Annotated in this window: 28 protein-coding genes, 1 pseudogene and 1 CRISPR repeat array; of the genes and pseudogenes, 9 read left to right on the forward strand and 20 right to left on the reverse strand. The window is 27.5% G+C overall.

Annotation, left to right across the window (positions count from 1 at the left end):
* Positions 1-246 precede the first annotated feature (246 nt).
* The 3 genes from ACWXVJ_RS02135 to ACWXVJ_RS02145 are packed head-to-tail and all read left to right on the forward strand — an operon-like array spanning position 247 to position 18,235.
* Positions 247-471 carry a hypothetical protein gene (locus tag ACWXVJ_RS02135; protein WP_438340465.1) on the forward strand — a complete coding sequence of 75 codons (225 nt, stop codon included), beginning with the start codon at positions 247-249 and terminating at the stop codon, positions 469-471.
* Positions 472-488: 17 nt separating this feature from the next.
* Positions 489-9,392 (forward strand): hypothetical protein, encoded by an 8,904-nt coding sequence (locus tag ACWXVJ_RS02140; RefSeq protein ID WP_455966386.1) that lies wholly within the window; start codon positions 489-491, stop codon positions 9,390-9,392.
* On the forward strand, positions 9,392-18,235 hold the full coding sequence (locus ACWXVJ_RS02145) for a hypothetical protein (protein ID WP_455966388.1): 8,844 nt from the start codon (positions 9,392-9,394) through the stop codon (positions 18,233-18,235). The genes ACWXVJ_RS02140 and ACWXVJ_RS02145 overlap by 1 nt, the downstream gene beginning before the upstream one ends.
* Positions 18,236-18,362: 127 nt before the next feature.
* Here the strand turns inward: ACWXVJ_RS02145 and ACWXVJ_RS02150 are convergent, their stop codons facing one another.
* From ACWXVJ_RS02150 to ACWXVJ_RS02180, 7 genes are all read right to left on the reverse strand, one after another.
* Entirely contained in the window at positions 18,363-18,794 is a 432-nt protein-coding gene (locus ACWXVJ_RS02150; protein WP_455966390.1) for a 23S rRNA (pseudouridine(1915)-N(3))-methyltransferase RlmH, read from the reverse strand.
* A 9-nt stretch (positions 18,795-18,803) separates the two neighbouring features.
* On the reverse strand, positions 18,804-20,627 hold the full coding sequence (gene mnmG / locus ACWXVJ_RS02155) for a tRNA uridine-5-carboxymethylaminomethyl(34) synthesis enzyme MnmG (protein WP_455966392.1): 1,824 nt from the start codon (positions 20,625-20,627) through the stop codon (positions 18,804-18,806).
* A 10-nt stretch (positions 20,628-20,637) separates the two neighbouring features.
* Positions 20,638-20,967, reverse strand: a complete 330-nt coding sequence (gene rbfA, locus ACWXVJ_RS02160; protein WP_438340442.1) for a 30S ribosome-binding factor RbfA — start codon at positions 20,965-20,967, stop codon at positions 20,638-20,640.
* 1 nt (position 20,968) lies between these two features.
* Positions 20,969-22,774 carry a translation initiation factor IF-2 gene (gene infB, locus ACWXVJ_RS02165; RefSeq protein WP_438340441.1) on the reverse strand — a complete coding sequence of 602 codons (1,806 nt, stop codon included), beginning with the start codon at positions 22,772-22,774 and terminating at the stop codon, positions 20,969-20,971.
* A complete protein-coding gene (locus ACWXVJ_RS02170; protein ID WP_438340440.1) occupies positions 22,735-23,034 on the reverse strand; it encodes a DUF448 domain-containing protein in 300 nt (99 codons plus the stop codon). Before ACWXVJ_RS02170 ends, infB begins: the two co-directional genes overlap by 40 nt.
* The gene (gene nusA / locus ACWXVJ_RS02175) at positions 23,018-24,622 is read right to left on the reverse strand and encodes a transcription termination factor NusA (RefSeq protein ID WP_455966395.1); all 1,605 of its coding nucleotides are present in this window, start codon (positions 24,620-24,622) and stop codon (positions 23,018-23,020) included. The genes ACWXVJ_RS02170 and nusA overlap by 17 nt, the downstream gene beginning before the upstream one ends.
* 105 nt (positions 24,623-24,727) lie before the next feature.
* Positions 24,728-26,887, reverse strand: coding sequence for a helix-hairpin-helix domain-containing protein (locus tag ACWXVJ_RS02180; RefSeq protein WP_455966397.1), 2,160 nt, complete (start codon positions 26,885-26,887; stop codon positions 24,728-24,730).
* 139 nt (positions 26,888-27,026) lie between these two features.
* On the opposite strand from ACWXVJ_RS02180, the gene ACWXVJ_RS02185 reads away from it, so the two are divergent.
* The gene (locus ACWXVJ_RS02185) at positions 27,027-27,932 is read left to right on the forward strand and encodes a nucleotidyltransferase (protein WP_455966399.1); all 906 of its coding nucleotides are present in this window, start codon (positions 27,027-27,029) and stop codon (positions 27,930-27,932) included.
* A gap of 237 nt (positions 27,933-28,169) precedes the next feature.
* On the forward strand, positions 28,170-28,343 hold the full coding sequence (locus ACWXVJ_RS02190) for a hypothetical protein (RefSeq protein WP_455966401.1): 174 nt from the start codon (positions 28,170-28,172) through the stop codon (positions 28,341-28,343).
* Positions 28,344-28,759: 416 nt separating this feature from the next.
* On the opposite strand, the gene pip is transcribed toward ACWXVJ_RS02190, so the two are convergent.
* The 5 genes from pip to ACWXVJ_RS02215 form a co-directional block, all read right to left on the reverse strand.
* Positions 28,760-29,695, reverse strand: a complete 936-nt coding sequence (gene pip / locus ACWXVJ_RS02195) for a prolyl aminopeptidase (RefSeq protein WP_455966403.1) — start codon at positions 29,693-29,695, stop codon at positions 28,760-28,762.
* Positions 29,696-29,788: 93 nt separating this feature from the next.
* The gene (locus tag ACWXVJ_RS02200; RefSeq protein ID WP_455966404.1) at positions 29,789-30,718 is read right to left on the reverse strand and encodes a DHH family phosphoesterase; all 930 of its coding nucleotides are present in this window, start codon (positions 30,716-30,718) and stop codon (positions 29,789-29,791) included.
* Between the two features lie 3 nt (positions 30,719-30,721).
* Complete coding sequence (locus tag ACWXVJ_RS02205) at positions 30,722-32,917, reverse strand: PhnE/PtxC family ABC transporter permease (RefSeq protein WP_455966405.1); 2,196 nt, start codon at positions 32,915-32,917, stop codon at positions 30,722-30,724.
* Between the two features lie 2 nt (positions 32,918-32,919).
* Complete coding sequence (gene phnC / locus ACWXVJ_RS02210; RefSeq protein WP_438340433.1) at positions 32,920-33,816, reverse strand: phosphonate ABC transporter ATP-binding protein; 897 nt, start codon at positions 33,814-33,816, stop codon at positions 32,920-32,922.
* Between the two features lie 32 nt (positions 33,817-33,848).
* Positions 33,849-35,141 carry a hypothetical protein gene (locus ACWXVJ_RS02215; RefSeq protein ID WP_444704854.1) on the reverse strand — a complete coding sequence of 431 codons (1,293 nt, stop codon included), beginning with the start codon at positions 35,139-35,141 and terminating at the stop codon, positions 33,849-33,851.
* A 417-nt stretch (positions 35,142-35,558) separates the two neighbouring features.
* On the opposite strand from ACWXVJ_RS02215, the pseudogene cas9 reads away from it, so the two are divergent.
* Together cas9 and ACWXVJ_RS02225 are read left to right on the forward strand one after the other, a co-directional pair.
* Positions 35,559-38,611, forward strand: a pseudogene (gene cas9 / locus ACWXVJ_RS02220) (type II CRISPR RNA-guided endonuclease Cas9).
* Positions 38,592-39,062 carry a hypothetical protein gene (locus tag ACWXVJ_RS02225; protein ID WP_455966406.1) on the forward strand — a complete coding sequence of 157 codons (471 nt, stop codon included), beginning with the start codon at positions 38,592-38,594 and terminating at the stop codon, positions 39,060-39,062. Before cas9 ends, ACWXVJ_RS02225 begins: the two are co-directional and overlap by 20 nt.
* 335 nt (positions 39,063-39,397) lie before the next feature.
* Here the strand turns inward: ACWXVJ_RS02225 and ACWXVJ_RS02230 are convergent, their stop codons facing one another.
* Together ACWXVJ_RS02230 and ACWXVJ_RS02235 are read right to left on the reverse strand one after the other, a co-directional pair.
* A complete protein-coding gene (locus ACWXVJ_RS02230) occupies positions 39,398-39,757 on the reverse strand; it encodes a UPF0236 family transposase-like protein (protein WP_455966407.1) in 360 nt (119 codons plus the stop codon).
* Positions 39,733-40,284 (reverse strand): hypothetical protein, encoded by a 552-nt coding sequence (locus ACWXVJ_RS02235; RefSeq protein ID WP_455966408.1) that lies wholly within the window; start codon positions 40,282-40,284, stop codon positions 39,733-39,735. The genes ACWXVJ_RS02230 and ACWXVJ_RS02235 overlap by 25 nt, the downstream gene beginning before the upstream one ends.
* A gap of 104 nt (positions 40,285-40,388) precedes the next feature.
* On the opposite strand from ACWXVJ_RS02235, the gene ACWXVJ_RS02240 reads away from it, so the two are divergent.
* Entirely contained in the window at positions 40,389-40,748 is a 360-nt protein-coding gene (locus tag ACWXVJ_RS02240; protein ID WP_455966409.1) for a hypothetical protein, read from the forward strand.
* Between the two features lie 40 nt (positions 40,749-40,788).
* Positions 40,789-40,938: a hypothetical protein gene (locus ACWXVJ_RS02245; RefSeq protein ID WP_455966410.1), complete on the forward strand. Its 150-nt coding sequence runs from the start codon at positions 40,789-40,791 to the stop codon at positions 40,936-40,938.
* Between the two features lie 112 nt (positions 40,939-41,050).
* Positions 41,051-41,944: direct repeats of the CRISPR family, unit length 36 nt; unit sequence ATTTTAGTACTATACTATTTTTAAGCAAGGTTAGAC.
* On the opposite strand, the gene ACWXVJ_RS02250 is transcribed toward ACWXVJ_RS02245, so the two are convergent.
* From ACWXVJ_RS02250 to ACWXVJ_RS02275, 6 genes are all read right to left on the reverse strand, one after another.
* Positions 41,945-42,154 (reverse strand): hypothetical protein, encoded by a 210-nt coding sequence (locus ACWXVJ_RS02250; protein ID WP_455966411.1) that lies wholly within the window; start codon positions 42,152-42,154, stop codon positions 41,945-41,947.
* A 292-nt stretch (positions 42,155-42,446) separates the two neighbouring features.
* Positions 42,447-42,632 (reverse strand): hypothetical protein, encoded by a 186-nt coding sequence (locus ACWXVJ_RS02255; RefSeq protein WP_455966412.1) that lies wholly within the window; start codon positions 42,630-42,632, stop codon positions 42,447-42,449.
* A gap of 100 nt (positions 42,633-42,732) precedes the next feature.
* Complete coding sequence (locus ACWXVJ_RS02260) at positions 42,733-43,479, reverse strand: hypothetical protein (RefSeq protein WP_455966413.1); 747 nt, start codon at positions 43,477-43,479, stop codon at positions 42,733-42,735.
* A 3-nt stretch (positions 43,480-43,482) separates the two neighbouring features.
* On the reverse strand, positions 43,483-43,788 hold the full coding sequence (gene cas2, locus ACWXVJ_RS02265; protein WP_438340428.1) for a CRISPR-associated endonuclease Cas2: 306 nt from the start codon (positions 43,786-43,788) through the stop codon (positions 43,483-43,485).
* 4 nt (positions 43,789-43,792) lie between these two features.
* Positions 43,793-44,689, reverse strand: a complete 897-nt coding sequence (cas1, locus tag ACWXVJ_RS02270) for a type II CRISPR-associated endonuclease Cas1 (RefSeq protein WP_455966414.1) — start codon at positions 44,687-44,689, stop codon at positions 43,793-43,795.
* A 431-nt stretch (positions 44,690-45,120) separates the two neighbouring features.
* Positions 45,121-45,494 (reverse strand): hypothetical protein (locus ACWXVJ_RS02275; RefSeq protein ID WP_455966415.1); only part of this gene is annotated, 374 nt, incomplete at its 5' end.

The raw sequence follows: 45,494 nt of genomic DNA on the forward strand, positions 1-45,494 counted from the left end.
TTACAAATAATTATTTTTCAACTTAAATTAAGCTCTAAAAAAAAAAAAAAAAAAACATTTTTTAACCCAAAAATTAATTATTTTTTTAAAAAAAGCGCTTAAAATAAGCAAAAAAATGCGAACTTAAATAAGTATTTATTTAAAAAATATGTTTTTTAGTTTAAACTATTAAATGAATTTACAAAAATTTTATTGTATTCAATAACAGTTAAATTTTCAATTTAAATAATGGAGGAGGGCAAAATTATGGACAATGTAAAGCCTGTTCATTTAGCAAGCGAAAAAGCCATAAATCGAAAAATAAAGGTATCAATAATCATTGGAACAATTTTTATTCTTTTATTTCTTGCTTTGTTAAGTGTAGCAATAGCATATTTAGCAGATTACTTGGTTTACATGAATACAGATAGTGATGGGCTATTATGAACCGTAGCACAACGCAGTAAAGGTTTATTTAACTTGTTTGGTTAAATAATAAAGGAGGAAACATGAATGAAAGAAATTTAGATTTAGAAAAGAAGCATAGAAAAGTAAAAAAAGGTGTTATTGTAACTTCTTTATTAACTGCAATACCAGCTATTACTTTAGCTGCTATTGTTCCTTTTCTTCATAATACTGAATATAAGTCAATAGATACAAAAGCTCATGATGACTTGGTTCAAGAGCAAAAGAAGGCTAGAATATTTTTAAATAAGTATGATGAAATGCTTTCGGAGCAATCAAAAAATAAATTACAAACAGCAATTAATTATGCAAATCAATTAATCGCAAATAAAATTAGCAATCAAACAGCTGATGCTGTCTCGGCTATTAGAAATATGCTTGATCAAAGAAATATTTTAAGAAGAATGGTAAGTAGTTTAATGCTTGTTGATTCAAACAGTGCAAAAATAGCACGTGATGCTATAGAACAACTAGGCAATTTAGTTAAGTCACCAGATTTAAAAAATGAGTTTAATAAACAACTAGACATCTATAATGCTAGTCAGCAAACTTATGATGATAAACAAAAATTTGTTGATGAGGTTGAAAAAATAATTGCTAAGCAAGACAAGATAGCATTTGATCTAGAATTAAAAATGAATGTTTTTGTCTTAAAGAATATTCAAAAAACAGATAGACTTAATATCAGTATTAAGAATGTTAAGGTTCTAAAATTAATTGATTTTATCAACGGCAAACTTGAACAAAATGTTTTATCTAGGGATAGTGTTGTTGATGTCTTGGATACATTGTTTACAACACAAAGTAATGATTTATTTAAAGATGAATCAATTAATAATGAAGCTGAAATTCAAAAAATTTATTCACAAATTGTTGAGGCAAAAAATCAAGTTGCAACAATGGATTTAGACCAGACAATAAAACAAATCATTTATGATGAACTAGATGCTATTAAGAAGTTTGTAATAGAAAATAAAGGAAATCTATCATTTGAAGTTATTAGGACTGCAAGATTCAAAAAAATAACGGCTTCACAAGTTATAAGTGACTATATATCAACAATAATCAACAAAACATCAGACTATTTTGGCAGTGATGAAACTACCTTAAACAAGGTAAAAGACTTAATTGCACAAGCAGATAAAATTAAACAACAGGTTGATAGCAAGTTTATTGGTGCTATTGATTTTGCTATTATGCAAGCAAATAATAAGGTTAAAGATACAGACCCTTCAACCAACAAATTAAAAACTCCAGCATATAAAATTCATTCCGATTTATATAGGGCGTTAAATGAAATAGCTATTGCGAATAAATTACTTAATGATGCGAAGGAAGAAATTAATAAAATTCAAGATGCAAATTTTAAACAAGAGCTTATTAACAAAATTGAAAATCAAGAATTCAAAAGTAGTGCCGGTTTCTTTGAATATGTTTCAACTATAAATCAGATATTAAGTGATATTGACACTAATAATACCCTTAAAAATTTCTATAAAGAACAATTCAACATATTATCTAAACAGTTGAAATTTACATCCGGAAAAAATAGATACAACAAAACTTTTGTAAATGATGATTCTACGCTTTTAAATGTGCAACAAGCACTTTTGGCTATTAATGAAATTGACTTTGAGAATACTTCTCTTGCCGATTTAAGTAGTAAATTTGAGGAATATAGCGAATATGAAAGAATTGCCAACAAGAAGGAAATTGAAACTATTATTGAAGGAATCGAAGGCGAAGTTTCAAAAATCGTTAATATAAATAAATATTATCCAACCATTAAAAAGACATATGATAGTTTAAAAACTAAATTATTAGGATTGGCTTCAATTTATTCAACTGCAACACGTAAGGAAATGTCTGTTTTTGAAGATGAAAAAGCTATTTTACCTAATGGTCAAAAAGAGATAGCGGGTGGTTTAATCAAGGATGCTCTTGATTTCTTTGATGTTGCAAGGTTGTCGCATCAATCTAGCCCGATTTTTGAAGACAATAACAAGTTATTGGAAGCTATAAAAAAAGTGTGAAAAAATAATCCTGACTCGCCAGTGGCTAAAGATTTATCATTTAAAACAGCACGTATTAGTGCTGATATTAAATTAATTATGGAAGATTATAAGCTTACCCACGAACAAAAAGAAATAGAGATTGCTAAGCTCAAAAAATTACAGGATGAATATTCTAAGAAAGTGGTTAGTGCTAAAAGATTAGAAAATACAAAGGATGAAACTGCTCAAATTTTGGCTATTGTTAAAAATAAAGAAAAAGTTAAAACATATTTGGGTAAGGAATTAAATGAAATTCAAAAATTGAAGAGATTAGCTGATGAAGCACTAGCCGATCCAACACAACATGATTTGGATGATATTCAATCTAAATTATCAACAGCTTTGAATGATTTTGAAAATAAACGTTCAAAACTCGAATCATCAACTCAATCAGCAATCATTGCTCAACTTATTGATGATACATTTTCGTCTCGACGTGAAGAAGGTAAAACTACTCCTGTTGAATCTAAATTTTTAGAAACATTAAATAGTCTTCAAGCGGAAGTTGATGCTATTAAAGATGATAAAACTTTATCAGAAAAAGAAAAGAGCGACAAGCGCCAATTAATATCCAATAAATTTGATATTTTACGTGAATCTATCGAGGTTGCGGCAACATTCGAATTGTCTATTAAGCAACTTGAAGTCGAAAATAACGAAGCAAAAAAAGTGTATCATGCGCTAAAAGCTGATTCGACTAATAATAATTTATTTAAAACAATGGAAGCAAGAGATCAAATAAGAACAACAGTTGATAGACTCGAAGTTTTAAATACCCAAACAGATACTTTAATTGAAAAATATCACACAATAATTGAAAAAGAATTATATAATCCTGAGATTCATAATAAGACATGAATTACAAAACAAAATGTTGATATCGCTAATCAAACTCAAAAAATTAAACTTGAAGTAGCAAAAGACAAATTAACTAAAGAAAAAATTTTATTAGGAAATAATAAAATTGCTGATGCTGATTTATCCAACAATTTAAAAATTAATAATGATCCGTTTGCTTTAATTAATGGTGATATATCAATATTTGAAAAAGCTAGTGAAGATGGTCTTAGTGCTATTGATAGTGCTCAAAAAACTATTGATGGTATGATTTCAAGCATTGATGCTTTACAAGGCGAACTAAAAGGTTTATATGATAAATTAATCAAAGAAACTGAAGAAGAAAAAATTAAGGCAATTCAAAGGGAAATTGAATCAAAGAACTTCCAAATTGATGGCACAGCACAACGTATCACTTTTAACTATCAAAATATAATTAATGATACTAATAAGATAGTAGCTAAAATTGGTTCACAACATAGCTTACTGGAAAAAACAAAATTGTCTGCTATTGAGTTATCAAAAGTTGATAAGACTAAATATTTTGAGTTATATACCGCTTTTACACAAGTTATAAATGTTAATAGAGGATCGCTGAATGATTCCTTAGCTGAAATTAATGATAAAATTATTGCCTTAAATGAAATTAATGCAAAGATTGAAATATCGAAAGAAGTTAAGGATGCTATTGTACGCTTACAAGCTGTAAGAGATAATCAATATAAATCAGACCAAAATGATAAATCACAAAGATATATTTTTGAAAAGATTGATAAGGAAATAGAAGAAGAAATCGCTAAATTTAGCGCTTATATTTCAAATTACCGCACAACAAAGGCTGACCTTGTTAATCAAAAACAAAGAATTGAATATTTAATTAATCAATTTATGGTTAAAAAACAGGAAATTCACAGTTTATTTAATGATGCCAAAAATCGTTTAGAAAAGCAAATTGATAAATTTTTAAATGAAGAAAAAAATAATAATTTTTCGGTTTTAGTACAAACGCCTAGTTTAACTAATGGTTCAGAGTTGCAAAAACTAAAACTAAAATTTGATGATTTAATTAGTAGCCAAAAATCAGATCCTCAAGATAAGTTTAATAAATCAAATTATGATAAAGCTAAATTCGAAGAATTGCAAGCATTAGCTTCAAAAGTTGATATTAGTTTTAGAAAAGATGAATTTAAAAATACTAAATCACAAGTTGATAATAAACTAAATGAGCTAAAAAATAAAATGAATGAGTCTCCAATGATTAATTTTGAAAATAACTTAACTATTGAAGGCTTTATTGCAAACATTAGTGAAACTGTCACACATGCAGACAACGAAGTTATGCCTAAGGTTAACTCTACAGATGTAAATGATGTTTTAGCCGAAACTAAACGAATGGAAACACTAGGAAATCTAATCGAAGAACAACTAGCTGTTTCAAAAAGATTACTAGAGCTAAAGAAAAATAATAGTAGAAGTGCTGATGCATACAAACGCCTAGCAGATGCTTTAGTTAAGTCAGTTCCAGGCCAAAATGCTTCTACAGCTCTAATTGAAGATAAAATCACTGAACTACGCAATGCATTTGCAGAATCAGTACCTTTTGAGCAATTAAAACAAAACCAAAGAGATAGATTTGAGGCATTCAAAAAAGAAGTTGAAGGCAAGTTTAATGCGCAAACATATGATTCTAAGGTTAAGGAATCATTAATTGGAACTGATGGATTAATTTCACAATATACTAAAGAACTTGAGGATATTGTTTATAACAATGATAAAGCTAAATATGTTGAAGAAGTTAATGAAGTAAATAAAAAACTTCAAATTGTAAAAACAAATCTTAAAACTATTTTATCGCTAGCAGAGGCAGTTAAGGAAAATGAGGAAAAAGTAGCAAAACTTTCAGTTACTGATGGTCCCATCAAGGATGTTTTTGATAATTTAAAGAAACAATTTGAAATGCAAATAAATGATGCTAAGTCTTCATATAATGATCCATCTAAGTTTTCAATTTTAAGTCAAAAGAAAGCTGATTTATCTTCATTAGTTGTGAGATTAGAGAAAATAATTGAATTAAACAAAAATATAAAAACTCTAAAAGATGAATCATCAAGCATGACCTATAAAGAAGGCAGAAACAATACTGGCGCAGCCGCTGCTAAAGAGATGCTAACCAAATATGTTGAAAAGTTAGAATTATTTGCAAAAGATTCAAAGGTAAATAGTGACCTAAATCAAATGCAAATTCTAGATGAAATAGTAACCAAATTCAAGAGATTAATCGAAAAACAAAGAACAATCTTAGCAACTTATGATTCGTTAGGAGAGTTTAGTTTTGAAGGCCAAAAATATGGTTATGAAATTGATCAGAAAAACATAGGTCAATTTGTAAATGACTCGATTCCCGAACTACCAGCTGATGTATTTGCACCTATTACTATAACTTCAAAAATTGACGCAGCAACTAAAACGCTGGAAAGCCAACATCTTGCATACCAAGCTTTATATAATTCAAGAAAAACAGCATATACTGAAATTGAAAAAGCATTTAGCGATGAAAATAATATGCTAACAACATTGGATAAATATAAGGATAAAAACCAAACGATTTTTGATGAACTGAAAAAAGATAGAACTACTAGATTCAAAGAGAGATTAGATGCTATTTCAAAGGTTATTAATGCTACTGATATAAATGCGATTGATAATATAAAATCAGAAGTTTTATCTTCACATTCGCTATTCGAAAAGTATGCTGATTTGGCTGTTGTTGTTGCAAGTGCTAAGGAACAAGTCACAAAAGGTAAGGCTGCAACAAACAAATCAGAAGCTTTAACCAAAGCTATTCAAACTCTTGAAACAGAATTTAATAATGTAGAAAAAACACAAGCAGCACAATCGAAAGATAATTTTTACTTTGGAGTTTTGATTACTCTTGAAATTGAAGCAAAACATAAATTAATTGAAAGTAATGCTAAGAAGATTGATATTTTAATTTCATATTCAGATAAATTAAGTAAATTAACAAGCTCAAATGACCTAGATGAAGAAGCTAAAAAACCATTAAGAAAAATTCTTGATAATTTATTAGTTGAATTAGGCAACCGCGATGCTATTGATGTTCGTGGCTTGGAAGCCCTAAAAGAAACTTATTTAGAAGTAGGGAAAAATAGCTTTGATATTAGTCTAAAAAACAGCATCGAACTTAAAAATGCTATAACTCAAGCAGAAGCATTTATACCAACTAGCTCCGATAATGATTACAAGACCAAGGAAAGTGCTACAATGATGAATTTATATACTTCGTTGCAGCAAGCGGTCGATGAAGCTAAAAATAATTTAAAAAATGAGATTCATAATGAAGAAAATAAACTAGCTTCTATCTTTAAACTTACAAATCCAACTGAAAGTGTAGTTCAAAAACTTAAGGATCAAAAACGTGAAGAATTACGTGAGTTAAGAATACAAATTGATGAAGCAAATAATTTTCTAACTTCTTCATACACAAATATTGGATCTGATAAAACAAAGACGCCTTTGCAAGAGAGTTTTACTAATAATGCAGTTTCGTTGCCAACTAATTTATCTCTTGATACGTTAGCAAACATTAAAGATGCCAACGAAAAATTATTAAAAGCCAAAGAAGCTCTTACAAATCAAATAGCTGCAATCATTAAATTCGAAAAAAATCATTTAACTATTGTCAAGAATAGATTGGATTCGTATGTTAAATTGTTTAAATCACAGCAAGTTTCAATAGATAATAGTAATAAGCAATTGACCACTGAGCGAGCTAAAAAATTAAGTGTTTTATTTAATATTGATAAGTTGATTAATGGTTTTGAAAATAATGTGACCTTAGCTGGTCAAGTCTTAAATAAAGATACTTCAAACTATAAGTTAATTTCACAAGAGTTAAGAAATACCTCGAATACCTTAGAAAATGACTATCAAGCTATTAAAACATTAACAAAGAATGCTGCCGAACAATTGAAGATCCAAATTAATTCATTTAATGAAGAAATGAAAGATCAAAGTACGAATAATATCTTTAACATAATAAAATTATTAGATGGAAAATTAAATACTACAAGCAGCGATAATATTAATGGTATAAATGATATTAAACAAAATATTCAAAAGATAAACCAAGCAAATACTGCTCTTCCTTCTGATTTTAACAATCTTGCAGTACAGCAATTAAATATAAACTTTAATCAAGATATTAATGCCTCGACTGAGAACGCAGTAAAAGATGATTTTAAGAAATACTATGAAGCTATTGAAAAAATAATTACCGCTCTAGAAGCAATCGATAATCTAATATATGGTTCTGGCAATTTCGATGCCGCTAAAAGAGCAGTTGGTAATTTAATTAATTTCTATACTGAGGTTGTTTCTAAAAGTATGCTTGAGCATATGCTTAATTTGGTTGCTGGAGATAATTTCAAACAAAACAATTCATCAAATAGTGTCTTTGCTAATATAATTAACTCATACAACGCAATACATAATTCAGCCGTAACGCAACAATTAAATACAGATAAGGCATTGATGAATAAAAATTCTTCTGTAGCTGCTAAGCAAGAAGCACTAAAAGCTATTTTCTCAAATCTTAATAATTTAAATAGCTGAATTAATGATTCAAGCAATAATATCTTCTTATTTGATTATTTGAATAAAAATAATGCTGAGAAAATAAGGGAAATAAAACCTAAATCAAGTACTTTGTATGAAAACTTTGTTGAAGAAATTAACAAGATAAATAATCAATCAAATGTAACTGAATTAGATATCACGCAAAATCAAGGATTGCTTAACTTATTTGATGTCTTTGCTATTCTAAAAAATAACGGAAATTTACCTTACAATACCACTAATGTTAGGGTGTTTATTACAAGAACTGCAACTTCTAATTCATGAGCACCTGAATTCTTACAAACCGATACTTCAACCAAGAAGACAAAAATTAATCTTAAGGTTGTATATAAGCATCCTTCAAGCCATTCAAATCAAAACTTTTTCAATGATGTAGCTGATAGAACTTTAACATTTAATGATGTTTGAATTACATTTAAAACTTTGCCATTTTTTAGGGTTACAAAAACTGATTTAGGGCAAGAAAACCAAACACTTCAACAAAATAAAACTTTTGTTCAGCAACATAAAATATTTGAGGCAAAAAAAGCGGGTTGAAACAATAGAAATATGAATGTTAACCTAATGAATGCCATTGCGGAAGGTGCAAATAAACATCTATTAAACCACAATCTTAAATTCATTCGTGAGGATGTTTCGTTTAGTAGTCAACAATGAGATGATTTATTATTTGGTAAGCTTCAGAAGCCGCGAAATGTTGATTTGTATAAATTAACATTAGAAGAAGCAATGAAGAGTGAATACACAAACTTTGATCTTTCAAATTCGCATAATAACTTAAAATATAAAATTAAAATAGATAATTCAAAAGGCTTTATCTTCGCTCAAGATGGTAGTGGTAGAAACTTCAAACATGCAATGTTATCTAACGGCAAAATGTTTTCATATTGAACACAAACAGGGGCCGATCTTGATTTTACATCTAATACCTTTAGAAACTGAATTCCTTTTGGATATACAATACCAGTTGTTTTTGAGGAAAATGGAAAAAAAGATTTTGGTGTGCTACACACATGATATGAATTATTAATACAAAATAATATAAATAGAAACGACGCTTCATTTAAAATGACTTTATCGGGTTACTCAAAATGATATTTCTATCCTCCGAAAGATACTATGGAGGAAAATGAAATAAATAACAATCCACTAGTTAAAGCTCATCCAGATGATGTTAATATTAAGGCATATGTTTTTGCCGAAATGTTTGCATCAAAGTGAACTGATAAAACAAAACAAGCAAACAATCAACAAGGGCGTGGTTATTCTGATTACCATCAAAAAAATCATCCAAAAGGTCAACGTGGCGGAAAAGAATGGAATGAACCACAAATTTTAAAGGCATATGATCATTTTGATTTCATGGTAAAAATTCATGAAGATAAAGAAGGGGATAAATAATGAACAAAATAACTAAGAAAAGAACGGCTGCTGTTGTTATGGCAACCATTGCTACTGCATCAACTCTTGTAGCAATGTATTTGACTAACTCTAACCATAAAACTACCGCTCCAAAAAATAATGACAGATTATTAAAACAACTTGAAAATAGTAATCTACTTTTTAATAAAGTGGTTGAGAAATTATCCTTCAGTCCAAAACAACAATCGCAGTTTAATAATCTTAATAACCTTGTTAAATTAACATTATCAAATCCTGAGTCATCTGCTGTTGAAAAATTTATTGCCTTAGATAACATTAAAAATTTTCAGAAAGATTACATAATTAAATATGTTAAAAGATTAATAAATAGTGAAGAACTTAGTAAAAATGATTTAAAAAACATTGAAGAATTATTGAGAGATCAGGCATCAAGAATTAGGGAAATAGATATTAAGAATCAATTTGATTCAGTCGACTTAACTGATATAAAAATAAGCCTTTCAAATTTTAATCAATTAAGTAAAGAACAACAATTTAATTGAATTAATAAATACAGTGAGTCATTAAGCGCCAAAACTGAATTGCAAAGGGAATTAATTGAGAAATATTTATTGGTTCCAAATAACAGTTTTGATGAAAATATTGCTGAATTAAAGAAAATGCTGCCAACAAAAGCATTACGTGGTGATATTGAGCAAATTATTAAACAAATTGAAGATGATATATTGTTTAATGATTTTAGAATTAATGATATATCCATAAATAAGCAATTGGTTGAAAATAAATTAATGGATATTAGAAGCATGACTAAATATGCAGAATTCAATGATTTTTATGAAAAAACAATTCATAGTATTGAAAAAAGTGTTGATGCTAATATCTTATTTATTACATCAGAAATTCTTAAGAAGTCAATTGATAGAAAAACTGATAAGAATTTATCTGAACAACTTCAGTTACTTGGTGATCAAATTTTATTAACCAATTCTGTGTATCAAAATAAGAATGTGTTTGATCAAATGATTACATTTGTAATTAGAAACGAAATGATTACGCAAGAATCTCTAAATGAAATTTTAAATTATCAAGTAACTAAAAATTACATAGCTTTATTCGATTATTACAAGAATATCGTTTCTATTAAAATTGATAATTCATTAACAATAGCTGATCTAAAATTAGCCAAAGCAAACTTTGATATTTACGAAAAGGCTTTAAATGATAAAGAAACCTCTTTAAAACAAATCATTGATGATTTTGGTTTATTTGTTCAATATGTAAAGAATGTGAATATTAATAATTTAACTCAACATTTTGAATCTATTTTAAAAGAGAAAGCATATAAAAATTTAATTAATATCGTTGATTTTGATAAACACAATAAACAAGAAATTATTAATAAGGTAATTGATTTTATGAATAGAATCAATTATGTGCAATATGTTGATAATGAAATTTCAAATGTTATTAAAGAATTTACGCAAGTCCATAAAAATAATCCTAAATTACTAAATGAACAAGAATTAAATATTCTTCTTAAACAATTAAGTGATTTATATAATCCTAATATTAGCATTAGCGAAGTCCAAAAAAGAGTAGTAGAAATCAATAATCTAGCCTCAACATTGGTTGAAACTAGACTTGAATTAGCTAATATTGCAAGAGAGATTGAAGATACTATTATTAATATTAATGGTTTTGATGCCAATACTAAGACTAAGTATTTAAGCAAGGATGTTCTACAAAAAGCAACTGATTTAAAAAACCAAATTTTAAGCGAGAACATTCTTTCTGACTTATCTACACAGCAAATTATTAGTAAAAAATATAGTATTAGGGAACAACTAAGAACTTTGCAAAAGGCACAGTTAGCTTATTTACAAGAAAGAACGTCGCAAGAAATTGCTAAATTAAAAGAATATGATTTATTAAAAATAAGTCAATTAACTAGTGAAAAGTTAAATAACATAAAAACTCAAAGTGTTGACATTAATTTATTGGCTAAAATCTTTGAAAAATTAAATATTGATTCAAAAAAAATAACATCAATTAATTATAATCCCATTGTTTCAAAAGATATTCTTAACCAAATTCAAAAATATAAACTAATAGCAATTATAGAAACTACCCGTTATCAAAATGATGCCGCAAAAACACGTAGTGAAGTTGAGGACTATGCACTTTTAACATTTAATCCAACAAATGAAAAACCACATTCTTATACTGATTATGAACAAACGCAGTTGGATAAATTGAATAGTACAAAAAAAATTCTTGCTGACCGTGCTACACAAATAAATAATTTATTAAATGATGTATTATTGAAAGGTTTTGAATTTGATAATCAAAAAGCTAATCAATTCAGCAATACAAAGTCAATTGACAGTGTAATTGGTATTACAAATAGCATCCAAGAAAGTGCAAAAATTATCAGAAAAGTTAATTCTACCTTAAATGAGTTGGATAAATTAATTGATGAAATTAAAGATGATGATGAAATTAAACATCAATTTGCACAAGATTTTGCAGAAATTGAAAAAGTAAAATCTGATATTAAAATAGCGCTTCAAGCAACACCTGTTGATTTTGAATTAGTTAATAAATTAAGTAATCTTGCAGATGAAAAATTAAAAAATCTAAGAGATAAGAGAAAAGATAGCAGCCTCGAATCGCAAATAAAGAGTATTGAAAAACTAATTAATAAAAATTATCAACATGAGGATTCTTCACAGCCGATTTCCGAAGGTGAAACATCATTGCGTTATGCTTATAATGAATTATTAAATCAGTCTCGCCAACCAGGGTTATCAAAAGCTGAAAAAGATGAAATTCTTGATAAGGTAAATAAGATTAAAGCAATGGTCTCTTATGTTAAAGATATTGAAAATAATATTGCTAGATTTGAAAAAACTTCTGATGAATATAATGCTCATACTGACAAACGTTCAAGAGTTCCACAAGCTATTGCCTCATCAGAGAGAACCAAAAATGAAATTGATTTAGTTATAAGACAGATTGCTAATGTTAATAATCTTCCTGATGTTGCCAAGGTCGCTGATTCTGCACGACAATCCAAGGCCATAAATGATGATTTAGACTTGGCATTTCATAAGGATCAGATTCGAGCAAGAAATGAAGATGTTCAATCTAAATCATATCCATCTTCAACTAATCTAAAACCTATAGAAGCTAAGGTTAATGATGCAATCAAGCAGATAGACACATATGCCAAAGGGAAAGAATCTACAACCTCTGATGTCACTGCTCAAGATGCTGTTAAGATTTTAACTGGACAAACGCAACTTATTGACGTAGTTAAGAGAGCAATTCTTGAGTCTGATAAAATTAAAAATTCTCCTTCATTAGTAGAAACCGAATCCGCCAAGGATGCTAATGCTTTATTAGATGAGATTGATAAAAATCTACCTGATAACTCTGATACTATTGAAATTATTAATAAAAAGAAGAAAGCAATCGAGGATGCTATTGTTATTTCACAATCAAAACATGAATTGCGTAAAATTGTAATTAATGATTTAGTTAATGTTTTATCAGAGGAACAACAAAAATATAAGATTCTTGAAGTAGTTAAGGATAAGGTTGCTGCCGCAAGAGAAACATATGAAAAAATACTTTCAGTTAACTCATCATCTGGTGGTGAAACTTACACACCTGAAAGTCTTGCTTCAAAGGTTAGCGAATTAAATGAACTTGTTAAAAATTTGTCGAAAGAACGTGATGACCTAATTAAAAAATATCGTGAAGAGAAAGCTCGGATTGATCTTGAAGTTATTCAATACGATAAAAAGTCATTTCATAATTTGCCTAAACCAGACTCACTAACGAATTTTGAAAATTATGAAAAAGCTCGCCAAAAATATGCGATGGATATAAATGATCCGATAAACTCAACTATTGAATCTATTAAAGAAAATGAAAGAGCAATGGTTGCTGGATATCATAAAGATATTGTTTTAATTTCCCTTGAAAAATATAAAGAATTTGTTAAAACGGATGTTGATAAACTAAATAATTCAACAGAAAAAACCTTTATCAAATCGCATTCAGATAGATTTTTAGCTAGAATTAATAATCAGTTATCAGTTGATATTGATTTTACAATAGCACAAGGTCTAATTGTTAATATTAACGAAATGTTAAAATTCCATACGCTTCAAATTGATGTAGCTACTGAATTAGAACTATATCAAAAAGATTCGAATACTGATGTTAATAAGAGGGCAATTGCTGAGCTTAAGGCATTGTTGAGTGATGAGCACGCCCCATTAGAAACTCTAAAAATAAAACAACAAAATGAGTATGTTTTAAAGGAACTAACACGCATCAAGGAAGAAGCTGGACTTAGAGCAAGAAACAAACAAAAAGCTCTTAGCTTATTGCAACACTTTGAAAACTTTAGAGCATTACCAGGACTAAATAATGGTCAAAACCAAAACCGTGTGATAGTTGATACACTTTCTAAACAAATTTTTGGAAATAAAAGCGTTGAGCTTGGTGATTTAGCTGACAACTTCTTAGTTACAAATACAAAGGAAGCTATTAATCAAATTCTTAATTCAAATCTTCAATCAACAACCAAAGCTCAACTTGTACAAGTAAGAACCAAAATTGAAGCAATTGAAAAGATCAAGGAATATTATGATGCACTTGCTTTAATTATCGGGTCCGCTGAAACGGTGATTAGTGCTGCTGGTTCATCAGTAACTGATACTGTAAACTCATATATAACACAGGATCTTAATCCTTTATTATCACAGGCAAGAGAATTATTTAAGATAGTGGTAACAAATAATTCAAAAACTTCTGATGAATTAGCAGAGTTAAATAAACAGAAATTTATTGACCTAATTAAAAAAATTCAGGTTTCAAAAGAGCGTATTCTAGATGTGATTGAAATAACTGAAAAAATCATTGATAAAATTAAAGAAATTAATAGTGATCTTGATTTCTATAGTCTTGAATCAATAAGTGGTACGAGAAATAATGATAAAATTGATAGTTGATTAAATGTTTTATTAGCAGATGCTGCTAACAACCTTTCAGAGACAACTGATATTCAAAAAGCCCAAAGAATTGCTAATGTTAAGGCAAGGGGTGAAGAGGCTCTAAAATTAACTCAATTATTAAAGCAAGTGTCTTCAAATGTTGCTACTTGAAGACTTGAACGTCAAGGGTCAACAAATTATGATGCAACCCAATTTGATGAGAATAAAGTAATTCAATATATGTGAGATGCCTTACCAAATATTGGCCAAAATCCAACTCAGGCTGAAATTAGTGTATTTATTAATGAATTAACTAATAAGGTTTCTGAACAAACTAAGATTCGTCAAACCCGTAAGGACTTATTTGATGGTATTAATAACATTAAAAATTCTACTTCATATCAAAATGCTAAGCAATATCTAACCTTAATAACCTCATTAAATAAGCAAATCGACGATATTATTGATTCTTCAACAAATAAAGAAGAAACAAATAGTGTTGAAAAATTAGCGCAAAACTTGAATAAGATTAATAATCTAAAGGCATTTTTATCAAAATTAGTTGAATTAGCTTCAAAAGCGACAGAAATTGAACAATTTGTAAGTGCTTTTGTACCACTAGATGTTACTGTTGACAAAAATAAGATGGAACTTGAAAATGAACTAACAACAGTTAAAACATTTTATACATCTGATATTCCATCTGCTGACAAAGCAGAAGAAGCGTCAAACAGTATAGATAAGAAGATTAAAAAGCTTGAACTTTTGAAGGCTCGCTTGGAAGTTTATCAACAGCTAGCTAGTGTTAAACTTAAAATAAAGAATGATGCTGTAATAATAACAAGTGAGAAAGACGTAATTAATAAAAAAGTTACCAATTTTGAGAACGAATTGAAGGCAATTAAATTAGATGAAAATACTGATCCAAATACATTTGCTAACTTAGCGCAAAAATGATTAAATGGTACAGGAAATGATTCGATTGAATATGTTTTAACAAATTCAAGAACATTAGCTTATAAATATCAAGATGCCCAAAATATCCTTGATTATAAACAAACTGGTTTAAATGAGTTGCTTGATTCTAATGCTGTTAAGGAAGCATATACGCAACTTCAAAAATTAATTACTGAATCAAAAGAATTAAATAAAAATATTAATAATGATGAATTAGCAAAACTTGGTCAAATTAAGAAAATTCAGGATAAAATTGATCATCTTGTTAATGAAAAAGCGAACTCAGTAAGACAACTTCGTACTAAAACCAGCGAACTTTATGATAAATTATCAAAAAAAGGAACAGATGAGGTACAAAGCAGGGTATTATTGTCTACATTTTTAGAAAATGCCGTTAATTCTCTAAATATCGATAATGTTAAGACAAGAGACAATACTTATCCCGAGGCTGTTGAAACAATTAATAAAATAAACACTTCTTTAAGAAAAGCTCTTGATGAGTACAAGAAGCAAATTATTGCTACTTTTGATACACAACAAACACTTTTAAATACCGAATTTCAAAAGCTTGTTGATTTTAATGCAAATATAATTAATGATACGTTATGAACACAAAGCGCTAAAGATAAATTAACAACATTAGGAAATTTAAAAACAACTATTGAAACTTTTATTAACCAAAATAAAAACTTCAAGAATACCGTTGATAGTAAATATATTTCAATTGACTCACAAAATTCCTTTATAACAGATTTTGTTAATTCTAATCTTGAAGATATTAAATTAGCTAAAGAAGTAAAAGAGCAACTTATACAAAAAATAAAAGCAGATATTGCTCAAATGATTGAGGAAAATACTGGTTTTATCTTCAAAGTAACCGCTACATTTGATAAATATAATAATGCATTTTCTAATTCAGACTCAACTAAATTATTTGAAAAAGCAGGATTTGAAAATTCTAAGAAGTTATTTAATGAGTTAAAAACTAAATTTGAATTATTGAAGAATAAAAATTCAATGATTAAAACTACTGAATCTGCTCCTGATTTACAAAGATATGCTTTTGAAACAAAAGAATTAATTAATGGATACGATAATTTAGTTAGTGAATTTAAGTCAGAATTAGTTGGATTATTGAATAAAAGACAAAATTTAAATGATATATATCAATTATTATTTAAATCATCAGTTAAATGAAAAAGTAACACTGATAAACTTAGTGTGCTTGAAACTCAATATACTCAAAATTATGATTCATTAGCTAGTGAAAAAGATAACATCACTAAGGAAAAATCCTCAGATATTATTAATGATACATTTTTATCTGAAAAAACAAATAATGCTCTAAGTAATATTGAATCTAAGCTAAAGGTATTACTAGATTGAACCAATACAAATAGCAAGTTGTTTTATGAAAATATATTAGGTGAAACAGGTAGTGATACAAGTGCTAATAAAACTAAACCATATTATCAAATTTCTGCTAAGTCTGGCATCACAAGAGAGGAGTTTGATAGAAAATTAGAACAATTAGTTCCAAAAAATAATGAAAATGAACTTGATATTACAAATTTAGATGGTTTTCTTGAATTATTTGATAAATTTGCCTTTACTAAGATCGATAGAGATTCAATTTATAATCCCTTAAACTTTAAGGTTAAATTAATTAAAGATACTAGCACTGCTAAATTTGTTAAACCAGGCAGTTCAAGTATTACAGAAAAAACAAATACCCTTAAACTTCGTTATGAATTTAAACCAACTAACCTGGAGATATTTAAAGAATTCTCAGGATTTTCAATAGAAAAGGATGTTGATATAACATTCAAAACAAAACGAGACCTTGAACTTCCTGCCGGTACATCTAGCCTATTCTTTAAAGATTATAATAAAAATAATTTAGGTAAACAATCTAAACAAGTCATTGGTAAAGCTGATGAATTAGGGTGAACTCAAACAGATGCTGATGGAATTAAAAAACAAACTATTGATACATTTAAAAAGGCACTAGGTCTTGAAAACTCTAATGATGCTGTAATTATAAATTATAAAACTAGAGAAATATTTGATTATAAAAACAATAGTGGCAATGCAAATAACCCTACAGTTACAAAACGTAATGATTGAATAGACAATGCTAACTTTAATATTAAGTTTCAATTTCCTGAATTCGATGTTTACCAACAATCCACATCAGTTACATGAGAGTCGGAAAATCAAATACTAAGAATAAGAGTTATTAATGATAGTTTAATTCAAGTTGAAGCAATATTACCTGGAAAATTGTTAGTTGGTCCACAAAATTACACAAACAATAAAAATACCATTTTTGATACAAATGGTAATGAAATTACTAATGCAAATTCACATACCTATGATTCAACTAAAACTATGCCGGTTTCAGCAATATATACGTTGAGATTAGGCGTTGATTATGATTCAAATACAAAAGATGTTTCATTGTTTGTTAATCGTTATGAAAGCTTTAATGTTGCAAAAAATAAAAGTTTACATGATGATTCAATAACACCTACTTCTGAATTTATGTCTAATAGCAACAACGCTAAAACAAAAGCGTATGTTTGATCTAATTATGACTTTGCCAAATGACTGTCTACTCATCCTACAAGTTGGCAAACACCAGATAATGCTGATAGTAGCCATAAATCACCATTAGATCACCCTAATGACGGATTTAGAAAAAGTGGCGGCTCAAATAAAGAATGAGATCATATGTTAAATAATGATATTTGAGTAAAAAATACAAGATCATCTGGAACATACATTTGAACTGATAACAACCAACAACAAACTATTTCAGACGGAGAAATTGAAAAACTCGCAGTAGTTTATAACTCTGGTATTATTAATTTTGAATTTAAAGATTTAAAGAAATAATGCTTAATTTTAAATCAAAACCTATAAGCTGTAAAGGTTTTGGTTTTTTGTTTTAACTTCGTCAATAGATCCCTAAATGTCTAGAGAAAAAAATCAAATAATAAAATTACACCAAAATTTGGTGTAATTATTTATGATATTTAATATTTTTCTTAATGGCTAATCCACGATAAATTTGTTCAATTAACATGATTCTAAATAACTGATGTGGGAAGGTCATTCTGGAAAAACAAATTTTATTTTTAAATTTTGTTTCATCTACGCCATTTGACCCGCCAATAATAAAAGTTAAATTATCTTCAATAAGTATATTAGAAAATTCCTCACTACTCATTTGTTTTCCTTGTAATGAAAGATAAAAAACTTTTGAATTTTTTGGTATTTTTGCTAATATTGCTTCAGTTTCCTTTGCAATTTTAATATCAATATTATCATTAATAATTTCTTTAATTTCAATTAAATTAATTGTTGCTAAAAAGTTTATTTTTTTTAAATATGAATCATAAATTTTCTTAATATCTGAATTTAAAGAACCAACTGCAATTAAGTTTATTTTCATTTTTATTTTTTATTTTTTGCGGTTATTTAGATAGAACATTAGCATTTGTATGTCAGAAGGGTTAATTCCACTAATTCTTGTTGCTTGTCCAATAGTTGAGGGTCTAATTTTTTCAAGTTTTTGTCTTGCTTCTGTAGCAAGATTATCTACCAAGGAATAATTTATATTTTCAGGGATTTTTAGATTTTCCAGGCGAATCATTTTTTCAGCAGCTGTTTCTTGTTTTTTAAGATATCCAAATAGTCTTACTTGAATTGTTAATTCTTCAATGAAGGGAAAATCATTTCCTAAGATATCTATTGGGTCTGTCTCAGGATTGGCAAGTAACTTAAGGTAAGATTGGCCATTGATAACGTTATATTTAATGCCTAATTCACTCTTTGAAGACACATATTTATTTTTAAGTTCTTCAATTGTTGTTTGAATAAGATTATATTTATTAACAATTTTTTGATATTCTTCTTCATTTATCATTTTATTGTCATAAGCATATTGGCATAATCTTTCATCAACATTGTCATTTCTTAATAATAATCGATATTCTGAACGACTTGTTAACATACGATATGGCTCTGTGGTACCTTTGGTAACGATATCATCAATTAAGACACCGATATAGGCATCGCTTCTTTTGATTTCCATAGAAGGCATATTTTGAATCTTATTTGCCGCATTAATTCCGGCTATTAAGCCTTGGGCCGCCGCTTCTTCGTAACCACTTGTCCCATTAGGTTGTCCGGCCGAAAAAAAGTTTTCTAATATTTTAGATTCTAGCGATTTATATAAATTAAGTGGATTAATAGCATCATATTCAATGGCGTATCCATATTTTTGAATTCTGCAATTTTCTAATCCAGGTACTGATCTAATCATTTCATCTTGGACATCGACAGGCATTGAAGTAGATAAGCCGTTAATGTACATAATGTCACCTTTTTTAGTTTCTGGTTCAAAAAATATGTGGTGTGTTTCCTTGTCTTGAAATCTAACAATTTTGTCTTCAATGCTAGGGCAATATCTTGGTCCGATACCAATAATTATTCCAGAATATAATGAACTTTTATCAAGGTTTTTTAGTACTATTTCTTTGGTTTTGGCTGTTGTATGGGTTAGAAAACAAGAAGTTTGTTCATCTAATTTTATATTACTTCGCTTGGAAAAACAAAGTTCAGTTTTATCTAGAATTTCTCTTTCTACTTTTGTAAAATCAATACTATCAGTATAAATACGACAAGGAGTTCCGGTTTTTAATCTTTGGATTTCAAAACCATATTTAGCTAAATTTTTGGATAGAGTTGAACTATTTTTTTCGCCGTCAGGACCATCGTTTTTAATATCAGTGCCTCGTAGGATGCGTGAGTTCATATAGACACCGGTTGTCATAATTGTGACTTGTGAGTGTATATCGCCGTGTTTTAAAGTTTTAACACCAACACATTTTTTGTCAACTATGATTAGATCAGAAACTTCATCTTCAATTAAAACAATATTATTTTCTTTTTTTACAGCATTTAGAATTATTTGTGAATATTTATCTTTGTCTATTTGGGCCCTAAGCGATCAAACAGCTGGACCTTTTGAAGTATTTAACATTTTAATTTGGATCATGGATAGGTCGGCAAAAAAGCCCTGAACTCCTCCTAGGGCATCGATTTCACGAGTAATAATTCCTTTTGCCGATCCACCAATCGATGGATTACAAGGTAGCATTGCTAAGCGGTTAGTATTTAGAGTTATTAAGGCTACTTTTAGATTTCTTTTTGCTAGTGCAAAAGTTGCTTCGATTCCGGCATGACCACCACCTATTATGATAGCATCATACTGATTGTTCATTTATTAAGTACTATTCTTTAATATCTTTAAGTATTTTTTCAATTCTTGCAGCTTCAGGCTCAACTTTATCAATTAAAAATACTAGTTCTGGTAATTTTTTATATTTTCAACTTTTAGCTACAACTGAACGAATAAATGGCGCCATTGAAGTCACTTTGTCAAAGTATCTTTCCTTGTCTTTAAATAAGGTTATATATACTTTAGCATGTGATCCATCGTTTGATAAAATTACGTCGTTAATTGAGATGTTTGTTACATCAAAATCTTTTAATTCAAAAAAACTATTTCCAATTAATTCTAATAATAATTGAGTTTTTCTTTCATGCATAATTGCGTTCATATTATACTAATACATCCTCATAAAATTTTAATTCATCATCTATATCTATTTTATCAAAATCTTTAATATGGGTACCAAAATCAAAGCCTTTTTCGACAACTTTAACATCATTTTTTTCTCTTTTTAAGGAGCTTATTGAGCCCTTAAATATACTTTTGCCTTTTCTAATTACTTCAACTTTGCAAAGTTCTTTCGCTTGTCCTTCAAGCATCATGCAACCTGCAATTGTTCCTACTTTCGAGTAGAAAAAAAGTTTTATAACAACAGCCTGTCCAATTAATTTTTCTTCATAAACTGGTTCTTTTAAGGTATTGATAATTGCTTCTATTTCCTCAACAATTTTATAAATAATGTTATGAGAAACAATTTTTATTTTTTTAGTTTCAGCTAGTTTTTTAATTTCACTTGATGTGCTAATGTTAAATAGATAAATTCTTGAATTAGATGCTTCAGCTAAGAGTAAGTCTGCTTTAGTTAGTTCTCCCGCTGTTGCTCTAATAACATTAACAGAGATTTCATCATTTTTTAATTTAGATAGCGTTTGTTTAATTGCTTCAGCAGTCCCCTGCACATCGGTTTTAATAATTATGTTTAAGGTTTTTTGTCCATCTTTTATAGTGAAGGAATTTCTTTCACTTAATTCTTTTTGTTTATTAATAAAAGATTTTTCTTCTGCTAGCTTCTTAGCAAATTTTTCATCACTAATTACAATAAATCTATCACCTGATGAGGGATTCTTATTGAGACCTGTAATTATGCAAGGTGTGCCTGGTAAGACTTTTTGCAATGGTTTTCCCTCGGTTGAGGTTAAGCTTCTAATGTTTCCATATTGACCACCAGCGACAATAAAATCTCGAGGCATAAGAGTACCATTTTCAACAATAACCGTTGACACTACCCCTCTACCTTTATCAATCTTTGATTCAATAATAGTTCCAAAAGGATCGCGATTCAGATTTGCCTTTAGGTCTAGTAAATCAGCTTGAAGAAAAATAGATTCTAATAAAGCATCAATATTATTATTCATCATTGCTGAACCATAAATGAATTGGTTTTCGCCTCCTCATTCTTCACAAATAATATTATGCTCGCTTAGTTGGCTTTTAATTTTCTCAGGGTCTGCATTTGACTTATCCATCTTATTAACAAAGATAATAATTGGCACATTGGCAGCTTTCGCATGATCGATGGCTTCAATAGTTTGCGGTTTAACACCGTCATCTGCAGCTACAACAATAATAACAATATCAGTTACCCTAGCCCCTCTCGAACGCATTTCAGTAAACGCTTCGTGCCCAGGGGTGTCAAGAAAGGTAATTTTTCTACCATTATATTCAACTTGATATGCACCAGTATGTTGGGTAATCCCACCAAATTCTGTTGAAAGAATGTTACTTTTTCTAATTTGGTCAATTAGTGTTGTTTTGCCGTGGTCAACATGGCCCATAATTGTCACAATGGGAGGGCGTGTTGAAAGGTCGTTTGGATCATTAATAACTTCAAGTTTATCAAATAAATTTTCAGCATCAACTGATTCTTCTTTTTGAAAATCAAGATTATAATGTAAACATATTTCCGCAATTTCTTCTTCATTTAAGAAGGTGTTAATATTTTTCATTATTCCTTTTTTAAAGAAGTAGGTTAAAATTTGCGCAGCAGTTTGGTTAATTTTTTGGCTAAATTCACAAACTGTTAGTGGACCTGTAAAAATAAATACACCATTTTTGACTTTTGCTTCTACAACGTTTAATTTTTCTTTAATATTGTCTACATTTGAAATTCTTTTGTTACATTTTTGCTTAGCCATATATTCACCTCATTTCATAATTTTTTATAAATACAATCATCAATATTTTGTCTAAATGCTTTATTTAGTAAATGCTTTTTAAAAAGGGTTTCGATTTGTTCCTCATTATCTAAACAGTATGTTCCTCGACCACCTAGTTCAATGTTTGGATCAAAATAAAATTCATTATTAATTTTTGCAAATCTAACTAAGTTCTTTATAGGATAAATTTTTCCATCAACAATAGATTTACGACTATATTTTTTATCAATCTTCATCATTTAAATCACCTAAATCCAAATTCTCTAAACCAGCACTTAGGTCATCATCTTTTTTGAAGTCCTTCATTTTTGTTTGAGTTATTTTTTCATAGTCGGCTTCGATTTTTGCTTTGTCTTTAATTTCATTTTGTTTAGTGTTACCTGAGTATACATCTAAATCTTCCATTTCTTCGTTTTCTAATTCATTTTGCATATCAATTCATGTTCTTTCTATTTCCTCATCAGAAATAGATTCATATAATTGTTTTTCAAAAATATGATCTGTTTGTTGTGCTTTTTGTCTAAGCTCAGCTAGATCTTGGTCAAATTCTGATATATTGAATGTATTATCAAAGAATGATTCATTGGATTTCTTAGAATTTCTATGATTGCTAATTGGTTTTAGATTTAACTTTTGACCTACATATTTTAATTTAGCTTCTTCTTCAGTAATATTTGCATTTTTAAATGAATATTTTATTTGGAGTTGATCGGCTTGCGCTTGGCTAATTATGTCCAAGCGGCTTCTTGTTAATTCTGAGGCAAGTCGAACATTTTGCCCTTTTTTACCAATTGCTAAAGTATGTTGAGCATTAGGAACAATAACAATAAAACTATTGAACTGCGGAGTTGAATCTTCTTTTTCGACAATATCAATAACTCTTGAAGGACTAACAGCATTCATTACAAATTTCTTTTTGTCCTCATCATATAATACAACATCAATTTTTTCGTGGTTTAGTTGTTTCGAAATAGCTTCAATTCTAGCTGAATCTGTTCCGATTACTGTGCCTAATTCTTCGAGAGCAAAAGGCGCTTTTTCTGTTTTTCTTATAGCAACTTTTGCTCTTTCCCCTGGTATTCTAACAACCTTAATAATTTCAATAAATCCCTCAGCAATTTCTGGTATTTCTTGTTCGAATAATTTATTTATTAATTTAGATTCAACTGAGGATACTAATATTTGTGCATTTTTAGATTCAGGTTTTACTTCTTCAATATAAACATCTAACAAATCGCCGGCTTTTAGATTGGATAATAATCTTAAATTACTTGTAGATGGTGGCATATAAGCAACAGTTCCATCACGAAATTCCATGAGTGTACCAGTTTTGGTAATATTTGTTATTTTAGCTTTAACTATAGTACCTATTAAACTACTATATTTATTAAAGGTTAATTGTTTTTCCAATTCTCTAATTTGTTGGTTGAAGATACTTAGAATTTTTTGATAATCACGTTTATGGAATAATTCGAAATCTATTTCCTCGGCAATGATATCACCCTCCTTAATATTTGCATTAATTTTTTTAGCATCGCTTAAAGCGATTTCAATGCAAGGGCAAAAATTATCTTTGTCTTCATATGTTATAGGGTCATTAGTAACGATTTTTGTATGGTTTATTATTTTAAACTGTTTCTTATCTTTATCAATGATAAATTCTAATTCAGCATCAGGATCATATTGACTAAAAATCACTTGTTCAACAGCTTTTTTAAATAAATCAACTACTGCTTCTTCATCAATATTTTTGATCTGTGAAACATTATATATAGCACTAAAAATTTGTGTTGCTTTTAGTTCCGAATCAAAAGTTTTGGTATTCATTTTTATCTCCTTTTTTATATCTTATAATTACAAAAAGGATCGGCCTATGGCCAACCCTTTTTAATCTTAATTAAAAACAGTATAATAAAATTTTAATACATTAATTTATTTTCAAATAATTTTTCCTTGAATTTTTGAGTTTACTTTATCAATATCAATAATTTTTATATTTATGTTATCGCCAATTGAAACTAGTTCATTAGGATGGTTGATATATTGGGAATTTTCCTTCTTCATATTGCGAATATGAATCAAAACATTTTCCTTTAGGCCAATATAGGCAAATACACCGAAGTTGGTAATATTTTGAACCTGGCCAATAATTTCTTGACCCAGTTGGATATCGCTAAATTTTAAAATTTTGTCATTAACAATATATCCTGGTTTATCATCCCTTATATCCTTTCCAGGTGCTAATAAAGAATCAATAATTAGGTCAATGTCATATTGATTTGCGCCTAGGTTTTTAGCTAATTCATCCTTATTAGTTGAAAGCAATATTTCCTTATCGATATTTTTTAAATCAATAGCTAATTCTTTTATTATTCTATCGGCAAGTTCATATAAGTCAGGGTGTATATTTGTCTTATCATAAAATACATTAGAATCATAAATTCGTAGAAAACCAACTGATTGTTCATAAGCTTTAGGGCCTAAACCTTTAACTTTTTTAAGATCAGTTCTTGATTTAAATAAGCCGTTCTCATTACGATAATCAACAATATTTTGTGCTAATGATTTCGAAAGGCCAGAAACATACTCTAATATATATTTGGTTGCGGTGTTTAAATCAATTCCAACCATATTGACTGCCTTTCCGACCTTGAATGCTAATTTTAAAGATAATTCTTTTTGATTAACATCATGTTGATACTGACCTACCCCAAGAGATTTTGGTTCAATTTTAATTAGCTCATTCAAAGGATCTTGAAATTTTCTGCCTATATTAATTGCTGATCTAAATTCTAGTTCTAAATCAGGGAATTCCTCTTGCGCAATTTTTGAAGCCGAGTATACAGAAGCACCTACTTCGCTAACAATGGCAAATTTAGTGTTTTTGTTTAATTCTTTTTCTCTTCTTATTTTTAATAATTTATCAATAAATTCTTCTGTTTCGCGGCTAGCGGTTCCATTTCCAATAACAATTAGATCAATCTCATATTTGTTAAGTATTTCATGCATCTTTTTGACTGCATTTAGAAATTCTTCTTTTGAGTTAGTGTGTGGATGGATAACAAAACCTTCTAAATATTTTCCATTACCGTCTAGCATCGCACATTTGCAGCCGTTAGTATATCCAGGATCGATAGATAAAATATTTTTATTTTTTGTGGCTGGAGAAAGTAATAAATCTTCAAGGTTTTGAGCAAAAATTTCAATAGCTTCTTTTTCGGCACGCTCAAATAAATCTGTCTTTATTTCTCTTATTATCGATGGAAATATTAAACGATCTAGTGAATCCTTTATTGCTTCATTAACAATCTTAGCTGTTCTTTTGTTGATGAAAAATTTGTTGTTTAGATAATAAATGATAACTTTTTCATTGAATTCAATTGTATATGAAATGATTTTTTTGTCTTCGCCACGAGTAATAGCTAATACACGATGGTTAGGGATATTTTTAACCTTCTCACTATAGTCATAATATTGTTTGAATGTTTCTTTTTCGTCATCCACACTTTTCTTTTTTGTTATGATAACACCGTAGTTTATAAGTTGATTTTTAACATATTCGCGAACTGAAATATCTTGTGAAATATTTTGAGCAATTATATATTTAGCTTGTTCTAAAACTTGTTCAACATCTTTTAATGTATCTCCATTAATATATTTCGAAGCTTCTTTAAAAACATTAAATTTTTCATCCTTATTTGTCATAATAAGCTCAGCAAGTGGCCCTAATCCTAATGCAAGAGCTTCGGTGGCTTTTGTTTTTTTGCCTACCTTAAAAGGTTCATATATATTTTCAACTTCCTGCTTAGTTATTGCATCATCAATTTTTTTCGATATTTCAACATCAAGTAGCTTTTTTTCTTCAAGAATTTTTTTAACATATTCTTTCCTTTTTTGAAGTTCTACATCATACTCATAAAATTCGCTAATATTTGCAACTTGTTCTTCATCAAGACCACCGGTCACATCTTTTCTATAACGTGAAATAAAGGGAATTGTAGCGCCTTCTTTTAATAATTTAAGGGTTTCACTAACCTGCTCATTACGTATATTCAATCTTTTTGCAACATTTTTTATTGATAAATCAATCATAATTTCTCCAATTTTTATTTATTATCTTTAGTACATTAATTATAAAGAAATTATTTTTTAATAGGTCTTTTTAGATTTTTTTTAAAGCAAATTAATTTATAATTTTTAAGAATTATTGAATTGTAGGAAGAATAAATTTATGTTAAAAATTGGCATTATTGCAGAATATAATCCATTTCATAATGGTCATATATACTTAATTAATAAAATTAAAGAAAGATATCCAAATTCGAAAATTATTGTTGCCTTGTCCTCTAATTTTACCCAACGTGGTGAGATTGCTTGCGCTCCTTTTGCAAAAAGAAAAAAAATATGTATGAAATATGGTGTTGATAAGGTTGTTAAGCTAGATTTTGAAACCTCAACACAGGCAGCACACTTTTTTGCAAAAGGCTCAATTGATATGTTAGATAAACAAAAAATTGATATTCTTTTTTTTGGAACATCCGATAGCGATGAAATAAAAAAATATATAAGTGCTGCAAAGTTATTGGATGAAAATGTGGATTTATATAACAAAAATGTTAAGTTGCTTTTAAAACAAGGAAAATCCTTTATTTTATCCTGTTATGAATCGTTAAAACTATTCTTAAAAGAAGAAGAAATTCCGCAAGATATTTTGGGCTTTGAATACACTAAATACGTATTAAAAAATAAACCTCATATTAAACTTGATTGTATTAAAAGGTCAATTTCACATCATTCCGGGGAAACAAGTTCAATTTATGCATCAGGAACAAAATTAAGAGAAATGATAAAAAATAATGAGGATATTTCAAATTTTTCTCCACTAAAAATTAAAAGAGTTAAGAGGATTGAAGATACATATAAGAAATTCCAAAGAATAATAAGACATTGGTCACCACAAAGAATCGCCAAAATTAAACTTGTTAGTGAAGGGATGGAAAATTTATTTAAGAAAAACATTGATGCTTTATCCTACGATGAATTTATTGATTCTTGTACATCAAAAAGATATACAAAATCACGTATTAAGCGAACTTATTTGTATGTCTTAAAGAAGTGATTTGCTAAAAAAAACTAGTATATTTTTAATTTTAAATTAAAGCGCAATTGAGGAAAAAAGTTAATTCTAAATTGGATGCAGCAAGTTATTAATACCTCTAGGTATTATTTTTTCATTATTATTGTTTATCAGGGTAATCATAGGCACTTCAGCCGCTTAGAAGGTAAGAAAATACTGAAATAAAGATCACATTTTTTATAAATCATAATTTAGTTTATTAAGCTAAATATTCAAAAAATATAATAGGTTATAGATTTGAAATTTAAAGGATTTATTTATGAGTGACTGGCTATTTTGATGAAGCAACATTTGTGCGAAACAAAAAAGTCTAAACAAGGTCATTTTGTTTCATTTGATCTAGCACTGGCATTGTTTGTGTTTACTTTTATTGTTGTTGTAATGTCAATATATACATTTGTAGCAATATAGCTAATGTTGGTCCAGGTTTTGCGTTAATTATTTTAATTATAATCTAGTATCTATAGACCTACAATTACCATATTATTAATATTTTATGATAATGCTCTTAGTGAAATTAACAATGAAATCGTCACTATTTCTGAATTTCAATAATATAGACATTGAAGCAAAGTATTATTGTTTATGTTTGAATATAAACACTTTATTTTTGTTAATAATTGTTGACTTGATCTTGCTAATATTAATACTTGTAGGTTTTATTATCTTTTTTTATTTTAGCTTCAAAAGCTTAAAAAAATTTGACTCAATTTATTTAAAATATTTTTTTGAATCTAATCTAGATGAAAAACTTAAATGAGATTTTGTAAAAAAAACATTCAGGCGTATTTTCTGAATGTTTTTTGCCTTCAAAGTCTATGAATTATTTATTGCAAATTTTTAAATTCTTCTGTAGCATTAACTAGTGCTTCGGCAATCTTTTCTTCTTTTGAGGAATGACCTGCAATAACAAAATTTAACTTTGATTTGTTTAGATTTTTATGTAAAAGGTAAGCGCCTTCTGGTCTGCAATCCATATCAAATCTACCGTGAATAATTATTGTTGGAATATTTCGGATTTTGTCAATATTTTTTAATATATAGTTATCTTCTAAAAAAATATGATTAATAAAATAATGATTTTCAAGTCTAGCTAATTCTAAATTGCTTTTCTGATTAGATAAAATTTCTTCTATTTCTGTTAGTGGATTCATCGTTATAAGCCCGAGTTCTCATTTAGCTCAATGGTATGCTGCATTGTATGCTAATTCAATATTTGGACTATTTAGATACTTGTGGTATGCCTTGATTAAATTATGTCTTTCTTCAATTGGAATAAAGTTGGAAAATTCTTCATATGCTTCAGGAAAATAGAAAGAAGCACCCTGTTGATAAAGGTAATAATCGTCTTCTTGGCGCCCTAAGAATACACCTCGCAAAATCATACCCAATACATTTTGAGGGTAATTAATGGCATAAATAAGTGACAAACAGGATCCTCATGAACCACCAAAAAGTATCCATTTATCAATATTTAAGTTTTTGCGCAACTCTTCAATATCGCTAATTAAGTTTAGTGTAGTATTTTCTTTTATTTCAGCAGATGGCATAGATTTGCCGCAACCTCTTTGATCGAATAAAATAATTCGGTAATGATTTGGGTCAAAATATTGGCGATTCGATTCAGAAATTCCCCCTCCTGGACCACCATGTATAAATAAAATTGGTTGACCATTTGGGTTACCTACTTCTTCATAATATATAGAGTGAATATCGCTTACTTTTAAAAAACCAGTTTTATATGGTTCAATTGGTTCAAACATAACAATTTCCTTTTAGATAAAATATTAGTACTTAAAATTATATTTTAATATTTTAAAAAGTTAGAGGTTTAATGCACCCCTAACTCTTATTTTTTATATTAAATAATGTTTGTTTATAAAGTTAATTATTTCTTGCAATTTATTTAAATCCTGTTGAATAAATCCAGATGAGTTTAAGTGCCCACCGCCTTGAAAATAGTTTGCAACTTTTGATACATCATAAGTAGTTTTTGATCTAATTTCACAGCGATAATCACCCTGTTTTCGTTTTAATAATGCTAGTGAAACTTCGGTGTTAGATACTTCTACAAATTTAGCAACAAGAGGTCTTGCGATATCATTTGAAACAATTTGATCAACAATCATATATGTAACTATTCCTTCTTTTTGGGAATTGTTTATTGCATTAAAAATGAATCTGTTTTCTTCCGCATTAAGTTGCATTTTTTTAAGTAAAAGATTATAATCTAGACCTTCCTTTAATAAAAATTCCATACATTTAAAGGTTTCTTGGGTAACATTTCTCTCTTTGAAAAATTCAGTATCAGTAATGATTGCCACAGCAAGGCCTTCGAGAACTTTTTTGTCTGTTTTTAAATTTAGTTCCATAACAAGTTTAGTCATTACTTGTCCGGTTGCAGGTCAAAAATCACCCCCAATTTCAAATAATCATTTGCCTTCCAAAGGATGGTGGTCAATTTTAATTGATTCTTCGGTTTTGACTCTTTGATCAAAGATTCTATTCTTTGTAGATGTATCAACAACCACCTTTAGTGAGTTATTAAAAAAGCCATTATCAACTAATGAAATTTTTTCATCTTCCAAGAATAATAGGTTTCTTGGATAATCGCCGCCAGAAATTCTTACATTCTTATTTTTTAGGTTTATTTTTATAAGATGCTTGAGAGCGACTGCAGATCCTAGGGTATCACCATCTGGTTCAACATGAGTACATAATGTTATATTATTTGCGTTTTCTAGATATTCTCAAAATTTAATAAATTTTTGTTTCATATTTTCCATAATTTAGGCCACCGTTAATGAATAATTGTCAAAATAATGATCAACCGCAATTTTGGCGGATTTTTTGGCTATTTTAGATTTCTTGAATCAGTTTTTCATATTTGCTAGATTTTGAATTGTTCGCATATATGTTGTTTTATAAACATTTTTAACATCATTTTTAATTTTAACTAATATTTTTTTATATTGATTTAAATAGTCTATTTTATTTGTCATTAGCCTTTTATAATTTTTTTCATCTGGAATTAAATCATTTTTTAATCAATAATTGTATATAAATAATTGATCCTTCTTGTGTTTTGCAATCATATATTTTGCATATCTTGTTTCATTTTTGAATTCCTCATTGTTCACAAGAGCAATGGCAAGCGACTTAATAATCATATTTTGCTTAATCAGTTTTTTAAACCAAACATCTTGGCCAAAGAAGTATCCAGTTGTTAGTTTTGAGCGAATGATATTTGAAATTTGTTCAATTGCCAATAATACAATAATGGTAAAAATTAGGTATGATGAAAGCTTGTCTCAGTCTTCAGTTTTGGATGAGTATGTACTGATTTGGAAACCAAAATCACTAGCTCCTACGGCGCCAATTACTACTGTACTTTTGAAGTTAATTTCAACTCTATATAAGAAGTTAGACAGAGATTGTGGTAATATTGATTTAATAACAATAAATTTGACTTTTTGAAATCATGTTGCGCCTAGTGAGTCTAAGGATTGAAACACCTTGTGTGGAATTTTTTCAACTGACTCCATAATTAGTTTTCCAAGCATACCAATTGAATGTATCCCCAGTGCCAAGACCCCGGCGAATAGTTTTGAGTCTTTTGACAAGATTATAAAAAGAATGGCAAAAGTGAACGCTGGTATAGCACGAATAACAATAATAATCAATTTAAATGGGTAAGAAAAATACTTATTAATATTTTTTGCGGCAAGAATTCCTAATATTAGTGCAAAAAACAAACCAATGACTGAGGAAGCTATTGCCACTAGTAGAGCCGAAGCCCCTAATGGTATAACACTTGTTTTTGATGTTTTTCAATTGCCACCAAACAATGATCAATCCGGATTGAAAAGCTTATTAATTCCATCTTTGAATTGGCTAATTTTTATACTATTTCCAATTTTTCATTCAATTTGTGTTAGCGAAGCAAGGATAAGCGCAAACACAAGAATAATGACAAAAATCTTGAATATATATATTTTTGACTTTTGCTTTTTAAGCTGTTCTAATTGTTTTGCAAATGGAAGTTTTTCATCAATTTGAGGGTGCTTTTGAGAATATTCTAAAATGAATTTTTTAATCATATAGTTTAATGCTTCGATTACTATCATCAAGGCAATTAACACTCATAAAACAATTGACATATGCGATAGGTTATCTGTTATGGCGTATTGATCAGAAAGAAGTTGCCCAATTGTTGATATTCCAACAATTGATAAAATAGCTGCAAATCTAACAACCATTTCGAATGAGTAGAATCCATATGATACAATTCTCTTTATTAAATAAGGTAAAATTGCGCTTTTAAAGGCAAGAGTTTTATTATTACCAATTGCTTGCGCTCCCTGAAATGCGCTTGTATCATAGGTGTCTAAGTCTTCATATAATCATTTTGTCATTAATGAGCTAACAAATATAGCAATTGAAAACATTGCCGCTAATGATTTTGAAAATAAGAAGAAAAAGATAAATGCGAATACAACTGGGGGGACTGCTCTAATTATCGACATTATTATTCTAAAGGGAAGATAAATTAATTTATCTTTAATAATATTTTTAGAGCTTAATAATGCTAGCGGTACTGATATAAAAATACCAAGTATAGTGCCTAACATTGAGTATGAAATAGTGGTTCATAAATAGGATAAGCTGCGCAAGAAGGTTGCATAAGGCGTGAACTCTGCAGCTCCGATTTGCGCTTTTTTATTAGTCTCAAAAAAGTGCGAAATATGGTTTCAAAAAGCTTTTCAGTTTTGAAAATCAGGTTTAATAGCAGCGATTATTATTACAACCAAAATAAAGATTAATGCACCACCCAAGATTTTGAACCAAGGGAACTTTTTAGTTACCTTTTGGCCATTGATGTCAACGAATTTAGGATTAAAGTAATTTGTTACTGATTCACTAAATAATTTTAGTTTGCTTTTATATTCAATAGGACCGCTAGATTTGCTTTGCTGTTTATCCATTTCTAGATTTCCAATTTTTTAATTTTTTCTTTAATTTCATTTTGAATAATTAGTCTTTTTCTACGGTTTTCATTGAATTGTTCTTCATCAAATTGTTCCAATTTTTTTCCATATATTTCTTTTAATTGTTCTAAATTAACTTTATCTCAACTATCATTAAAAATAATTTTGCCTTTTTTTACCCCTATTATTCGATCTGCATATTGTAGGGCTAGATCAACATGATGGAGATTTGCAATTATGGTAATTTTTTCAGATTTGTTAGCTATTAAAAAACCATCCATAACACTTTTAGCCATAATCGGATCAAGTGCCCCTACAGGTTCATCTGCAAGAATAATTTTTGGTTTTTGGGCTAGAGTACGTGCTAAGGCCACACGCTGCATCTGACCGCCTGATAAATCTTTTGCTAAATCATAAGCATTTTCTAGAATATTAACTTTTGCTAAACATTGATATGCTAGTTCAATATCGCTTTTACTATAAATTCCAAAAAACGCTCTAAATAAATTCATTTGTGGTAATCTTGCCGAGAGAACATTTTGTAGTACAGTGATGTTTTCAACTAGATTATAATTTTGAAAGATAATTCCAATTTTTGTTCTAAATTGTCTTAATTTTTTTCCTTTTAATTCATTAACATTGTAAGGTCCAACCGTTAATTTTCCTGAGGTAATGGTATTTATTTTGTTTACTGTTTTAATTAGTGTGGTTTTTCCGGCTCCCGATAGACCAATAATTGCGACAAACTCGCCTTGATTAATTGAAAGATTTACATCAATTAAGCCCTTAGTTCCATTAGGATATGTTTTTGATACGTTATCTCAGTTGATATTTCAATTATTATTAGTATTTTGTTGTATGTTGCTAATACTTTTTATTTTTAGATTTTTATTCATAATTAAGTTTTATATTAAATTAAGTTTTTGTATTATTCTAAGAAAGATTTAAAGCCTTCAAAATGTTTTTTAAATCATTGTTCAGGGTATATATATGAGGCGGCTGATGTTGTTGAAGTATAACCATAAATTACATAATCCCTTACTTCCGATCATTTTAGTTTTCAATTAGAACCTTGTTCTTTTAGGGCTTTAATAACAATTTTGTAAATTTCAGAATCTTTGCGAACATAAATATATGAACGATAGAAGCCAACGGTTGGAAGTTCTTCTCCTGTTGCCAACGAATCAATATGTGTTTTTAATTCATCGTTATATCCGTTTGTAGTTGAATTTGGATTTTTAGATGGTTCCTTGTTGATATAAAGATTATTTTTATTGAATATTTTGTAGTTATTAAATGCTTCAACTAGTAGTTTTTCATCATTAAATTTAGGTGTTGATGGATTCTGCTTGCTTATATATGGGTCAATAATTTGGACATTTCTACCAGCTTGAATAATAAAGCTAGAATCTCCGGATAACTTAGCTCATGTATCGACAGGTAGAAAGGCGACATCGATCGATTTAGCTTTCAAAGCTGTTGCAGCACTATTGTAATCACTTGAAACACTAATTTCAATATTTTTGATTCCCTTTTCCTTTATTCATAATTGTAGTTTCTCTGTTGCTTTTTGTACTAATGCGGCATCAGAAGAAGGAATGAATTGAATTTTAAGGTTTTTCTTTTCATCAACAGTTGTGAATTTATTTGTTTTTTCATCAAAGGAAATATATTCACTATCGCCCTTAGGAATAACTTCATAGGCTTTTTTTGAATCTCCATTTATGTTGTAAACGATATTTGCATCAAATCCAACTGGAGCATAGCCATCATGGTTGTATATTTTGAATATACTTTGGATCTTGTTATTTTTATCTAAGTAAGTTAGATTGCTTTCTTTGTTAGAATCTTTATTATCTTTTACTTGTTTGTTTGATTCTTTTATTGCAGCAATTAAAAGTTGTTGAAGAGCCTTAATATCGCCAAGCTTTAAGTCAGATCTCGCCTGAACACCATCATTTGAAATGTGCGATGTAGCTCCAATAACTGCTAGATCATTAGCATGGTCTTTAGCATAAAAACGAGCGTCTGATCATGCCCCAGCAACAGTGATTGATTTGTTAGCTAGTTTTTGCATAGCATCAGCATAGCCCTGGGTTTTTATTGCTTCGACATTGGAATCTGTTGTGCATTGCGAAGAAATTAGACCTATAGCCATCGGAAGTATAGAAGCACTAGTTATAACTGAAGGTAGTAAGAACTTTCTGATTGATTTTTTCATTTGTTTTCCTTTTTGTGTGGATTTTCTTAATATAAAGTATTTAAATTTACAAACGAAATTATATTAAAAACTCAAGGAGCAATAAAAAAACACTTATTAGAAGAGTTTTTTTAAAAAAATTAACAAGTATGAAAAAAAATAAATTTTTTGTGGTGAAAAATTATATTATAAAATTAGTTTTTTTATGAAATTACAATTTTTTCATTTTGCTGCAATTTAACGTAAATGTTAAAAAAAGTTATTTTATAAATTTTGTGTAATCCCATTTAGTTCGAAAATTTAAGATAAAAGTTTAGTGTATTAAAATTGCAATATTAGCAATAATAAAATCTTCAAATTTTCGCTAAATTTTAATGATAAAAATAAATATTTATATTTGTAATTTATAATAAATATGTTTTTTAGAATGGAGAATTCATGCAAGATAATAAAAAAATTGAGGTTTCATTAGGCCTAGATTTAGGGATTGGTTCCGTAGGCTGGTCGCTTGTTAATAATGAAACTAACGAAGTTATTGCGCTAGGTTCTAGATTGTTTGATGAACCTAATTTAGCTGAAGATAGAAGAGCACACAGGTCTCTTAGAAGAAGCATAAGAAGAAAAGCTTTAAAGAAAAATGCTTATGCAAAATTAGTTATTAAATATAGCAAAATGTTTAATTTAGATTTAAAATCTGTCGAAGATGTTTTAAATATTTATTTAAAATCTTCACAAAAACACCCACATATTATAGATTTAAAATACAAAGCATTATCAAAAGAAATTTTATCAGAAGAATTAATCTGAATACTACACGATTATTTAAAAAATCGTGGTGTATTTTATGAAATAGAAGAAGAAACCAAAGATAATAAAGGCGGCGATAAGAATAACAGTTCATTTGCCGAATTTAAAGACGATTCAAAATATCCAAGCGAAATTGAAAAAAATACTTTGATAGATTCGGATTTGTCAAAAACATTGAAGCAAATACAGGTAATTTATTTACTAATAAAAGATGAGTTGCCGAACTTGAAAAACTTTTCGAAGTTCAGTCTAAAAAATATGATCAAAAATTATTTAAAGAATTTAGTGATAATTATCTAAATTTATTTAAATATATACGTTCATTTGAACAAGGGCCTGGCAATATAAAAAGTCCGAGTGAATACGGAATTTTTCAAAGAGATGAAAATGGTGAAGTTATTCAAAAATATACTGTAATATGAGAAAAAACCACTGGAAAATGTAGCGTGTTTAAAAAAGACAATAGAGCGCCTATTAATACACCAAGTGCAGAAATGTTTAATTTATTACACAATTTAAACAATACAACTTTCTATATTGACGAAAATTCACAAAATAAAATAAATCTAGACAATCAAGTTAAAAAAGATCTAATTTTAAATTGATTTAATTCATTTAAAAACGATAAAAAAGTTAAAAACATAGATAAAAAATCAATTATTAAAGAAATGAAAAAAATTAATAATGATTTAACTACAAATAGTTTTAGCAATGAAGATATCGATTATTATAAAAATCTAAATATAACAAATGAAATTTTAAATATCTTTGTAAAAAATAATTGTATTGCTTCAATGTTTAACAGCGAAAATTTATTCAATGTAATAAGAGACTTAGATAAGCTATATCAACCAATATTTTATAATAGAAGTATTGATGACCGTATCAACAAGCTAAACGATAAAGAATGTATTAAAGTATTCAATAAATATTTATTAAATGAAAGTGATATTCAGAACACGATAAAAGATATTGCTCAAAGTTCTAAATTAAAAGGAAATAAAACACATTCACTTTCATACCGTGTTTTTGAACATACGTTGCAGGCATTGTTTGATGAAATTACCAATCTAGAGTCATTAAAATGAAATAAAGAAAGTGATTTATATAAAGCAGTTAGTGAATATAATAAAGAAAATGAAATTAAACTAATTTCAAAAGAACAAACTGGCAAATATTTACAAGCCAATTTTTTAGACGATTTAATTGTTTCTCCAGCAGTTAAAAGTTCAATTAGAGAAAGCGTTAAGGTATTTAACCAAATTATCAAAGAATTTGGAAAAAAATATTTAATCACAAAAGTTGGCCTAGAAATGCCAAGGGATAAAAACGGTGAAGAAGAAGCTAAAAAAATCAGTGCTCAAAATAAACACAATAAAAAAGTTAATGATCTAATTGAAGTGGCAGTAAAAGAAAGAACTATGGATAATTCATTCAGTATTTCAAATTGCTCAGATCATACAAAATTAAAGTTATTGCTATGATTACAACAGGACGGAATTGATTTATATTCTCTTCAAGATATTGATTTAAGAAAAGTTTATAAAAATCCAGGATATACACATATTGATCATATTCTTCCTCAAAGCAAAAGTTTTGACGATTCAATCAGAAACAAGGTTTTGGTACTAAAAGAGTCAAATGAGCAAAAGGAAAATAAGGTTCCAAAAGACTTTTTATCAACCGAAAAATTTGAAGAGCTAAAAAAATGGTTATATGTACATTGAAGATCAAAAGCCGATAAATATACTTCTAAAAAAGATAAAATCAAAGATTTACCTTGATTTAAAACATACGATGAATTAATTGCAAAGTGCAACAATTTATTGCATGACACACTTTCTCAAAGCGATGAAATAGAATTTGCTTCTAGAAATTTAAACGACACGCGTTATGCATGTAAAGAATTTTTAAGTATTTTAGCAAACTATGCTAAAAATCATGACAATCAATTCACAATAAAACCTATTAGAGGTAAATTTACAAGCATAATTAGAAAATTAGCGAAGTTGGATAAAAAGAACCGTGATGAATTTGATCACCATGCTATCGATGCTTCAATATTGGCAATTGCAGCAAACAATATGAAAATGAACCATAATAAATGAGCAATTTTGGAAAACTACTACATTGACAAAGACAACAACATTATTGATAAAGAAACTGGTGAATTTATTTGTAAGCGTTCTGATTTAACTGTCAATACCGAGGATATAACAGATAAAGTAAAAAAATCGATAGGTGAAAATAGACAACAAGAAATTAAATCTAAAGTAAGATTTACAAGAAAATTAACGAAAGATCATAATATCGAACTATTTAATGCAACTTTATACTCTTCTATCAAAGATCCAGATGATGAAAATATAATTTATAAAGTTGAACGTAAAAGTGTCTATGATATGAAAGATTACTTCGAAAAAGAAGATAAACACGATAATGTATTAATGTTCAGAAGTCACCCTCAAGAGTTTAATAAACTTAAAAATATTTATCTAGAATATAAAGGTGAAAAAAGTCCTTTTGAAGTCTATATGAATGATTTACAAAAAACATATAGTGAATTAATTTCAGAAGAGTATAAAGATTTCTGTAAAAATAACCAAATTTTATTACTTGTTGAAAATAATAAAGTCAAAATGGTTAAAAAATTAAAAATAGTTAGTGATAAAAAAAGATATTAACAATGTAGCTTTAAATAAAAATGATAGCAAGTCATTTAAAGAATCATTTAATTGGGTTGCGCTATTGATTTATAAAACAAGAAAAGATAAATATGCTTATATCCCGGTAAATGCAAAAATCTACACATTTGATAACAATAAAAAATCTGATTTTTCTTTAGAAGAAATTTACAATCAAAAAGAATTAAATAGAATTAAAAAAACATTAGACATTCCAGAGGAAAATAAAATAATTGATGTCTGATATAAAAATACGTTGTTTAAGAACGCAATCGATAATCAAGTCTATTATTTATGCGGCGCAGTTTATAGTTCTCAAACTATTGAGGTTAAATACATTTCAAAAAGAAATGTAATAAAAAATGGAGAAAAATTAGGAGAAAAAAGGCTAATAACTACAATTTCTTCTTTTTGCTCGAAATCAATAAAAACAAAAAATAGAATAATTTAAAATATTTTAAAGGTACTGCAGATAAATTTACACAAAATTTACTACACTGCCATAACCAACCAATTTTAAAGTTATTTAAATTATTCAAAATTTTTAATAAACACACGTCAAAACTATATATTGTTCATACATTTTTAATTGGTTAATTGGCTTTTTTATTAAATGCGATATGAAAGCTTCTGCGTTGTTATTAATAAAGTCAATATTTTTATCATTAATTTCTATTAGCTCATAAAAATTATTATTTATATATTTGCACAAAGAAAATAACAAGTTGGAATGATTTAAACCTAAATATTTTTTGATTATCTTCTTATTGCTATAAATAAAATTAATTAGTTCATCATGCTTTTATTGTGCATAAAATTATTAAAAATAAGTTTTAAATCTAGATTTTCTTTAGACTTTAATTGTTCTAAACCATACTTTAATTCAGCAGAATTATTAAAAATTGTATTAATTTTTTGAAATAGATGAAATCTACATAATATGTATTTAGCCTTTATTTTCTTTGCTAAATTTGAAATTCATTTTGCTCCATCACCAAGCACAATTAGCTTGCAATTTTTATCATAATATTTTTTAATAACTATATTTATTTGCTCGATTAAATATGCAAAACTTATCTGTTTTTTGGTTGTTGAAAAGATAAAAAAATGATTCTTATTTATTATATTTTTGTTTTTATCAAGCATAAAAAAAATATGATTCTTGTTCTAAATTTACTTACTTTATTTTTATTTTGTTTAGTATTAAAATATGTATCATCTACACTAATATAGATTGTATTATTAGAAGAATTATCCAAACTCTTAATTAATCTATTTTGTTCAATTCTTTTACTAATATTAAATTGCTGCCTTCACATAACGACAAATCAAGGTTTTGAGATATTGTATCTCATAGAAATAACACGTAAATTCGCTCCATCTAAATACCATTTTTTGCCTTTTTCCAATAAAGAAATATCAACTCTTCTTTTGAAATTATCATTCAAAAATACGTTCTTATTAAATATATAAGTATGTAATAAAACTTTATTATCATCATAGTATTTATATTTGGTAATTTTTATGCATAAAATCCCGAATTCTAGTTTAATTTTTCTAGTTATATATGAATGTATTAATACCCCTTTTTGCTTACGTTCATCAGAATTTCTAAACGCTTCGTCTTCTTTTTCTATTTTTTCTTTTAGTATTTCTAATATATAGTTATTCATAAAATAATAATGTTTTAAATGAGGCAAAAAATATATAAAATTCTCATAAATTAAAAACAATTCGCTAAAAATTTTTAATATATGCATAAAAAAGATATATAATATTGATATATTGTGAGCAGAGAGGCGCAACTCCCGCGGTCGGCTGGCAAAACGAAGGAAAAAGAAAAAGTGCGCAAAAACTAGCAACAGCTAGTTTTTTATATATAATTTGGAACTGTATGAGTATATATAAAGGAACGATTTGAAAAATAAGAGATATGTTAAATCGCAACAAAAATGAAAAAATCAAAAAAGTTACACCAAAAAATGATGCAACTTTTTTGATTGGTGCAGATCGACAATACTATTTTTATATAGACAATAAAACATATAAAGCTTTTGAATTAAATGAAAATGACATTCAAATGTATGAGAATATAACATATAGTAAAAAGCTTCCTCTTGAAATATCGGCGGCTTAAAAAATGTAAAACACCAAAAAGCTAGATATTGCGCAATCAGATGCTATCTAAAAAAACAGAAATTTTAGAATCTTTTGTTAAAACTGGCCTTATTTCGCAAAGAGAAATAGATTTAATGTGATCAATTAATGAAGATTTAGAAAAAATAAGAAGAGTCATAAATTTTTATAAATTATTCTATTCATGGTAGAGTTTTTTTATTAGAAATTATGCAAAATGTATACTTAAACAAGTTCAAAATATTGGTGGCTCATTTTTCATGCTAATTAATGTGAATTTAAACGTTTTTATACAAAAATGACATTTTAGTACTATACTATTTTTAAGCAAGGTTAGACTAAATGCTTCAAAACCAGATGTAATTAGAGATTTTAGTACTATACTATTTTTAAGCAAGGTTAGACAGTAGATTACCCAACTTTTATACAAAATGAATTTTAGTACTATACTATTTTTAAGCAAGGTTAGACAGCTATCTTTTAAAAGTTTTAGCTCGTTTAATTTTAGTACTATACTATTTTTAAGCAAGGTTAGACTTAATTCTTTTTTAAAAAGATTAGAAGAAAATTTTAGTACTATACTATTTTTAAGCAAGGTTAGACTAAAATTATACCATCATTTTTTATGAATGTATTTTAGTACTATACTATTTTTAAGCAAGGTTAGACGTGCATTAATATATCTATTAATGCAAGGGGATTTTAGTACTATACTATTTTTAAGCAAGGTTAGACATTTCAAAAACAAATTTGAATAAAACAACAATTTTAGTACTATACTATTTTTAAGCAAGGTTAGACTAAATTTACTTATAATACAAAAGATAATTTATTTTAGTACTATACTATTTTTAAGCAAGGTTAGACCGACAATTCATAAGCCCTGAAAGATTATTTATTTTAGTACTATACTATTTTTAAGCAAGGTTAGACCTACAAATAAAAATAAATTTAGAGCAATTGATTTTAGTACTATACTATTTTTAAGCAAGGTTAGACTAACTATGCAAGTTTTTGAAAATTGTATTTATTTTAGTACTATACTATTTTTAAGCAAGGTTAGACTATTAAAAAGAGAATTATTGTTAACTACACATTTTAGTACTATACTATTTTTAAGCAAGGTTAGACAAATCATTCTTTATAACTTAATTCATTTTTATTTTAGTACTATACTATTTTTAAGCAAGGTGAGACTTAACTAATCAATCTTTGCTGATTTACGCTTTTTTTATCAAAATAAAGTGATAAAACTTTTGAAGTTGAAACATCGATACATGCAACAATTGTTCATAAGGTTTGATCAACATAAAAATGAATAGTTCCATCAAGTTCAACACATTCGCCCATATTTACTAATTTTCTTTTTGAGATTACGGTTGGTTTTGCAATCTCCTCTTTAGGCAAAATATTTGGCTTATAAGGTATATATTTTTTACAAAAGTTTTTTGTTTTTTTATTGTATTTTTATGAGCAAAAGCACTTAGAAATCCGCTTTGCGTAAGTCTTCTTGTTAATTGACTATATGATATTTTTACATTAGCTATTCTTTCATAAAATAAACGCTAAGACAAATATGAATTACAAGAACTATTTTTTTGTTCCAGCAATTAATTTTTTGCTTTCATATTTTTTTCATAATTGATAATTAAATCATTACTGTAAATCTTTTTTCTATCGCCTCATTGATTGCCATGTGCTAAGTTAACCTCTTTTTGCATAATTTGGCATTTCTTAATTCTTGTTTTAATCTTTTTATGGTTGACATTGAACATTTTGCCCTTAAGGATAATTGCTTATTTGTTAAATCAGAATATGTAGTTATAACATCTAATAATTTTTGTTTTCTATTTAATTGAAAATAGTTTAATTCTATTTCGCACATAATAAAACCACCTATAACATTTTACTATATATGTTAGGTGGCTCATTCTTGTTACAATTTAATGAACTCTTGTATAAAAACGTTCAAATTCGATTAAAAATTAATCTAAAATGATTGATTTTATTGCATTTTGCAATGTTTTACTTTCTTTGATTTTTTCAATGTCATCAACATTGAACTTTTGCATAAGTATTTCTTTAATTAAAGATACATTATCAATATTGATAAATGTTTTATTATCAAAAATTGAACAAACTTCCAACTCTTCAAAGCTATTACAAATATCTCAAATATTGTTAGTTAATATAATAAAGTTAAATTTATTAGTAAAAGTAACCAACTCACTAATATTGATATTATCAAAATTAGTGATAATTACAAGTTGCTTATCTAATTGATTTGTTAAATCAAAAAACCTAAATAAAATATCTTTATTAATCAATTTCTGATCATTTAGTTGGAATAAAAATTTAACTAACTTTGATTTATCTAAATTAAGATAAATAAAATCTTCGCCAATTAGATTTGTATAAAAATTTAATACTTCAGATAATAAATCATTTTTGATTAAATTTTCTTGATCAATTCTACTGTCTTTTATAAACATTTTATATAAACTATTTTTGCTGCTAAAATTAAGGATATCAATAACTTTTGATAATGGATTAATAATAATACTTTCATTAACAAAATAGCCTTTATTATTAATTAAAAGACTTGGTTGATTATTTTGATTTTCATGATTAATTAACATAGCTAAAAAAGCTAAAGAGTTACTGCTTTCAATAACTCTAATTCCTTGATAGTCATAATCTAAAAGATGACTAAATTTTACTATTTCTAACATAATTTATACCTCTAAATATATTTTTTTATCCAAGTAATATTCATTTAGTGATTTTTCGCCATTAATGATTTCAATATTTTGATATTGACTTTCTGTTACTAATAAAATTCTCACATTTGATTTTTTTGGAACGATTTTTATTAGTTTATCCTTTTCATAAGGATATTGAGTGTGAGCTGATATACATTTAACATAGATTGAATATTGAATCATGCTATAACCTAATTTAATTAGTTCATTTCTAAATTTATTATAATAAGCGATATTATCATCGTCCATCGAAATATCATACATAACAATTATTCGCATAAATCTACTTTGAATTTCAATCAATGATTAACTCTTCTAATGAACAATTTTCTAATATTTTTTTAACTGAATAATCAATATAATCGCGAATTCTTATATGCTTATTATTGACATTAATGTGCTCATCAAAAAATTCATATAGCATTTGCTTAAAAATTTTTCAATTCACTTCTTGATAATTAGCTTTCTTGATTAAATACTGATATACAACATAGTCAATAAACACTCTAGCTATTTCCATTAGATCGCATGCTAAACTATAAGGGTTATTAAAGCTTTTATGAAAAACGCCAATGCGATTATCAAAGCCACGCCCATTAATTGACCGACTATAAAATGATAGTAAAATCGTATACCCATAATTTAGCATCGCATTAATATCATCATCAAAGTTATTTCTTTCTCTTTTAAAATCAGCTCCAAAAATATTTTTATAATAAAGTTTAGCTGCATGAGCCTCGCGGTTAGATAAATCACCAATTTTGACATCTAAAATATAATTTTTAAATTTTTGATAATCTTCATCATTAACTAAATTAAAATTTACTAACAAATTAAGTTGATTAGAAATCTTTAATTTAATAATATTTTTTCAGGTTATGGCTTTGTAATTCTCATCTCAAGTTAATTGAGATAAAAATACTTTGTTATTATAATAATTATCAAACGGAATAATTTGCGCCTGAGGCAGATGTTTTTCGTTGCATATAATTATGTTAACTTTTTCTTTTATAAATTTATTAATTAGTGGTATTGATATTGTTGTTTTATTATTTTCGAAAATAATACTATCAATATCATTAGTTGGTATTGTGATTTTACCTTGTTCTTTTTTAATAATTAAATTTCCTAAAAAAAGTGACAAATATTCACTTTCCGTAACATCGATTATTTTCTTCATATTCTTCTTTCTGCTTATATACTAAGCAAAAAAATTACATTGCAATTTTAAATATTATTTAAAAAATTCATTAAATTGGACTTCTAATAATTAATATAACTATTTAGCTTGTTAATTCTTAATCAAATTGCAACATTTTTATAGTTTAAAAATGTTTCTTAAACTTAAGATATCAAATATGTTTTTTAAGACCTAAAAAATTTAAAACAGGAATCAGGAAAATTAACAAAGTGTCATACTTTGCTATTATTTTTTTGTAAATCTATATATTTCGAAAGTAAAAATTAAATAGTAATATATTTTTAAATTAACCTTACGGATCTTATTTTAAAAATTAGAATCTATTTTTTTAAGCTTTATTTATATTTGGATTGGTTGGCAAACTAATTTTTTCAAACCTACTTTGCGGACATTAAAATAAAATTAAAAATCTACTTAAAGTTTTCATATAAGTCATTCCCCACTTGTTTAATTGGGTTTTTAAACATTGTTTTTAAGTGACTCATTTCTTGTTTTAAATCCGATGTATTTAATCTAAATTTTTCTAAATTTCTAATCAAGTAATTAAACTTGTCCATAAATGTCGAAACTACTGACTTATGCGTTACGACTATCAAACTCAATTTATAAGCCAAATCGTCTCAAATGTCAAGATTTTTGTCTATTAAAAAAATTTCTTGTGAGTTAAAGTTAGATAAATCACTACTTGCTTTGTAACGATTTTCTGGAGTTTTAAAACAATATTCACCACTTGAGTTCATACAAAATAAAACTTTTATTTTCTTTGAAAAATTAACTCTATTGC

Source organism: Mycoplasma sp. 773 (assembly GCF_053851515.1).